Source organism: Streptomyces sp. NRRL S-37 (assembly GCF_000721605.1).
GTDB lineage: Bacteria > Actinomycetota > Actinomycetes > Streptomycetales > Streptomycetaceae > Streptomyces.
This window is the reverse complement of the sequence record NZ_JOIZ01000032.1, coordinates 1-57,178: the sequence shown is the minus strand read 5'-3', so window position 1 is coordinate 57,178 and position 57,178 is coordinate 1. Positions and strand designations below refer to the sequence as shown.

The 57,178-nt window shown below is 73.3% G+C and carries 47 protein-coding genes, 1 pseudogene and 2 riboswitches (1 of these 50 cut by a window edge); of the genes and pseudogenes, 17 read left to right on the top strand and 31 right to left on the bottom strand.

Going from position 1 to position 57,178, the window contains the following annotated elements; translation table 11 throughout:
• Positions 1-617 carry the 5' portion of an MMPL family transporter gene (locus IH50_RS0134025; protein ID WP_030871349.1) on the bottom strand. Its footprint begins 1,801 nt before the window's first position, so 617 of the gene's 2,418 nt are visible here — the first part of the coding sequence; it begins with the start codon at positions 615-617; its stop codon lies beyond the left edge, outside the window.
• A 163-nt stretch (positions 618-780) separates the two neighbouring features.
• Between IH50_RS0134025 and IH50_RS0134020 the strand changes: the two genes are divergently transcribed.
• Positions 781-1,470: a response regulator transcription factor gene (locus IH50_RS0134020; RefSeq protein ID WP_030871346.1), complete on the top strand. Its 690-nt coding sequence runs from the start codon at positions 781-783 to the stop codon at positions 1,468-1,470.
• Positions 1,471-1,472: 2 nt separating this feature from the next.
• Positions 1,473-2,966: a sensor histidine kinase gene (locus tag IH50_RS0134015; RefSeq protein ID WP_051767563.1), complete on the top strand. Its 1,494-nt coding sequence runs from the start codon at positions 1,473-1,475 to the stop codon at positions 2,964-2,966.
• 204 nt (positions 2,967-3,170) lie between these two features.
• Here the strand turns inward: IH50_RS0134015 and IH50_RS0134010 are convergent, their stop codons facing one another.
• Complete coding sequence (locus tag IH50_RS0134010) at positions 3,171-4,493, bottom strand: metallophosphoesterase (RefSeq protein ID WP_030871341.1); 1,323 nt, start codon at positions 4,491-4,493, stop codon at positions 3,171-3,173.
• Positions 4,494-4,517: 24 nt separating this feature from the next.
• The gene (locus tag IH50_RS0134005; protein WP_030829790.1) at positions 4,518-4,766 is read right to left on the bottom strand and encodes an SCO4848 family membrane protein; all 249 of its coding nucleotides are present in this window, start codon (positions 4,764-4,766) and stop codon (positions 4,518-4,520) included.
• Between the two features lie 91 nt (positions 4,767-4,857).
• Here IH50_RS0134005 and IH50_RS0134000 point away from each other — a divergent pair, with 91 nt between their 5' ends.
• Positions 4,858-6,147, top strand: coding sequence for a D-alanyl-D-alanine carboxypeptidase family protein (locus tag IH50_RS0134000; protein ID WP_030871338.1), 1,290 nt, complete (start codon positions 4,858-4,860; stop codon positions 6,145-6,147).
• Here IH50_RS0134000 and IH50_RS0133995 read toward each other — a convergent pair.
• From IH50_RS0133995 to IH50_RS0133985, 3 genes are all read right to left on the bottom strand, one after another.
• Positions 6,095-7,012, bottom strand: coding sequence for a YihY/virulence factor BrkB family protein (locus tag IH50_RS0133995; protein ID WP_030871336.1), 918 nt, complete (start codon positions 7,010-7,012; stop codon positions 6,095-6,097). The genes IH50_RS0134000 and IH50_RS0133995 overlap by 53 nt on opposite strands.
• A gap of 86 nt (positions 7,013-7,098) precedes the next feature.
• Positions 7,099-8,034 carry a decaprenyl-phosphate phosphoribosyltransferase gene (locus tag IH50_RS0133990; protein ID WP_030871333.1) on the bottom strand — a complete coding sequence of 312 codons (936 nt, stop codon included), beginning with the start codon at positions 8,032-8,034 and terminating at the stop codon, positions 7,099-7,101.
• A complete protein-coding gene (locus IH50_RS0133985; RefSeq protein WP_030871330.1) occupies positions 8,031-8,507 on the bottom strand; it encodes a phosphatase PAP2 family protein in 477 nt (158 codons plus the stop codon). The genes IH50_RS0133990 and IH50_RS0133985 overlap by 4 nt, the downstream gene beginning before the upstream one ends.
• A 215-nt stretch (positions 8,508-8,722) precedes the next feature.
• On the opposite strand from IH50_RS0133985, the gene IH50_RS0133980 reads away from it, so the two are divergent.
• Positions 8,723-10,105, top strand: a complete 1,383-nt coding sequence (locus tag IH50_RS0133980; protein WP_030871328.1) for an FAD-binding oxidoreductase — start codon at positions 8,723-8,725, stop codon at positions 10,103-10,105.
• On the top strand, positions 10,102-10,857 hold the full coding sequence (locus IH50_RS0133975; RefSeq protein WP_030871327.1) for a decaprenylphospho-beta-D-erythro-pentofuranosid-2-ulose 2-reductase: 756 nt from the start codon (positions 10,102-10,104) through the stop codon (positions 10,855-10,857). The genes IH50_RS0133980 and IH50_RS0133975 overlap by 4 nt, the downstream gene beginning before the upstream one ends.
• A gap of 15 nt (positions 10,858-10,872) precedes the next feature.
• On the opposite strand, the gene IH50_RS0133970 is transcribed toward IH50_RS0133975, so the two are convergent.
• The 6 genes from IH50_RS0133970 to IH50_RS0133945 form a co-directional block, all read right to left on the bottom strand.
• Positions 10,873-11,451 (bottom strand): 2'-5' RNA ligase family protein, encoded by a 579-nt coding sequence (locus IH50_RS0133970; RefSeq protein WP_030871324.1) that lies wholly within the window; start codon positions 11,449-11,451, stop codon positions 10,873-10,875.
• Positions 11,452-11,664: 213 nt separating this feature from the next.
• Entirely contained in the window at positions 11,665-12,678 is a 1,014-nt protein-coding gene (trpS, locus tag IH50_RS0133965) for a tryptophan--tRNA ligase (protein ID WP_030871322.1), read from the bottom strand.
• A 186-nt stretch (positions 12,679-12,864) separates the two neighbouring features.
• Entirely contained in the window at positions 12,865-14,310 is a 1,446-nt protein-coding gene (locus IH50_RS0133960) for a glycine hydroxymethyltransferase (RefSeq protein WP_030871318.1), read from the bottom strand.
• A 29-nt stretch (positions 14,311-14,339) separates the two neighbouring features.
• Positions 14,340-14,440: riboswitch (ZMP/ZTP riboswitch) on the bottom strand.
• An 84-nt stretch (positions 14,441-14,524) separates the two neighbouring features.
• Complete coding sequence (locus tag IH50_RS0133955) at positions 14,525-15,709, bottom strand: glutathionylspermidine synthase family protein (protein ID WP_030871313.1); 1,185 nt, start codon at positions 15,707-15,709, stop codon at positions 14,525-14,527.
• A 7-nt stretch (positions 15,710-15,716) separates the two neighbouring features.
• A complete protein-coding gene (locus IH50_RS0133950; protein ID WP_030871310.1) occupies positions 15,717-16,025 on the bottom strand; it encodes a hypothetical protein in 309 nt (102 codons plus the stop codon).
• 156 nt (positions 16,026-16,181) lie between these two features.
• Positions 16,182-17,567 (bottom strand): PLP-dependent aminotransferase family protein, encoded by a 1,386-nt coding sequence (locus tag IH50_RS0133945; RefSeq protein WP_030871306.1) that lies wholly within the window; start codon positions 17,565-17,567, stop codon positions 16,182-16,184.
• A 46-nt stretch (positions 17,568-17,613) separates the two neighbouring features.
• On the opposite strand from IH50_RS0133945, the gene IH50_RS0133940 reads away from it, so the two are divergent.
• Positions 17,614-18,114 (top strand): carboxymuconolactone decarboxylase family protein, encoded by a 501-nt coding sequence (locus IH50_RS0133940; protein ID WP_030871302.1) that lies wholly within the window; start codon positions 17,614-17,616, stop codon positions 18,112-18,114.
• On the top strand, positions 18,111-18,563 hold the full coding sequence (locus tag IH50_RS0133935; protein ID WP_030871299.1) for a carboxymuconolactone decarboxylase family protein: 453 nt from the start codon (positions 18,111-18,113) through the stop codon (positions 18,561-18,563). The genes IH50_RS0133940 and IH50_RS0133935 overlap by 4 nt, the downstream gene beginning before the upstream one ends.
• 160 nt (positions 18,564-18,723) lie before the next feature.
• Here the strand turns inward: IH50_RS0133935 and IH50_RS38205 are convergent, their stop codons facing one another.
• The 7 genes from IH50_RS38205 to IH50_RS0133900 all read right to left on the bottom strand — a co-directional run bounded on the left by IH50_RS38205 (position 18,724) and on the right by IH50_RS0133900 (position 26,830).
• Positions 18,724-19,560, bottom strand: a complete 837-nt coding sequence (locus IH50_RS38205) for a hypothetical protein (RefSeq protein WP_234328298.1) — start codon at positions 19,558-19,560, stop codon at positions 18,724-18,726.
• Between the two features lie 391 nt (positions 19,561-19,951).
• A complete protein-coding gene (locus IH50_RS0133925) occupies positions 19,952-20,308 on the bottom strand; it encodes a hypothetical protein (protein ID WP_030871294.1) in 357 nt (118 codons plus the stop codon).
• Complete coding sequence (locus IH50_RS0133920; RefSeq protein ID WP_030871291.1) at positions 20,298-22,097, bottom strand: hypothetical protein; 1,800 nt, start codon at positions 22,095-22,097, stop codon at positions 20,298-20,300. The genes IH50_RS0133925 and IH50_RS0133920 overlap by 11 nt, the downstream gene beginning before the upstream one ends.
• 220 nt (positions 22,098-22,317) lie before the next feature.
• Positions 22,318-23,307, bottom strand: a complete 990-nt coding sequence (locus IH50_RS0133915) for a malate dehydrogenase (RefSeq protein WP_030871290.1) — start codon at positions 23,305-23,307, stop codon at positions 22,318-22,320.
• A 453-nt stretch (positions 23,308-23,760) separates the two neighbouring features.
• The gene (locus IH50_RS0133910) at positions 23,761-24,909 is read right to left on the bottom strand and encodes a helix-turn-helix domain-containing protein (protein ID WP_078914193.1); all 1,149 of its coding nucleotides are present in this window, start codon (positions 24,907-24,909) and stop codon (positions 23,761-23,763) included.
• Between the two features lie 561 nt (positions 24,910-25,470).
• Positions 25,471-25,986 (bottom strand): DUF3017 domain-containing protein, encoded by a 516-nt coding sequence (locus IH50_RS0133905; RefSeq protein WP_030871283.1) that lies wholly within the window; start codon positions 25,984-25,986, stop codon positions 25,471-25,473.
• A complete protein-coding gene (locus IH50_RS0133900; protein ID WP_030871281.1) occupies positions 25,976-26,830 on the bottom strand; it encodes a bifunctional methylenetetrahydrofolate dehydrogenase/methenyltetrahydrofolate cyclohydrolase in 855 nt (284 codons plus the stop codon). Before IH50_RS0133900 ends, IH50_RS0133905 begins: the two co-directional genes overlap by 11 nt.
• Before the next feature lie 282 nt (positions 26,831-27,112).
• On the opposite strand from IH50_RS0133900, the gene IH50_RS0133895 reads away from it, so the two are divergent.
• Positions 27,113-27,697: a hypothetical protein gene (locus tag IH50_RS0133895; RefSeq protein ID WP_030871279.1), complete on the top strand. Its 585-nt coding sequence runs from the start codon at positions 27,113-27,115 to the stop codon at positions 27,695-27,697.
• Positions 27,698-27,967: 270 nt separating this feature from the next.
• Positions 27,968-28,619, top strand: a pseudogene (locus IH50_RS40400) (ALF repeat-containing protein).
• A 50-nt stretch (positions 28,620-28,669) separates the two neighbouring features.
• Here the strand turns inward: IH50_RS40400 and purH are convergent.
• Positions 28,670-30,232 (bottom strand): bifunctional phosphoribosylaminoimidazolecarboxamide formyltransferase/IMP cyclohydrolase, encoded by a 1,563-nt coding sequence (gene purH, locus IH50_RS0133885; protein WP_030871273.1) that lies wholly within the window; start codon positions 30,230-30,232, stop codon positions 28,670-28,672.
• Complete coding sequence (gene purN / locus IH50_RS0133880) at positions 30,229-30,867, bottom strand: phosphoribosylglycinamide formyltransferase (RefSeq protein WP_030871270.1); 639 nt, start codon at positions 30,865-30,867, stop codon at positions 30,229-30,231. The genes purH and purN overlap by 4 nt, the downstream gene beginning before the upstream one ends.
• A 374-nt stretch (positions 30,868-31,241) precedes the next feature.
• On the opposite strand from purN, the gene IH50_RS0133875 reads away from it, so the two are divergent.
• Positions 31,242-32,006, top strand: coding sequence for a membrane protein (locus IH50_RS0133875; protein ID WP_030871267.1), 765 nt, complete (start codon positions 31,242-31,244; stop codon positions 32,004-32,006).
• 9 nt (positions 32,007-32,015) lie between these two features.
• Here the strand turns inward: IH50_RS0133875 and IH50_RS0133870 are convergent, their stop codons facing one another.
• The gene (locus tag IH50_RS0133870) at positions 32,016-33,767 is read right to left on the bottom strand and encodes a DUF6350 family protein (RefSeq protein WP_234328297.1); all 1,752 of its coding nucleotides are present in this window, start codon (positions 33,765-33,767) and stop codon (positions 32,016-32,018) included.
• Positions 33,768-33,863: 96 nt separating this feature from the next.
• Between IH50_RS0133870 and IH50_RS0133865 the strand changes: the two genes are divergently transcribed.
• Positions 33,864-35,036, top strand: coding sequence for a helix-turn-helix domain-containing protein (locus IH50_RS0133865; protein WP_030871262.1), 1,173 nt, complete (start codon positions 33,864-33,866; stop codon positions 35,034-35,036).
• Positions 35,037-35,149: 113 nt separating this feature from the next.
• Here the strand turns inward: IH50_RS0133865 and sucD are convergent, their stop codons facing one another.
• The 6 genes from sucD to IH50_RS0133835 form a co-directional block, all read right to left on the bottom strand.
• Positions 35,150-36,034, bottom strand: a complete 885-nt coding sequence (gene sucD, locus IH50_RS0133860) for a succinate--CoA ligase subunit alpha (RefSeq protein WP_030871259.1) — start codon at positions 36,032-36,034, stop codon at positions 35,150-35,152.
• A gap of 21 nt (positions 36,035-36,055) precedes the next feature.
• Entirely contained in the window at positions 36,056-37,234 is a 1,179-nt protein-coding gene (gene sucC / locus IH50_RS0133855) for an ADP-forming succinate--CoA ligase subunit beta (RefSeq protein ID WP_030871256.1), read from the bottom strand.
• Positions 37,235-37,784: 550 nt separating this feature from the next.
• On the bottom strand, positions 37,785-38,933 hold the full coding sequence (locus IH50_RS38195; RefSeq protein ID WP_158801380.1) for a hypothetical protein: 1,149 nt from the start codon (positions 38,931-38,933) through the stop codon (positions 37,785-37,787).
• Between the two features lie 157 nt (positions 38,934-39,090).
• Complete coding sequence (locus IH50_RS0133845; RefSeq protein ID WP_030871247.1) at positions 39,091-40,272, bottom strand: VWA domain-containing protein; 1,182 nt, start codon at positions 40,270-40,272, stop codon at positions 39,091-39,093.
• A complete protein-coding gene (locus tag IH50_RS0133840) occupies positions 40,269-42,608 on the bottom strand; it encodes a DUF5682 family protein (protein WP_037873403.1) in 2,340 nt (779 codons plus the stop codon). Before IH50_RS0133840 ends, IH50_RS0133845 begins: the two co-directional genes overlap by 4 nt.
• Entirely contained in the window at positions 42,605-43,771 is a 1,167-nt protein-coding gene (locus tag IH50_RS0133835; protein ID WP_030871244.1) for an ATP-binding protein, read from the bottom strand. Before IH50_RS0133835 ends, IH50_RS0133840 begins: the two co-directional genes overlap by 4 nt.
• 132 nt (positions 43,772-43,903) lie before the next feature.
• Between IH50_RS0133835 and IH50_RS0133830 the strand changes: the two genes are divergently transcribed.
• Entirely contained in the window at positions 43,904-45,265 is a 1,362-nt protein-coding gene (locus IH50_RS0133830; RefSeq protein WP_030871242.1) for an SWIM zinc finger family protein, read from the top strand.
• Between the two features lie 112 nt (positions 45,266-45,377).
• Entirely contained in the window at positions 45,378-47,006 is a 1,629-nt protein-coding gene (locus IH50_RS0133825; RefSeq protein WP_030871239.1) for a DUF5691 domain-containing protein, read from the top strand.
• 194 nt (positions 47,007-47,200) lie between these two features.
• On the opposite strand, the gene IH50_RS0133820 is transcribed toward IH50_RS0133825, so the two are convergent.
• Positions 47,201-47,617 (bottom strand): cobalamin B12-binding domain-containing protein, encoded by a 417-nt coding sequence (locus IH50_RS0133820; protein WP_030871236.1) that lies wholly within the window; start codon positions 47,615-47,617, stop codon positions 47,201-47,203.
• Between the two features lie 412 nt (positions 47,618-48,029).
• Between IH50_RS0133820 and IH50_RS0133815 the strand changes: the two genes are divergently transcribed.
• Together IH50_RS0133815 and IH50_RS0133810 are read left to right on the top strand one after the other, a co-directional pair.
• The gene (locus IH50_RS0133815; protein WP_030871231.1) at positions 48,030-48,896 is read left to right on the top strand and encodes an esterase/lipase family protein; all 867 of its coding nucleotides are present in this window, start codon (positions 48,030-48,032) and stop codon (positions 48,894-48,896) included.
• A gap of 377 nt (positions 48,897-49,273) precedes the next feature.
• On the top strand, positions 49,274-50,728 hold the full coding sequence (locus tag IH50_RS0133810) for a M23 family metallopeptidase (protein ID WP_030871228.1): 1,455 nt from the start codon (positions 49,274-49,276) through the stop codon (positions 50,726-50,728).
• 33 nt (positions 50,729-50,761) lie between these two features.
• Here IH50_RS0133810 and pcrA read toward each other — a convergent pair whose 3' ends face one another.
• Positions 50,762-53,242, bottom strand: coding sequence for a DNA helicase PcrA (gene pcrA / locus IH50_RS0133805; RefSeq protein WP_030871225.1), 2,481 nt, complete (start codon positions 53,240-53,242; stop codon positions 50,762-50,764).
• Positions 53,243-53,482: 240 nt separating this feature from the next.
• Positions 53,483-53,654: riboswitch (cyclic di-AMP (ydaO/yuaA leader) on the top strand.
• 7 nt (positions 53,655-53,661) lie between these two features.
• Here pcrA and IH50_RS0133800 point away from each other — a divergent pair.
• Complete coding sequence (locus IH50_RS0133800) at positions 53,662-54,831, top strand: C40 family peptidase (RefSeq protein WP_030871222.1); 1,170 nt, start codon at positions 53,662-53,664, stop codon at positions 54,829-54,831.
• A gap of 108 nt (positions 54,832-54,939) precedes the next feature.
• Here the strand turns inward: IH50_RS0133800 and IH50_RS0133795 are convergent, their stop codons facing one another.
• A complete protein-coding gene (locus IH50_RS0133795; protein ID WP_030871220.1) occupies positions 54,940-55,293 on the bottom strand; it encodes a hypothetical protein in 354 nt (117 codons plus the stop codon).
• A gap of 301 nt (positions 55,294-55,594) precedes the next feature.
• Here IH50_RS0133795 and IH50_RS0133790 point away from each other — a divergent pair, with 301 nt between their 5' ends.
• Positions 55,595-56,635: a C40 family peptidase gene (locus IH50_RS0133790; RefSeq protein WP_030871216.1), complete on the top strand. Its 1,041-nt coding sequence runs from the start codon at positions 55,595-55,597 to the stop codon at positions 56,633-56,635.
• The last annotated feature ends 543 nt before the right edge of the window (positions 56,636-57,178 follow it).

The window sequence follows — 57,178 nt, the reverse complement described above, 5'->3', positions numbered from 1 at the left end:
CCGACGCCGAAGACGGCGACCACGATCGGCAGCAGCATCGCGAAGAGCGACCCGAAGGCCACGAACAGCACGACGGCGGCGGCCAGGATGCCGACCAGTTCGGCGGTGCCCGTCGGCGGTTCCTGGACGCGCGTGATGGCCTGGCCGCCCAGCTCCACCTGGAGCCCGTCGCGCGCGGCGCCCTGCGCCGTGTCGACGACGTCCTGGACCAGCTCCTTCGGCACGGCGTCCGCCTGCTCGGCGAACGTGACCTGCGCGTAGGCGATCCGCCCGTCCTCGCTGATCTGCGCCGCGCCCTGCTCGCCGTAGGGATTCGTGACGGCGCCGACGCCCTCCATGCGCCCGATCTCCGTCAGCGCCGGCTCGATCCGGGACCGTACGGAGTCGTCCCGCACGGAGCCCTCGTCGACCTTCCACACCACGGTGTCGGTGTCGCCGGCGCGTTCCGGGAACGCCCGCTCCATCAGGTCGTACGCCCGCTTGGAGTCGGTGTCCGGCAGCGAGAAGACCTCCGCGTAGTTCGTGCCCGCACTGCTCGCCGAGACCCCCAGTCCGAGCAGCGCCCCCACCCACACCAGCAGGACCACCAGCCGATGCCGATAGCACCAGCGTGCCAATACCGCCACGTTTCCGCTCCTTCGTCGCTCGGTCGGTCCCCCAGGCCCTGGGCAGCAGCATCGACGGCGGCACCCGCGCGGGGACACGACCGGCGCGGGACTCTCAAGGAACTCCAAAGCGAACACCGGTACGGGCGAAGGGGGTTCCGCCGATACTGGGGGCATGACGACAGCTCCCGGCACCGTGCTGGTCGTGGAGGACGAGGAGAGCATCGCGGACGTCCTCGCCATCGCCCTGCGCTACCACCGTTTCGAGGTCATGACCGCGGGCACGGTCCGCGAGGCGCTCGCGCTGACCGAGCACACCCGCCCCGACGCCGCTCTGCTCGACGTGATGCTCCCGGACGGCGACGGCCGCGCCCTCGGCCGTGAACTGCGGTCCCGGCGGCCGGAGCTGGCGCTGGTGTTCCTCACCGCGCGGGACGCGCCCGCCGAGGTCGTCGGCGCGCTCGGCTTCGGCGACGACTACATCACCAAGCCGTTCAACATCGACGAGGTCGTCGCCCGGGTCACCGCCGTCCTGCGCCGCACCCGCCCCGCCGACGTCCTCCCGCAGCGGGCGCCGCTGCGCCACGGCGACCTGGAACTGGACGAGACGACGTACTCGGTGCGCCGCGCGGGCCGCTCGGTGGAGCTCACCCCCACCGAGTACGCGCTGCTGCGCTTCCTGGTGCGCAACGGCGGCCGGATCGTGCCGAAGGACCAACTGCTGCGCCATGTCTGGCAGTACGAGCACGCCCCGGCCGAGTCGACCGTCGTCGAGACCTACATCAGCTATCTGCGGCGCAAACTCGACGCCCTGGGCCCGCCGGTGATCACCACCCGGCGCGGGGTCGGGTACGGCCTGACGTGAGGATCCCGATCCGGAACACGGGCCCGGGGTGGGGTATCCACTCGCTGCGCGGGGCGCTGACCCTGGCCAACGTGGTGCTGCTGGCCCTCGGCATCGTGGCGGCCACCGCGGTGAGTGTGATGGGCATGCGCTACTACCTGCTGGACCAGATCGACACGGAGCTGACCCGGACCCGTGACTCGTTGGGCGGCTCGGAGCTGACGCTGCGGCAGATCGACTCGCTGGGTGTGCTGAGCTTCTTCCGCGACCGGGTGGACCCGGACTGGAACCGGGAGGAGGACCCGGACTCGATCTTCGCCGCCGTGAACACCCGGGGCGAGCCCGTCGGCGTCCTCGGCTTCGAACCGACGAAGGCCCAGCGCGACCTGGCCGACGCGGTGGGCGACGCGCGCACCCTGCTCCAGGACCCGGAACCGCACGACGTCACCGTGCGCGGTGCCGCCTACCGCGTCACCGCCACCCGGCTCGCGGACGGCACGTACATCCTGATCGCCGGCTCCACCGAGGCGGTGCACGACGGCGTCGCCAAGGCGGTCAAGCTCGACCTGGCCATCGGGACGCTGCTGTTGCTGCTGCTGGCCTGTCTGACCATGTTCAGTGTGCGGCGGCGGATGCGGCCGCTGGAGGACATGGTGGAGACCTCGTCGGCGATCGCGGAGGGTGATCTGACCCGGCGGGTGCCCTCCAGCCGGGAGACGATCCTCGAGGTGGAGCAGCTACGGCTCGCCCTCAACTCGATGCTCCAGCAGGTCGAGTCGGCGTACCGCACGCGCGAGCGCAGCGCGGCCCAGCTCCGGCGGTTCGTCGCCGATGCCTCGCACGAGCTGCGGACGCCGCTGGCCGCGATACGCGGCTACCTCCAGCTGTACGACCGGGGGATGCTGCGCGAGCCGACGGAGCGCAGGCGGGCCTGGGACAGGATGCTGGCGGAGTCCGACCGCATGGGGCGGCTCGTCGACGAACTGCTGGTGCTGGCCCGGCTGGACCAGCGTCCCGAACTGCGGCTGCGGAACGTGGACGTGTGCCGGCTGGTGCGGGACGCGGCGGAGGACCTGCGGGTGCAGCAGCCGGAACGGGCGGTGACCGTGGACGCGGACGGCGTGGTGCTGGTGCGCGCGGACGAGTCGGGGCTGCGGCAGGTCCTGGGGAACCTGCTGGGCAATGTGCGGACGCACACTCCGGCGGACGTCGCGGTACGGCTCGGGGTGGTCCGCGCGGACGGGGTGGTGCGGCTGTCCGTGGCGGACGACGGGCCGGGCCTCGCGGCGGAGGACGCGGCGCGCGTCTTCGACCGCTTCTTCCGCGCGGGCGGGGGCGCGGGGAGCGGTCTCGGCATGGCGATCGTGCAGGGCGTGGTGCGGGCCCACGGGGGTGAGGTGGCGGTACGGACGGCGCCGGGCGAGGGGCTGGAGGTGACCGTGACCCTGCCGGCCCGGCCGGGAGCGTGCCCGGCGGACGACGAACCGGCCCCCACCGCGTCGAGCCGCACGGCCTGAGACCGCGGGCAGTCGTGCCTCCCCCAGTGCCTTAAAGGCCTGGGAGGTACCCCCAGGGCGGCACGGGTGGGCGATGGGGGTCCCCCCGCTCATGGGGGTCCCCCGCTCGAGCGAAGCCGAGAGTGGGGGAGGAGCCGAGAGTGGGGGAGGCACCCCGTGAGCGCGGGTGAGCGGAACCCACCCCCGGCCCACCCCGACGCCCCGTCAGGCCTGCTTCGACGCCAGCTCGATCACCGTGATGTCCGACGGCGCCCCCACCCGCGTGGGCGGCCCCCACGCACCGGCTCCCCGGCTGACGTACAACTGGGTGTCGCCGTACCGCTCGAGCCCCGCAAGCGTGGGATTGGCCAGACCGGCCACGAGGTTGCCGGGGAACAGCTGCCCGCCGTGGGTGTGACCGGACAGCTGGAGGTCGACACCGTGGTCGACGGCGTCATGGATCTGCACCGGCTGGTGGGCGAGCAGCACACACGCCCGCCCCCGGTCCCGGTCCCCGAGCGCCTTCGCGTAGTCCGGGCCCTGCCCCTCGTCCTCGCCGGCCACGTCGTTGACCCCCGCCAGGTCGAAGTGCGGCAGCTCCCTGCGGGCGTTCTCCAGCGGGTTCAGCCCGAGCCGCCGCACCTCCTCGACCCACTGCTCGGCACCGGAGAAGTACTCGTGGTTGCCGGTGACGAAGAACGACCCGTGACGTGCCCTCAGTTGCGCCAGGGGGGCCGCGGCCGGTCCGAGGTCCTTCACGCTTCCGTCCACCAGGTCGCCGACGACCGCGATCAGGTCCGCCTGGGTCGAGTTGACCGTGTCGACGACCTTCTGCGCGAAGCCGCGTCCGAGCACCGGCCCGAGGTGGATGTCGCTGACCACCGCGATGCGGTAACCGTGCGCCGCGCGGGGAAGCTTGGCGAGCGGCACGGTGACCCGCTTCACGCGCGGCCCGCGCAGCACGCCGTACGTCCCGTAGCCGACGGTCCCCACGGCCGCCGCGGCGGCGGCCCCGCCGACGACACGGGAGACGAACAGACGCCGGGAAGGACCGGCGGGCTCCTCCCGCGGGCCGGGGACAGCGCCGTCGGCCGCCGGGTCACCCCCGTCCGTCCCGCCGTCCGTCCCGCCGTCCGTCCCGCTGTCAGGACCGCGCCCCGCGCCCTGCCCGGCCGCTATCGGCTCCGGCCGCGCGGGGACGGGTACCGCCTCCTCCGACGCCCCCGCCCGCCGCTCCAGGAACCGCCGCAGCACCGGGCGCACCAGTTCGCCCGCGAGCACCGCCAGCAGCAGGTACAGGGCCAGGGCCAGCCACAGGTATCCGGGCCAGGCCAGGACCTGCTTGAGCCAGAAGGGGGCCCCGCTGCGCCCGGCGACGAAGGCCCCGACGGTCAGCGCCCAGCCGCCGACGAACAGCACGGCGCCCGCGCGGCGCACCGCGCCCGGCCCCTCCGTGGTGTCCCGGAACAGGCGCCGCCACACGTACCAGTTGCCCGTCACCAGGACGGCCACGACCAGGAGCGCGATGAGTACGAAAACGATGGCCACGAGGCGGAGTTCCCCTGTTCCCGGTCAGGACGTCCGTGACGTCCGGCTCAGTGCGCGCAGTCCGCGCAACCCGATGCCCCCGATGACCGTCCCCAGTACGAAGGAGACGACGGCGAGCGTCAGGTGAACGAAGAAGTACGCCGTCGGGTGCCCGTCCTCGAACGCGAGTCCGCTGCTGTCCTTGACCAGGTTCTTGACGAAAGTGACCCAGATGACCCAGCTCCACACCCCGAAGGCGAGCAGGAACCAGGAAACGGGGCGGCTGAGCTTCATACGCCCAGTATCACCGGGCGGTGTCCGGATCCTTGCCCGGGGTGGGGACCTGCCCGGGACTTCGTCAGGTATGGCATGTACGTTTCCGGTCGTGCCCGCACCCAAGAACACCGTCCGGCGATCGCTGCTGGTCGCCTCCGCCGTCCTGCTCTCCACCGCGCTGACCGCGCCCGTCGCGCTCGCGGCCCCCAAGCCGTCGACGAGTCCGTCGGCCACTCCCCCGGCGAAGACGTCCATCGTGGGCGGTACCCGGCTCAGCCGGCCGGGGACGCAGGTCAACCTCGCGAGCGGGGTGCCGGTGCTGCCGAAGGACCTGTCGGCCCGCTCCTGGATCGTCGCCGACGCCGAGTCCGGCGAGGTGCTCGCCGCCCACAACGCGCACTGGCGGCTGGCCCCGGCGAGCACGCTGAAGATGCTGTTCGCGGACACGCTGCTGCCGAAGTGGCCCAGGACGACGAAGCACAAGGTCGAGCCGTCCGACCTGGCCGGGGTCGGCTCCGGTTCCAGCATGGTCGGCATCAAGGAGAACGAGACGTACACCGTCCACGACCTGTGGCTGGGCGTCTTCCTCCGCTCCGGCAACGACGCGGTGCACGTGCTGTCGGCGATGAACGGCGGCGTCGAGGACACCGTCGACGAGATGAACGCGCACGCCGAGGAGCTCCAGGCGCTCGACACCTTCGTGGTCAGCCCCGACGGCTACGACGCCCCGAAGCAGGTGTCGTCCGCGTACGACCTGACGCTGATCGCCCGTTCCGGGCTGCAGAAGAAGGACTTCCGGGAGTACGCCTCGACGGTCAGGGCGCAGTTCCCCGGTGAGACGAAGAAGAACAAGAAGGGCAAGAAGGTCCGCGAGTCCTTCGAGATCCAGAACACCAACCGGCTGCTGGCCGGCGACACCGACGTGCCGGTCTACCAGGGCATAGCCGGGGTGAAGAACGGCTACACCACCAACGCGGGCAACACCTTCACCGGTGTCGCCGAGCGGGACGGCAAGGTGCTGCTGGTCACCGTGATGAACCCGTCGAAGAACGAGCACAACGAGGCCTACAAGGAGACCGCGAAGCTCTTCGACTGGGGTTTCAAGGCGGCCGGCAAGGTCGAGCCGGTGGGTGAGCTGGTGCGGCCGAGGAGCGCGACGCAGGCCGGTGCCCAGCCGGGCCCGTCCGCCTCCCCGGGTGAGGCCGGGGGCACCGGGGACGGTGCCGTCGCGGCCGGTTCGAAGCCGGTGGCGGGTGCCGCGTCGGGCGGCGGCACCGACGGCGTCGGGGTCGCGCTGGGCATCGCCGGCGGAGTGGTGGTGCTGCTGGCGGGCGGCGCCTTCCTGGTCAACCGGCGCTGGCCGCTGCCGGACCTGGTGCGCCGCCGCTCGCGTCCGTGACCCCGGGGACCTCGTCCCGCTTGCTCCCCGTCGCCGTCCAGGCGGCGCAGAACAGGACCAGTTTCGAGGTGAGGTTGATCCACAGCAGCAGGGCCACCGGGACGCCGAACGCGCCGTACATGCTCTTCGTGGCCACGCCCTGCAGATAGCCGCTGAGCAGCAGCTTCAGCAGTTCGAAGCCGACCGCGCCGGTGAGGGCGGCGACGATCAGGCGGTGCCGGGCGGGTTCGACGCCGGGCAGCAGGGTGAGGACGTACAGCAGGAGCAGGACGTCGGCGCCGACGGCGACGGCGAACGCGGCGACGTGCAGGACGATCCCGCCCCAGCCGCCCTTCTCCAGTCCGATGGCGTCGCTGATCCGGCCGACCATCGCGGAGGCGACGGCGGAGGCGGCCAGGGTGATCAGGACCGCGCCGCCCAGGCCGACGAGGACGCCCAGGTCCTTGCCCTTGCCCAGGAGGGGGTTCTCCTCCTCGTCGGGCAGCTCCCATACCGCGCGGAGGCATTCGCGCAGGGAACCGGCCCAGCTGACGCCGGTGAACAGCAGCACGGCACCGGCGATGAGCCCGACGGTGCCGGCGTTCTCCACCAGCTCCCCGATGTCCAACTGGTCGGAGATGCCGGGCACCTGGTCGGTGATCCTGTCCTGGAGGGCGTCCTGCCGGTCCTGGCCGATCGTGGCGGCGCCGATCGCGGCGGCCACGGTGAGCAGCGGGAAGAGCGCGACGAAGCTCCTGAAGGTCATCGCGGCGGCCAGTCGCGTCCAGTGCACCCGGTCCAGACGCTCGTACGACCGCCACGCGTGCGTGAGCATCAGCCGGGCCGTCCACGGCCCGACGACCGGGAGCCTTTTCAGCCAGTCCATGATCCGACCCTGCCCCGTCCCGGAAGCCCCATGCCCTGGTACCCCGGGACCGGGTTCTCATGGCCGGCGGCGGAGCGGACGGTTCCTCACCAGTCGGCCACCGCCAGGGCGTACATCGCCGCCCAGACCAGGCCGATGACGGCGAGCGCGCGGTCGCCCAGCACCACGTCCTCGGGCTCGCCTGCGGTCCCGCGGTCGGCGAAGACGGCGTAGCGGAGGACGGCGAGGACGAAGGCGACCACGGAAAGCTGCCGCCAGGGCAGCACGCCGGTGTGCGGCACACCGCCCTCCTCCAGGGCCCACAGGCAGTAGCCGAGGACGGCGACGCCGGCGGCGAGCTGCCAGACGAAGCGGAGGTAGCCGGCGGTGTACTCGGTGAGCAGCGCGCGGGTGGCACCCGCCTTCCCGGTCATCCGCACGGCCTCGGAGTAGCGCTTGGCGGCGACCATGAACAGCGCGCCGAACCCGGTGGTGATGAGGAACCAGCGGGACAGGGGGATGCCGAGGGCGAGCCCGCCGATCACCGCGCGCATCACGAAGCCGGTGGTGACGACGACCAGGTCGACGACGAGGACGTGCTTGAGGCTGACGCAGTACGCCAGTTGCACGGCGAGGTAGGCGGTCAGCAGCGCGGCGGCCTCCGGGGGGCAGAGCCGGGCCGCGGCGGCGGGCGCGAGGACGCCGAGGGCGATCCCGGCGGCGTAGGCGGCCGGCACGGGCACCTGGCCGGCGGCGACCGGGCGGCGGCACTTGACGGGGTGGGCGCGGTCGGCGTCGGCGTCGCGCGCGTCGTTGACGAGGTAGACGGCGGCGGCGCAGGCCGTGAACAGGACGAAGACCAGGGCGAGCCGGGTCAGGGCGTGAACGGAGAACAGTTCGCCGGCGGCGGCCGGGGCGGCGATCACCAGGACGTTCTTGACCCACTGCTTGGGCCGCGCGGTCAGCAGCAGGCCCTTGAGGAGGCCGCCCCTGACGGGCGGTGCGGTCTGCCGCCGGCCGGAGCGCTCGCGCAGGAGGGTCACGCGGGGCCTCCCGTCGTCCGGCGGGCGCCCAGGCGGGCCGTGAGCACGCCGAGGGCGGCGCCGGCCGCCACGTCCGACGGGTAGTGGACGCCGGCCACCAGGCGGGACACGCAGACGGCGGCGGCGAGCGGGGGCACCGCGCGGGCGCCCAGCGCGCCGAAGACGACGGCGGCGGCCGCCGCGGACGTGGCGTGCGAGCTGGGGAAGGAGTGCCGGCCGACCGTGCCGACCAGGGGTTCGACATGCGTGGGGCGCGGACGGCGCACGACCCGCTTCACGGCCGAGCCGGCGGCGTGGGCGCCCACGGTGAGCGTGGTGCCGCGCAGCCAGGCGCCGCGCCGGGGACGGTCCACGACGGCTCCGGCGAGCCCCACCGCCCCGTGCTCCCCCGCCAGGGACAGCGCCCGCGCGGCACCGGCCACGCACGGATCCGCGCCGCACGCTCTGAGGGCGGAGACGATCCGGTGGTCCACGCCGTGGAGACCGAGGGGGCGGGGGAAGTCATAGGGGCCGTAAGGGCCAGGAGAGTCGCGGGAGTCGTGGAGCTCGTCCACGGGGACCCACTGTTCACGCCGGGCGGGCCGGGAATCCCGTCCCCGGGGAGCGACATCCCATTAATCACCCGTTTCAGGGATGGGTGTGACGTTTTAAAACCAAACAGTCACATAAGGGCGATACGGTCACCGTCATGTCTGCCGACACCGTTCCCGTCACGGGGTGGGGCCGCACCGCTCCCACCGCCGCCCGGCTGATCCGTCCACGGACGTACGAGGAGGCCGCCCGGGCCGTCCGGGAGTGCGGGGCCCGCGGAGGCATCGCGCGGGGACTGGGACGGGCGTACGGGGACGCGGCGCAGAACGCGGGCGGCACCGTGCTCGACATGACGGGTCTGGACCGCGTGCACGCGATCGACGCCGACGGCGGCACCGTGCTGTGCGACGCGGGCGTCTCCCTGCACCGGCTGATGGAGGTGCTGCTGCCGCTCGGCTGGTTCGTGCCGGTCACCCCCGGCACGCGCTACGTGACCGTCGGCGGGGCGGTCGCCGCCGACATCCACGGCAAGAACCACCACGTCTCCGGCTCCTTCTCCCGCCATGTGCTCTCCCTGGAGCTGCTCACCGCCGACGGCCGGGTCCGTACGGTCGTGCCGGGCACACCGCTGTTCGAGGCGACCGCGGGCGGCATGGGCCTGACCGGGGTGATCCTCACCGCGACGATCCGGCTCCAGCCGGTCGAGACCTCGCTGATGTCCGTCGACACCGAGCGCGCGAGCGACCTCGACGACCTGATGGCCCGCCTCGCCGACACCGACCACCGCTACCGCTACTCGGTCGCCTGGATCGATCTGCTGGCCCGCGGCGCCGCCACCGGCCGCGCGGTGCTCACGCGCGGCGACCACGCCCCCCTGGACGCGCTGCCCCGGAACGCACGCGCGCGCGGGGAGCCCCTCTCCTTCCGCACCTCCCGCCTCCCGGCCGCCCCCTCCTTCGTCCCCGAGGGCCTGCTCGGCCGCACCACCGTGGGGCTGTTCAACGAGCTCTGGTACCGCAAGGCGCCCCGCGCGCGCACGGGGCGGCTCCAGCGGATCCCCGCGTTCTTCCACCCCCTGGACGGCGTACCGCACTGGAACCGCGTCTACGGCCGGGGCGGCTTCGTGCAGTACCAGTTCGTCGTCGGGCACGGCCGGGAGGACGTCCTGCGCCGGATCGTGCGCCGGATCTCCGAGCGCCGCTGCCCGTCCTTCCTCGCCGTCCTCAAGCGGTTCGGGGAGGCCGACCCGGGCTGGCTGTCCTTCCCGCTGCCGGGCTGGACCCTGGCCCTGGACATCCCGGCCTCGCTGCCCGGCCTCGGCGGCTTCCTCGACGAACTCGACGAGGAGGTCGCCGGCACCGGCGGGCGCGTCTGCCTCGCCAAGGACTCCCGGCTGCGCCCGGAACTGCTCGCGGCCATGTATCCCCGCCTGGACGACTTCCGCGCGCTGCGCGCCGCGCTGGACCCGCGCGGGGTGTTCGTCTCCGACCTGGCCCGCCGCCTCCGCCTCCAGGTCACCTCCAGCCAGGAGCTGTCATGAAGGACGCCTTCGGTCTCCCCCAGTCCCTGCTCGTCCTCGGCGGCACGTCCGAGATCGCGCTGGCCATCGCGCGGCGGCTGATCGCCCGCCGCGCCCGTACGGTGTGGCTGGCCGGCCGCCCCTCCCCCGGCCTGGACGAGGCCGCCCAGAAGCTGCGCGGCCTCGGCGCCGAGGTGCGCACCGTCGCCTTCGACGCGCTCGACCCCGCCGCCCACGAGGACACGCTCGGCAAGGTCTTCGCCGAGGGCGACATCGACATGGTGCTGCTCGCCTTCGGCACCCTGGGCGACCAGGCCCACGACGAACGGGACCCGTCGGCCGCGGTGCGGGTCGCGCAGACCAACTACACCGGCGCGGTCTCGTCGGGCCTGGTGTGCGCGAGCGCCCTCCAGGCGCAGGGCCACGGCTCCCTGGTGGTGCTGTCCTCCGTGGCGGGCGAGCGGGCCCGCCGCGCGAACTTCATCTACGGCTCCAGCAAGGCCGGCCTGGACGCCTTCGCCCAGGGCCTCGGCGACGCGCTGTACGGCACGGGGGTGCACGTCATGGTCGTACGCCCCGGTTTCGTCCGTACCCGGATGACCGCGGGACTTCCCGAGGCGCCGCCGGCCACCACGCCGGAGGCGGTCGCGGCGGCCGTCGAGCTGGGGCTGCGGCGCCGCGCGGAGACCGTGTGGGTGCCGGGCACGCTGCGGGTGGTGATGTCGGCGCTGCGGCACCTGCCGCGCGGGGTGTTCCGCCGGCTGCCGGTCTGAGACCCGGCCGGGGGCTCAGCGGGCGGAGACGGATCCCCGGTCCACGCTCCCGGACTGCGGGGGCACCACCACGGTGCCGAAGGGGAACTCGCGCAGTTTGCGCCACACCCCGTCGGCGCCCTGCTCGTAGAGCGCGAAGCCGGTGCAGGGCCACTCGGCCTCGTAGTCGGCGAGCTCCTCGAAGGCGCGGTCCATGGCCGCCTCCTCGATGCCGTGCGCCACGGTGACGTGCGGGTGGTACGGGAACTGCAGCTCGCGGGCGACCGGGCCGGAGGCGTCACGGACCTGCTTCTGCAGCCAGGTGCAGGCCTCGCCGCCGTCGACGACCCGCACGTACACCACCGGCGACAGCGGCCGGAAGGTGCCGGTGCCGGACAGCCGCATCGGGAAGGGGCGGCCGGCCGCGGCGACCTCGCCGAGGTGCGCCTCGACGGCCGGCAGGTCGGCGTCGTCTATCTCGGTCGGCGGCAGCAGGGTGACGTGCGTGGGGATACCGTGAGCCGCGGCGTCGCCGAAGCCCGCGCGCAGCTGCTGAAGCCGGCTGCCGTGAGGCTCCGGGACCGCGATCGACACGCCGATCGTTACGGTCCCCACGTCGTCTCCTGTCGTTGTGGTGGTGAAGCGTGGCGGTGAAGCTGCGGTGTGCGCCGGGTGACCGCGGAAACGGTCACCCGGTTATCGACTGTACGACCACGACCCGGATGCGGGCAGGCGCAACCGGAGTGATGTGCAGCGCTGTGTGGTGGTACGGACCGCCGCCGTGGGCCGGTTCAGCGCCGGTGCGGTGTGTCCGTCCGGTGCGCCGGCTCAGTGCTTGGCGGGCAGGAAGCCGACCCGGTCGTACGCCTGGGAGAGGGTCTCCGCGGCGACGGCGCGCGCCTTCTCCGCGCCCTTGGCCAGGATCGAGTCCAGTGTCTCGGGGTCGTCCAGGTACTGCTGGGTGCGCTCCTTGAAGGGGGTCACGAACTCGACCATGACCTCGGCGAGGTCCGTCTTGAGCGCACCGTAGCCCTTGCCGGCGTACTTCTCCTCGAGTTCGGGGATGTCCATTCCGGTGAGGGTCGAGTAGATCGTGAGGAGATTGCTCACCCCGGGCTTCTCCACGACGTCGTAGCGGATCACCGTGTCGGTGTCGGTGACCGCGCTCTTCACCTTCTTCGCGGTGGCCTTCGGCTCGTCCAGGAGGTTGATGAGGCCCTTCGGCGTGGATGCCGACTTGCTCATCTTGACCGCCGGGTCCTGGAGGTCGTAGATCTTCGCCGTCTCCTTGAGGATGTACGGCTTCGGCATCGTGAACGTCTGGCCGAACCGGCCGTTGAAACGGTCGGCGAGGTCGCGGGTGAGCTCGATGTGCTGGCGCTGGTCCTCGCCCACCGGCACCTCGTTGGCCTGGTAGAGCAGGATGTCCGCGACCTGCAGGACCGGGTAGGTGAACAGGCCGACGGAGGCGCGGTCGGCGCCCTGCTTGGCCGCCTTGTCCTTGAACTGGGTCATGCGGGAGGCCTCGCCGAAGCCGGTGAGGCAGTTCATGACCCAGCCGAGCTGGGCGTGCTCGGGGACGTGGCTCTGGACGAAGAGCGTGCAGCGGTCCGGGTCGAGACCGGCGGCCAGCAGCTGGGCGGCGGCCAGCCGGGTGTTGGCGCGCAGCTCCTTCGGGTCCTGCGGAATCGTGATCGCGTGCAGGTCGACGACCATGTAGAACGCGTCGTGGGTCTCCTGCAGGGCCACCCACTGACGGACGGCGCCGAGGTAGTTGCCGAGGTGGAACGAGCCTGCGGTGGGCTGGATTCCGGAGAGCACGCGGGGTCGGTCAGTCGCCATGCTCACCATTCTCTCAGGCTTCCGGGGTCACTCGGGCACGGGTCCGGAACAGGGGGCCCCGGTCCGTCCCCGGTGGTGCGGCAAGGGCTCGCGGCCGGGATCGCCGGAGCCCCGGCCGGTACGCCGCGCGGCGGCCCGGTGCGTGACCGGACCGCCGCGGGGCGCGTCGAGCGGGGCCGGGTCGCCTCAGCCGAGGTCGATCTCCGGGTAGAGCGGGAAGCCGGCGACGAGGTCGGTGGCCCGGCGGGAGATCTCGTCGGCGACCTTCGCGTCGAGGACGTGGGCGGCCTTGGAGGGGGCGCCGGACTTGGTGGTGCCGGGCTCGGTCGTCGTCAGGACCCGGTCGATCAGGCCCGCGACCTCGTCCATCTCCGCCGTGCCCAGGCCGCGCGTGGTCAGCGCGGGGGTGCCGACGCGGATGCCGGAGGTGTACCAGGCGCCGTTGGGGTCGGCCGGGATGGCGTTGCGGTTGGTGACGATGCCCGAGTCGAGCAGGGCGGCCTCGGCCTGGCGGCCGGTGAGGCCGTAGGAGGTGGCGACGTCGATCAGGTTGAGGTGGTTGTCGGTGCCGCCGGTGACCAGGGTGGCGCCGCGCCGCATCAGGCCCTCCGCGAGGGCGCGGGAGTTGTCGACGATGCGCTGGGCGTAGTCCCGGAAGGCGGGCTGCCGGGCCTCGGCGAGGGCGACGGCCTTGGCGGCCATGACGTGCGGGAGCGGGCCGCCGAGGACCATCGGGCAGCCGCGGTCGACCTGGTCCTTGAGGGAGTCGTCGCACAGCACCATGCCGCCGCGCGGGCCGCGCAGCGACTTGTGGGTGGTGGTGGTGACGATCTGGGCGTGCGGGACCGGGTCGAAGTCGCCGGTGAGGACCTTGCCGGCGACGAGACCGGCGAAGTGCGCCATGTCGACCATGAGCGTGGCGCCGACCTCGTCGGCGATCTCGCGCATGATCCGGAAGTTCACCAGGCGGGGGTAGGCGGAGTAGCCGGCGACGATGATCAGCGGCTTGAACTCGCGGGCGGAGGTGCGCAGGGCCTCGTAGTCGATGAGGCCGGTGGCCGGGTCGGTGCCGTAGGAGCGCTGGTCGAACATCTTGCCGGAGATGTTCGGGCGGAAGCCGTGGGTGAGGTGGCCGCCGGCGTCCAGGGACATGCCGAGCATGCGCTGGTTGCCGAAGGCCTGGCGCAGCTCGGCCCAGTCGGCCTCGGAGAGGTCGTTGACCTGGCGGGCGCCGGTCTTCTCCAGGAAGGGGGCCTCGACGCGGTCGGCGAGGACGGCCCAGAAGGCGACCAGGTTGGCGTCGATGCCGGAGTGCGGCTGGACGTAGGCGTGGCGGGCGCCGAAGAGCTCCTTGGCGTGCTCGGCGGCGAGCGACTCGACGGTGTCGACGTTGCGGCAGCCGGCGTAGAAGCGGCGGCCGACGGTGCCCTCGGCGTACTTGTCGCTGAACCAGTTGCCCATCGCGAGGAGGGTCGCCGGGGAGGCGTAGTTCTCGGAGGCGATCAGCTTGAGCATCTCGCGCTGGTCGGCGACCTCCTGGCCGATGGCGTCGGCGACGCGCGGCTCGACGGTGCGGATGACGTCGAGCGCGGCTCGGTAGGCATGGGAGGCGAGGGTGGGCTCGGCTGGCATGGGGACCTCCGGACGTGGTGATCGGCGTTCGGGTCGGCCCAGGCGCACGGCACATGGTGCGGACCCGAAGGGTCCGGGGCCGCTTCCCGATGGTTGTTCCCATCCTTGCGCGCCAGTCACGGCCCACGGCCACATTACCGGGTGGCCCGAAGCGCCACGGGGAGGCGTCCACCATACGGGCGCCGGCCTCCGCCTCGTCGGCGCGGGCGGCGTGCTAGAGGATCACGTGGGGCAGGAAGCGGGCGTACTCGTCCGTCACCAGGCCCGACGACTCCCGGATGCCCAGGCCCGCCGGCTCGTCCTCCACCACCCAGGCGCCCAGGACGACGTGGTTGCCGTCGAAGGTGGGGAGGGGGGCGAGCTGCTGGTAGCAGCAGGGTTCCTCGCGGGGGGCCGGATCGGAACCGGGCTCGTGGACGGTCACTCCCGCGCCCTCGCGGCCGAGCAGGGGCTTGGCGACCCAGCCGGTGGTGTCCGCCAGGTCCCGTGGGCCGTCGAGGTAGGAGGGGAGGAGGTTGGGGTGGCCGGGGTAGAGCTCCCAGAGGATCGCCAGGAGGGCCTTGTTGCTGAGGAGCATCTTCCAGGCCGGCTCGATCCACAGGGTGGTGCCGGTGCCGCCGCCGTTGTCGAGGGTGTCGAGGACATGGCCGGCGAAGCGGTCGGTGGTGAGCCACTCCCAGGGGTACAGCTTGAAGATGCTGCGGATGAACCGGAGCCCGTTGTCGACGAAGCGGCCGGAGAGACGGTCCCAGCCGATCTCCTCCATGGAGAGCCAGTCGGTGGCGAGGCCGGCCTGTTCGGCGGTCTCCTTGAGGTAGGCGACGGTCATGAGGTCCTCGCCGAGTTCGTCGGCGGAGGAGTGGGCGAAGTACAGGGGGCTGCCCGGCGGGAGGAGGGCGGCCTGCTTCCGCCAGGCGTCGACGAGGCGCTCGTGGAGGGAGTTCCACTGGTCGGCGCCGGGGAAGCGTTCCTCCATCCAGAACCACTGGGGGGAGGCGGCCTCCACCAGGGAGGTGGGGGTGTCGGCGTTGTACTCCAGGAGTTTCGCCGGGCCGGTGCCGTCGTAGCGGAGGTCGAAGCGGCCGTAGACGGAGGGGAGTTCGGCGCGCCGGTGCCAGGCCTCGGCGACCGTGCGGGCGATGCGCGGGTCGGTGATGCCGAGGTCGGCGAAGCGGTCGGCGGTGACGATGTGCTCGGCGGCGGCGAGGCACATGCCGTGCAGTTCCTCGACGACCTCCTCCAGCGCCTCGATCTCCTCCAGGCCGAAGACGTAGTAGGCGCTCTCGTCCCAGTAGGGGCGCAGGGAGCCGTCCGGGTAGCGGGTGAGCGGATAGATGAGCCCCTGCTCCTCGACGGTCTCCTGCCAGCCGGGGCGGGGCTCGGTCGTACGCCGTTCCATGATCCGGTCAGCCGCCGCTGCTGCCGGATCCCGAGCAGCCGAAGCCGCCCCGGTCGACGGCCTCGCTGCGGCTGAAGGTGCCGTCGTCGGCGTAGCCGCCGCTGACGTCGGCGTCGTAGTACCAGTCGGCGTCGCTGGTGCTCTTCTTGCAGTTCTTGTCGGCGACGACCTTGTAGCCGTAGATGTGGTCGTAGCTGTCCCGGTCCACGCACCGCCGGTCCGGATCCGACCCGCACGCCGACAGCGCCGCCGCGAGCACGCCCATCCCTCCGAGCACCACCGTGCTGGACCGCAGCCGCCGCCGTGTCTCCGCCATGCCCGTCACTCCCCCTCGCATACCTCCGGGTCACCTCTCCCGGCTCGCGGCGGACAGCCTAGAGACCGCCCGGACGGCACGCGCGGGAGCCCCCCGCCGGCAGCGTTCCCCCGCCGCCCCTTTGCGGCTCTTGGCGCGTTATGCCGGCCTTGTGCGTCAGGGCAGCGCCCGGCACAGGGCGTCCAGGGTGCCGGCCCAGGCGTGGTCCGGCGGGGTGGCGTAGCCGACGACCAGGGCGTCGCCCGCCGTGGTGACGGTGGCGGGGTGACGGAAGCGGGAGAGGCCGTGGACGGCGAGGTTCTGCCAGGTGGCGGCCTGGACCACGGACCGTTCGGTGCCGGGCGGGAGCCGGAGGACGGCGTGCAGGCCGGCCGCGATGCCGGTGATCCGGACGTCGGGGGCCCGGGTGGCGAGGGACTCGACCAGCGAGTCGCGGCGGCGGCGGTAGCGCAGGCGGGCGGCGCGGACGTGGCGGTCGTAGGCGCCGGAGGTGAGGAACTCGGCGAGGGTGAGCTGTTCGAGGGCGCTCACGGAGTGGCCGCCGCCGTGGGCGACGACGTCCGGGAGCAGGGACGGGGGCAGGACCATCCAGCCCAGGCGGAGGCCGGGGGCGAGGGACTTGCTGGCCGTGCCGAGGTAGGCCACGTGGTCGGGGTCGAGGTTCTGGAGCGCGCCGACGGCCTGGCGGTCGTAGCGGAACTCGCCGTCGTAGTCGTCCTCCAGGATCAGTCCGCCGGTGCGGCGCGCCCAGTCGACGACGGCGGCGCGGCGCTCGGGGCGCAGGGCGCCGCCGAGGGGGAACTGGTGGGCCGGGCTGAGCAGCACCGCGTCGGCGGCGCCCGGGTCCTGGGCGCGGGTGCCGAGGGAGTCGTAGGGGAGCGGGGTGGTGGTCAGGCCGGCGCGGGCGGCCAGGTCCCAGTGGACGTCCAGTCCGTAGGACTCCACGGCGAGGGTGCGGGCGCCGCGGGCGCGCAGGACCTCGCAGAGGAGGCGGAGACCGCCGGCGAAACCGGAGCAGACGACGATCCGTTCGGGATCGGCGCGTACGCCCCGCGCCCGGGCGAGGTAGCCGGCGAGGGCCGTGCGCAGTTCGGGGCGGCCACGCGGGTCGCCGTAGCCGAGGGCGTCGTGCGGGGCGGTGGCGAGGGCGCGGCGGGCGGCCTTGAGCCACTCGGCGCGGGGGAAGGAGGCGAGGTCGGGAGTGCCCGGGACGAGGTCGTACGGAAGCCGGCCGGGGGCCCGGCGCGGAGACGGCCGGCGGGTCGGCGGGGCGGGGACCGCGCGGTCGGCGACCCGGGTACCGGAGCCCTGCCGGGCGGTGAGCCAGCCCTCGGCGGTCAGGTCGGCGTAGGCGTCGGCGACGGTGTTGCGGGCGATGCCCAGGTCGGCGGCGAGGGAGCGGGAGGAGGGCAGCCGGGTGCCGGGGGCGAGCCGGCCGGTGCGGACGGCCTCACGGAGGGCGTCGGTCAGGCCCCGGCGCAGGCCGGGGCCCGCCGGTTCGAGGTGGAGGTCGATGCCGAAAGTGGCCCAGCGTTCTGGCATGGAAGTGGACCATACTCCTGGGCTGCCTCGCTCCTAGGGTCGAGGCATGACCATGACTGAGACGACCACCGAGTACGCCCCCGAGTCGCCCGTCCGGCTGGAGTGGGCCCGGCACGCCCCCGAGGTCTACAAGGCGATGATCCGGCTGGACTCCGCCGCCAGGAAGGGACTCGACGCCAAGCTGTACGAGCTGGTGAAGATCCGCGCCTCACAGATCAACCACTGCGCCCTCTGCCTGGACATGCACACCAAGGACGCGCTCGCGGCGGGCGAGAGCGTCGAGCGGATCATCCAGCTCAGCGCGTGGGAGGAGTCGCGCCACTTCTACACGGAGAAGGAACTCGCGGCGATCGAACTGACCGAGGCGGTCACCGTGCTGACGGACGGCTTCGTGCCGGACGAGGTGTACGAGCGGGCCGCCAAGTGGTTCGAGGAGCCGGAGCTGGCGCAGCTCATCGCCGCGATCACGGTGATCAACGCGTGGAACCGGTTCGGTGTGACCTGCCGGATGACCCCGGGCCACTACACGCCGGGACAGCACGGGTGACGATTCGCACGACCCGCCTCGACGCCGGTGTCCGCGGCGCGCTGCGGGCGGTGAGCGCCGCCGCCGAGAAGGGCCTCGGCGATCCCGGACTGGCCGAGCTGGTGCAGATCCGCGCCTCGCAGCTCAACCGCTGCGCGTTCTGCCTCGACCTGCACCTCGCGCGCGCCCGCGAGGGCGGGGCGGTGCGCGAGGGCCGGCTCGATCTGCTGAACGCCTGGGAGGAGGCCGGGGACGACGTCTTCGACGCGCGGGAGCGGGCCGCGCTGGAGCTGACGGAGGCGGTCACCGTGCTGACGGACGGCTTCGTGCCGGACGAGGTGTACGAGCGGGCGGCGGCGCACTTCGACGCCGCCCGGCTCGCCCACCTCGTCGCGCTGATCACCGCCGTCAACGGCTGGAACCGGCTGATGGTCGCCCGCCGGATCCCGCCGGGCGCCACCGCGTGGTGAACGAGGAGGTCAGGACGGCCACGTCCGCCAGGTGGACTCGTGGCCGCCCACCCGCCTCTCCGCCGCCTCCCGGGGCGACGGCTTCCGCCCGGCGCCCTCCGCGGCCGCACGGAAAGCGAGGGCGGAACGGAAGAGAACGCCCCCCTTCACAGGCGGACGGTCACGGTGTGCCGGTGTCGCAGGTGGTGTCCGGCGGGCAGAAGTGGCCGAGGGCCGTCCGCAGCAGCTCGCGCTCGTCGTCACGGCCGTCCGCGTCGGCCCCGTACGCGGCGATCGTGTAGATCCGGCCGTCGGCGGCGACGAAGCGCTCGTCCACGACGTGCCAGGTTCCGACGTCGGGCTCCCCTTCGAGGGAGTCGACGAGGTACTCCAGCCGGGACCCGGTGAAGTCGCCGTCGTCCAGGTTCTCCAGGGAGAGTTCGGTGAACCCGGGGGCTTTCTCCACGTCGTCGGAGAGGAACAGCGCGTGCGACGCGCCGGGGGACGACTCGGACACCTCGAAGATCTGCAGCCGGCGCCCGCCGTCCGGGGCACGGTAGTTCACCACGTCGATGCCGTACCGGGAGGAGACGGTGGTGCGGTACCACCCCTCGGGGAGGGCGAGGGTGAAGCCCTGGGGGTCGGTGTACGGCTGGTAGGGGGTGGGGAGGCCGGACGGCGTGGCCGTCTCCTCCGGCTCCTCGGAGGGGGTCGAGGGGGCGGGCGGCTGTGACGTGCTCGCCGGGGTGGCCGCCTTGTCGTCCGTGCCCTTCTCGCCGTCCCGCAGCACCGGCGTGAACACGAGCCCCGCCACCACCCCGGCCACGGCGGCCCCGCCCACCACGGCCCAGATCCGCCGACGGCCGTCCCGGCGCGGTCCGTCCGGCACGGGCACCGGGGCGCCGGGCGGACGGGCGGGCCCGTACGACTCCGGGGTGGACCAGGACGCGGGCGGGGGCGGGGGCGGCTGGGCCCCGCCCCACCGGATGCCGGTGAGGGTCGGCGCGGAGGGCGACACGCCGGGACGCGGAACGCCGGCGGGTGTGCCCGCGTCACCGGTCCCCGCGGGGGCACCGGGAGCGGTCCCGCCCCCGGCCGCCACACCTTTCCCCGCGACTCCACCGGCCGGCGGACGGCCCCCCGGGCCGGCTCCGGCCGGCCGGGCAGGGAAGGCGGCGCCCGGACCGGCTCCGGCCGCCGGCCCCGCGCCGGCCGGCCAGGTGGAGGAAGCGGTGTCCGGAGCGGGTGTGGCCGGCGGGACGGTTCCGGCCGGGCCGGGCTCCGTGCCGTCCGGCGCCGGGGCGGCACCGGGTGGGCCGGGCTCCGTCTCCTCCCAGCGCTGGGAATCCTCGTTCCAGTACCGCGGTCCCCCGGTCATCATGTCCCCCTTGTTCCGTTCGCCGCCGGCGTCAGATGCCGAGCAGGCCCGCCACGGTGCCGGCCGAGGCGAGGACCTCCGTGAGGGCCTGGGCGTCCGTGAGCAGCCGCCGCAGCCGCCCGAGCCGGCCCTCGTCCACCGCTCCGGTCCGGCCGATCTCGTCCTCGGTGTCCGCCAGGGCCTCGTCCAGCCGGGCCGTCTCCTCACTCTGCCGCACCCTGGACAGATCGGCACGCAACGCGCGTACCGCCTCCAGCAGTTCCCCGGTCGCCTCGTCCCGCGGCGCCGGCGCGTCGTAGTGGCCGCCCACCGCACGCGCGTGGGGGCCGACCGCGAAGGTGCTCCGCGAGACGTTCCCGATCCGGACGTTCGGTTCCTCACTTGCCATCGTCGGGACTCCCCTTCCCTGTCACCGTGGTGCCGGCGGCGCTCGCGTTCTCGCCGATGGCGAAGGTCGAGCCCTCGACCCGGTCGATGTGTACGGCGCCGTTGCTGATGTTCACGATCTTCTGGACGAACTCACCGGTCTCGTAACCGGCGTCGGCCAGCGCCTGCCGGACCCCGCGCCCGATCCGGTCCTGGACGGTCCGCAGATAGCGGGCCACGTCCATCTCCTGGAACGTGGAGGCGCTGTCCGCCGCGGCCAGCTCCCGCACCGAGAGGGCGGGCCCGTCGGGCAGCGCGCCCGAGTGGCCGCCGGTCAGCAGCCGCCATCCGTAGAACGCGCCCCGGCCGAGGGCGACCAGGGAGCGGCCCGCCGAGCCGGGCACCAGGGCGAGGGCCCCGGCGGCCTTGCCGAGGACGCTGTCGTGGAGCAGCCGGTGGGAGGTGCGGTCGACCTCCTTGAACTCGGCGCGCACCGGGTTCAGGACGTGCGGGGCGACCTCCAGCATGAGCATGCGGCCCTGGGTGTGGACGCGTACGAAGACCGTGACGACGAGCTCCTCCTCCCAGCCGCCGACCCGGATGCGCAGGAAGTGCCGCCGCTTCTCGCCGCCCTCCTCGACGGCCCGCTGCCGGTGCTGCTCGAACGCCTGCGGCGTGTAGGGGGCCTGGTCACGGTCGGTCAGCCCCTCGACGGGCAGGAACACGCACTCGTCGATCTCCAGGCGGCGCAGCCGGTCACGTGCGAAGGCCGCCGCGTGCGGGGCAGGCACCCGGAGCTGTTCGAGCAGGGGCCGGACGCTTTCGAGGATCGTCCGGTTGCTGAGCGGCCGCTGCTCGACGCCGTCGTCCGGCCGGAGTTCGACGGCGAGCACCCAGGTGTCGTACGGGGTGCCGGCGCCGCAGAACGGGCGGGCCTCGTCGTACATGATCAGCGGGGCGTGCTGTTCGCGCCGGATGCGGTGCGTCAGGCGGGCGAGGCGCTGTCCCTCGGCCTGTTCGGCGGGGTCGCCCGTGATGTCCGGGAAGCGCTGCGGGGAGAGTTCGGCGGCGAACGCGCGGGCGAACCGGTCGCGCCGGGCGGCGGCGCACAGCGCGATGAGGACCAGCACGCCGATCCCGAACCAGGCCTGCCAGATCTCGGCCGGCCCACCGTCACCACCGGCCGGGAACAGCACGCCGAGCGACTCCGGACCGTCGGAGCCCGAGGAGCCGCTCGTCCCCGACGAGCCGCCGGAGTACAGGGGGTCGTCGAACGAGCCGGAGCCGGAGCCGGAGCCGGAACCGGAGTCGTCCTCGGGGAAGGCGCCGAACGCGGTGACGGCCATGATGACCAGGACGCCGGCGAAGCTGACACGCCCGTACCAGCGCGCCACGAAGGCCGCGAGGAGGCGGTACCAGGGTGGCTGTTCCGCACCGCCTCTGAGCCAGGGAGCGAGGGCGATGAACAGGCTGGCGCCCATCAGCCCGAGCAGCAGCCCGCCGCTCAGCGGCACGCCCACCGCCCAGAGCCCGATGACGGCGGCGGACCACCACCATTCCTGACGCCGGGCCCGCAGGGCGTGGGCGAGGACGCGGGCCGCGTCGAAGCCGGACGACGGGGCGACGATCCGCTGTTCGTTGAGGTGCAGCTCCTCGATGACGCGGTCCCGGTACTCGGCGTTCTGGTACGTCCCGCCGCACAGCAGCCGGGTGGCCTCGCTGGCGTGCGGCGGCACGGACGGCGGTTCCGGAGGCGGAGGTGCCGGGGCGTTGGTGTGATGCGACTGTGGCGGCACGTAGGCGGTACTCATGCCGATCCCCCGAGTGCGTATGGGTCTGTGGTGACCACCGAGCTGAAAGGGCATCAGCATAGAGGGCGCACTACAGGGAGGGAAAGCGGAATGTCAATATCCCGATCATGTGACATGCGTCAATCTTTGGCCATGGATCGCCGGGTCCCGGCCGGATGAACGCGGCGGGCCCCGCACCGGCACAGCCGGTGCGGGGCCCGAAACCCTGGAGCGGGTCGGATCAGATGAGGCCGAGGCCGCGGACCGCCTCGCGCTCCTCCTCGAGCTCCTTGACGGAGGCGTCGATGCGGGCGCGGGAGAACTCGTTGATCTCCAGACCCTGGACGATCTCGTACTTCCCGTCCTTCACGGTGACCGGGAAGGAGGAGATCAGGCCCTCCGGGACGCCGTAGGAGCCGTCCGACGGGATGCCCATGGAGGCCCAGTCGCCGTCGGCGGTGCCGTTGACCCAGGTGTACACGTGGTCGATGGCGGCGTTGGCGGCGGAGGCGGCCGACGAGGCGCCACGGGCCTCGATGATCGCGGCGCCGCGCTTGGCGACGGTCGGGATGAAGTCCTCGGCCAGCCACTTCTCGTCGTTGACGGCCTCGGCGGCGTTCTTGCCGGCGACCGTGGCGTGGAAGATGTCGGGGTACTGGGTGGCGGAGTGGTTGCCCCAGATCGTCAGCTTCCTGATCTCGGAGACCGGGACGCCGGTCTTCTTCGAGAGCTGGGTCAGCGCGCGGTTGTGGTCCAGGCGGGTCATGGCGGTGAACCGCTCGGCGGGTACGTCCGGGGCGGCGGCCTGGGCGATCAGGGCGTTGGTGTTGGCCGGGTTGCCGACGACCAGGACCTTGATGTCGTCCGCGGCGTGGGCGTTGATGGCCTGGCCCTGCGGCTTGAAGATGCCGCCGTTGGCCTCCAGGAGGTCACCGCGCTCCATGCCCTTGGTGCGCGGACGGGCGCCCACGAGAAGGCCGACGTTGGCACCGTCGAAGGCCACGTTCGGGTCGTCCGTGATGTCGATGCCCTGGAGGAGCGGGAACGCGCAGTCGTCCAGCTCCATGGCCGTGCCCTCGGCGGCCTTGAGCGCCGGGGTGATCTCCAGCAGGCGCAGTTTGACCGGCACGTCCGCGCCGAGCAGCTGGCCGGAGGCGATGCGGAAGAGCAGGGCGTAACCGATCTGGCCGGCCGCGCCGGTGACGGTGACGTTCACGGGAGTGCGGGTCATGGCGTTCTCCGTATGACAGCTGGCGGTGGGGCGGTCCCTGCCCCGGGGTGCGGGATCCCGCTCCGGCTCGTGACCGGCGTCCACCACGATGATCGATCATCGGTTCGGATGATCGATCTCTTGGCGTCAAGAGAGATCCAGCGGTCAGGCTATCGCGCATCCGCGGACGCGGACGGCCGGGCTCCCTGTGGCCCGCCCCACAGAGTGACGGCCCGGGTACGCGGGTGGCCGGGCGGGCAGGAAAGGGGCGGCCGCTCCGTCCGGGAGAGGTGGGGGCGGGGCGGCCGCCGTCGGGGACCGACCGTGCCGGACTCCCGTGGGGGTACCTTCCGCCTGCCCCTCTTTCGCCATACCATGCGCGCCCCCACATTTCCCCCACATATATGGACCCATATGGACCAGTACGGGCCGGTACAGGCCCATATGTGCGGCGGGACAGGTCATGTGCGGGTACTACTCCGTGCAGCCCTTCTCACCGGTGGCGGCCAGTACGGCACAGGCCTTCGCGTCCTTCGCGTCCTTCACCGGCACCATCGGGGTGTACGTGACCGTGTCACCGGCCGCGGTGATGCTGTCGCTCTGCTTCGACGTGCCCGCGCTGATCTCGACCTTGTCCCCCTGCGTGCCCTGCGTGATGCGCCCCCAGGCCGCGGCGCAGGTCTCGCTGTAGCGGACCTCCACCGTGGTGGCGCCGACGGTCCCGGTCCCCGTGGTGGTCACCAGGTCGCCGCTGCACCCCATGGCCTCGGCGTCCTTGCCCGCGCAGCTGTCGCCGCTGCACTTCACGCCGGGAGGCAGGTCGACAGGGGCGGTGGCGGTGGGCGAGGGGGACTTCCGGGCCTCGTCCTTCTTCGTGTCGCCCTCGACGCTGGTGACGTAGAACGCGGCGGCGACCACCACCAGCGCTCCCACCGCTCCGGCGATGAACGTCGACGTCCGCCGCTTGCCGCCGGAACGGCCCGGTCCACCCGGACGGCCCTGACCGGACGCGCCCGGGGGCGGTGCGCCGTACGTCCCGGAGGCGCCCGCCGCGGGCCCGGAGGCGCGGTGGCCCGTCCGCGGCGAGCCGGCCGGTGCGGCGACCCCCCACGAGTTCGTCCCGGCCGAACCGTCCCGCGCGCCGCCGGTGGCGTCGCGCACCTCCGAGGCGGTCGGCTGCGGCGGCACGCTCGGCGCGACTCCGGCCGGCCCCGCGACGCCCGGACGGACCGCGGACGCGCCCTTGCGGGCGGATCCGCCGCCCGGGCCGGAGGACGGACCGGCGAACTCGCTGAGCGCGGCACGCGCCTGCGAGATCCTGATCGCCTCCATCGTCATGTCGTGACGCATCTCCGAGCGGCTCCAGGCACGCTCGGCGAGCTCCCACATGGTGGTGAGGTGCATCGGGTTGGTCCCGGTGACCTCGGCCAGGGCCACGATCGCACCCTTGGGCGCGAGCAGCCGGCCGTTCAGATAACGCTCCCAGGACGTCTTGCTGTAGCCCGTGCGGTCGGAGACCGACGCGACGCTCAGGCCGCTGCGGTCCACGAGCCGCCTGAGCTGGCTCGTGAACTCCCTGATCTGCGGATCGAGTTCATCCGGCAAGGCCTTCCAACGAGGCATTGCTTCCCCCCTCTTCCCCCCGGTTGGTACTGGTCGTTCCCTCGTGCATGGTGCCCCTTGCCGAGTCCCCGTTGTGGATACCCACGAGGATGCCGCCGGGCGGGGTCTCAGTTCCCGGGGCGGGGGCGCACGGGAGCATCGGGCCGCGGGCAGGCACCGTCGCACGCCTGCTCACTCGCGGCCCAGTGTCCCATCGGTCACCCCCTCGACCGAACGGAACCCGGGCACCTGCGCGCGGGACGCCGGGACGGTCCCGTTTCCTCACGCTAGCCCGCCGTCCCTCTACTGCGACGCACAACGACAAACTTGTCAATACATCGACATAAATCCGCCACCCACCGCAAACGGTCGTCCCCGCCCCGTTCCGACGCCGGCCGCCGGCTCGGCCGCATCGCAAGGTTGTACGGGGATTGCGGAGACCGTACCGGAACGGTCACTTCCGTGCCACAGCCCCCGGACAGCCGTTGAACAGGCCCTTCACGGTGCAGGAACGTGGTCCCCGGCGGCGGCCCGTCCTCTCACGGGGGTGAGGACGGGCCGCCGCCGCTCGCGGAACGCGGACTAACTGTCGACCGTGAAGTGCAGCGTGTCCTTCAGGAACGGGATCTCCAGCAGCGGATGCGGCTGCACCATCAGCGCCAGCATCGCGATCACCAGCCCCAGTCCCCCGTACGTCACGATGTCCGTGAAACGGGAACGCACCGCGAGCATCCCCACGTCCCGCACCAGCCACCGCAGCAGGGCCCCGGCCACCAGCGCCACGCCGACCAGCAGCGTGCCCAGCCGGAACTGGTCCAGCGCGGTCAGCAGCAGTCCCGCTCCGACCGTGAGCAGCACGGAGAGGATCGGCCACTGACGGGCGGGCGCGGGGGCGTCGCGGGGGGCGGCCCTGCCCCCGCCCTCGGGGCGCGCGGTGTCCCTGGTGAACAGGGGGAACCGCCGGGTGGTGCGGCGCGGCCTGCCCTCGGCGTCGGGCGCGCTGACGGGATCACGGACCGTGATGCCCTCGGCCCGTTCCTCCGTCCGCCCCTCGGCCCGCTTCTCGGAGACGTCCGGGGTCTTCCGCTCAGCCGACACTGCGCTCCGCCGCCTCGACCACGTTGACCAGCAGCTGGGCCCGGGTCATCGGGCCGACGCCGCCGGGGTTCGGGGCGACCCAGCCGGCCACCTCGGCCACGCCCGGGTGGACGTCGCCCAGGATCTTGCCCTCGGCGCTGCGGGAGACACCGACGTCGAGGACGGCCGCGCCCGGCTTGACGTCCTCGGGGCGGATCAGATGGGCGCTGCCCGCGGCGGCCACGATGATGTCCGCGCGCCGGAGGTGGGCCGACAGGTCGCGGGTGCCGGTGTGGCACTGGGTCACCGTGGCGTTCTCGCTGCGCCGGGTCAGCAGCAGGGGCATCGGACGGCCGATGGTCACACCGCGCCCGACGACCACGACCTCCGCGCCCTTGATCTCCACGCCGTGGCGGCGCAGCAGGGTGATGATGCCGTTGGGGGTGCAGGGCAGGGGGGCCGGCTCGTTGAGGACGAGACGGCCGAGGTTCATCGGGTGGAGGCCGTCGGCGTCCTTGGCCGGGTCCATCAGTTCGAGGATGCGGTTCTCGTCGATGCCCTTGGGCAGCGGGAGCTGGACGATGTAACCGGTGCAGGCGGGGTCCTCGTTCAGCTCGCGGACGACCGCCTCGATCTCCTCCTGTGTGGCCGTGTCCGGCAGTTCGCGCTGGATGGAGGCGATGCCCACCTGGGCGCAGTCGCGGTGCTTCCCGGCGACGTACTTCTGGCTGCCGGGGTCCTCCCCGACGAGGATCGTGCCGAGGCCGGGCGTGACGCCCTTCTCCTTCAGCGCCGCCACACGGGCGGTCAGATCGGACTTGATCTCGGCTGCGGTGGCCTTGCCATCGAGAATCTGGGCGGTCATGCCCCCATCCTCGCGGATGACCGGGCCCCGGTTCCAATCCGCCCGTATGACGGGCGGCCGCCGGGCCCCCGCGCACGTATCGCCCGTTTACGACCAAGATCAGCGATGTTGCACTTGCACAACACATACGGCCCACGCCTGGACAAGGAAAGGAACGGTCAAGAACGATGAGGACACAGTGCCGCGGGCAGAACCGGGGGGACGGACCGCATCTGTAGAACTTCCTCCGCGCCGAGTCTCGCGTCGTCCCCGCACCTGAAGCGCAACGGAGGAAGAACCGCCATGAGTTTCGGCGACCCGAACAACCCCTACGGGCCCCCGCAGGGTGGCCAGCAGCCGCCGGCCCCCGGCTACGGCTATCCCCAGCAGTCCCAGCAGCCCCAGCAGGGGTACGGCTATCCGGCGGCGCCGCCGGTGGGCGCCTACGCCGGCGCCCCGGTGCCGACCTCCATGCCGGGAACGGTGAGCACGGCACGCGTGCTGCTGTGGGTCATCGTGGGCCTGCAGCTCATCGGCACGGCGCTGTTCGCGATCAGCGCCGCGGGCGTGGAGGCCGCGAAGGACGACCCGACGCTGAGCGAGGAGCCCGCGTTCGAGCAGCTCGCCGACTACTCGTCCGGCCTGCTCTGGGGTCTGACCCTGTTCGCGCTGGTGTGGGGCGTGTTCGCGCTCGTGCTGGCCGTCAAGTTCGGCAAGGGCGGCAACGGCGTCCGTGTCACCGCGCTGATCTTCGGCATCATCACCGCCATCCTCGGCATCTACCCCTTCATCCTGGTGGGTCTGATCCACACGGTGCTGGCGATCCTGATCGCCGTGTTCGTCGGCAACGCCGCGGGCAGCGCCTGGTTCAAGCGCCCGCGCTACTGAGGGCGGCCGCCCCGAGCACACCGCCGCCAAGGGCCGTGTCCCACCCGCACGAGGGGGACACGGCCCTTGGCGCGTCCGGGGCGCGCCGTCGTCCGCGGCCGCCCCGGCCGCTCCGGGGCCCGGCGGCCTCGGCGTCACGACCGGCAATGACGGCACGTCAGGACTGCCGGATCGCGGCAGTGGTCTCCGGCCGAAACAGTGAAAGGATGTTCGAGACGGTAACCGTCCGTCTTCCGTGAAATCCCCTACGCAGAAGGCAGGTTCACACATATGAGACTGACCCGCGGTGTTCTCCTGGCGGCCGCCGGCGCACTCACGCCGGCCCTCCTCCTCACCGGTCCGGCCTTCGCCGCGGACGCGGCTTCGTCGTCCGTCGCCGTCACGGCGTCGGCCGCCACGGACGACCCCGGTACGCCGGTGGACGAGATGTCGGAGGAGGAGCTGCGCGCCGCCATCGCCGGCATCCTGGCCGACCCGGACTCCGGCAGGGGCGTCGAGCGGGAGGCGAACGAGGCCCTCGGCGGCACCGTGGAGGACATGCGCGCGTTCCTCAGGACCGGCTACCGGCTCGCCCAGTACGAGGACGACAAGGTCGCCATCACCACCATCCTCGCCAAGCCCTACGCCGGAAAACGCGTCACGCAGGAGATCAACGCACTCCTCGGACCCCGACTCCGGCAGGGGCGTCATCCGCGAAGCCAACGAAGCCCTCGACGCGGGCACCCCGGAAGCCGCCCGCGCCTTCCTCGAAACCGGCTACCGTCTCGCCCGGGCCGAGGACGACCGGGTCGCCGTCGCCCGCATCCTCGCCGACCCGGACATCAGCGACGCGCTCCGCGCGGCGGCCGAGGAGGTCATCGACGGCACTCCCGAGGAACTGCGGTACTTCCTGGAGACCGGCCAGTATGAGGTGGACAAGTAGGACTTCCGTCCGCCCGGCCGACCGTATCGGTGGCCGGGCGGACGGGCCCGTCAGTGGAAGAAGTGGCGCGTGCCCGTGAAGTACATGGTCACGCCCGCCTTCTTCGCGGCCTCGACGACCTGCTCGTCGCGGACCGAGCCGCCGGGCTGGACCACGGCCTTCACGCCGGCCGCGGTGAGGATCTCCAGGCCGTCGGGGAAGGGGAAGAACGCGTCCGAGGCGGCGTAGGAACCGGCCGCGCGCTCGGCGCCCGCCCGCTCCACCGCCAGCTTCGCCGAGTCCACGCGGTTGACCTGGCCCATGCCGACGCCGACGGAGGCGCCGTCCTTGGCGAGCAGGATCGCGTTGGACTTCACCGCCCGGCAGGCCTTCCAGGCGAAGGCGAGGTCGGCGAGTTCGGACTCGCTCAGCGCCTCGCCGGTGGCCAGCGTCCAGGTGGCGGGGTCGTCGCCCTCGGCCTGGAGCCGGTCGGTGACCTGGAGGAGCGCGCCGCCGTCGATCGGCTTGACCTCGACCGGGTGGTCGGGGCGGCCCGGGGCACGCAGCACGCGGATGTTCTTCTTCTTGGCGAGGGCCTCCAGCGCGCCGTCCTCGTAGTCGGGCGCGACGATGACCTCGGTGAAGATCTCGGCGACCTGCTCGGCCATCTCCTTCGACACCGGGCGGTTGACGGCGATCACGCCGCCGAACGCGGACAGCGGGTCGCAGGCGTGCGCCTTGCGGTGCGCCTCGGCGACGTCCGCGCCGGTCGCGATGCCGCAGGGGTTGGCGTGCTTGATGATCGCCACGCACGGCTCGTCGTGGTCGTACGCGGCACGGCGCGCGGCGTCCGTGTCCGTGTAGTTGTTGTACGACATCTCCTTGCCGTGCAGCTGCTCCGCCTCGGCCAGACCGCCCGTGCCCGCGGTGTAGAGGGCGGCGGGCTGGTGCGGGTTCTCGCCGTAGCGCAGGGTGCGGGAGCGCTCCAGGCTGGTGGCGAGGAACCCGGGGAACGGCGAGTCGTCGGCGGGCGCGTAGGCGGAGGCGAACCAGGTGGAGACGGCGATGTCGTACTCGGCCGTGTGCCGGAAGGCCTCCGCGGCGAGCCGCTTGCGGGTGGCGAGGTCGAAGCCGCCAGCCTGGACCGCGGCGAGGACGTCGCCGTAGCGGGCGGGGCTGGTGACGACGGCGACCGACGGGTGGTTCTTGGCGGCGGCGCGGACCATCGAGGGTCCGCCGATGTCGATCTGCTCCACGCACTCGTCGGGCGTGGCGCCCGAGGCGACGGTCTCGCGGAACGGGTAGAGGTTCACGACGACGAGGTCGAACGGCTCCACGCCCAGCTCGGCGAGCTGGTTGCGGTGGTCCTCCAGGCGCAGGTCGGCGAGGATGCCGGCGTGGACCTTCGGGTGCAGGGTCTTGACGCGGCCGTCCAGGCACTCGGGGAAGCCGGTGAGCTCCTCGACCTTGGTGACGGGGACGCCCGCGGCGGCGATCCTCGCGGCGGTGGACCCGGTGGAGACGAGCTCCACGCCGGCCTCGTGCAGGCCGCGCGCGAGGTCCTCGAGGCCGGTCTTGTCGTAGACGGAGACGAGCGCCCGTCGGATGGCCCGCTTGTTGCTCTCGGCGGTCACTGGATAACTACCTTTCGTCCCTCAATGCGGTAGCCGTTGCGGGCGAGGAGCCCCACGACCTCGACGAGCAGCCTTCGCTCGACGTCCTTGATGCGCTCGTGCAGAGCGCTCTCGTCGTCCTCGTCCCGGACCTCCACCACGCCCTGCGCGATGATCGGTCCGGTGTCGACGCCGTCGTCGACGAAGTGGACGGTGCAGCCGGTGACCTTGGCGCCGTACGCGAGCGCGTCCCGTACGCCGTGGGCCCCGGGGAAACTGGGCAGCAGGGCGGGGTGGGTGTTGACGATCCGTCCGCCGAAGCGCGCGAGGAACTCCTTCCCCACGATCTTCATGAACCCGGCGGACACCACCAGGTCGGGCTCGTGGGCGGCGACGGCCTCGGTGAGCGCCGCGTCCCACTCCTCGCGGGTCGGGTGGTCCTTGACCTTGCAGACGAAGGTCGGCAGTCCGGCGCGCTCGGCGCGGGCCAGTCCCTCGATGCCCTCGCGGTCGGCGCCGACGGCCACGACCTCGGCCCCGTACGCCTCGGCGCCGACGGCGTCGATCTCGTCGAGGAGCGCCTGGAGGTTGGTGCCGGATCCGGAGACCAGCACGACGAGACGCCTGGCGCGCTCGGCCACGGGCTTGGCGGCCACGGTGGGGCCCTTTCTCGGGGAGCGTCTGCACGGTCGGCGGCACAGCGCTTTGTATATTCATACGAATGCTTCGCGTCCCCGGATACGGGGAAGCCTACGAAGCGGCCGACCGTCAGCAACGATACCGGCACACCGGGCGGCCCCCACGGGACGGGGGCGCGGCCGGAAGGTAGCGTCTGGGAAGAGCCGGTCCTGGAACGCCGGGGCGCGTGGGAACGTCAGCCGTGCACCGGGCGTTCACAGGATGACGGACCCGGGCCGCGGAGAGCCGACGGGAACGCACCGGTTCACCAGCCCAGTCGTAGTCGAATACGTCGTGCGGGACGGCCACGCCGGACCACGCCGTGCTTCATTAAGGGGAAGACGCTCACTTGATGCCGGACCGCAGCCTGCGACTTCTCACGTTCCCCCAGCAGTCCGCCCAGGGAGGGGAGCGGGGCGCCGTGCTGCTGCGGGAGCGCCCCTCCTCGCCGCCCGACGCGCCCCAGGACGGAGGCGGCGACGACGGGCGCCGTGGGGCCCGGGGTTCTCAGGACGACAACCCGTTCGCGCCGCCGCCGGAGGGGACTCCCGACCGGCCCTGGCAGCCGAGGCACCCGTCCGGCGGGGAGGGCGGCGACCGCTCCCCCTGGGGCCGGAACTGGAGCGACCGGCAGCCCGGCCGCTCCCCCGGCGGTTTCGGCGAGCGCCCGCGCGGTCCCGAGGGGCAGGGCGGCGGCCCCCAGGGGCCCGGCACGCGCTGGGACCCCACGGACCCGGCCCAGCGCCGTGCGCGCCTCGCCCTGCTGTCCGGCATGTGGGCCTTCTTCTTCGGCCTGTTCGGCTGGCCTTACGTCGCGCTGCTGCTGGGCGCGTTCGCCCTGTACTGGGGCATCAGCGCCCTGCGCGCCAAGCCCCGCGCGCAGGACCCGGACGCCCCGGCGTCCGAGCCGAAGGGCCGCCCGCAGACCACGGCCGCGGTGAGCGGACTGGTCACGGGGTCGCTGGCGCTCGCCCTGGTCGCCGCGTCCTTCACGGCCCAGCTGGTCTACAGCGACTACTACACCTGCACCGAGGACGCCCTCACCCATGAGGCCCGCCAGTCCTGCGGCGACCTCCTGCCGGAGCAGCTCCGGGACCTCCTGGGGGACGGCGGCTGACACCTGCTCTCACTCCCGTGCGGCGGACGTGGGGCCCTCCTCGCCGGGGGCGGTGACCGCGTCCCGCACGCCGAACGGCATGTCCCAGTCCCACCGGCCGGGCGCGGGTGCCCGGGTGCGGTGGAGCGGGTGCGGCTCGTCGGGGTCGTCGCGCGGGAGGGGCGGGACCGGCCCGCCCCGTACGGGCGGCGCCGGCTTCGCCTCCTCCGGGAGGCGGTGGTTCCGCGGTGTGCCGGGCCCCGGGAGCCGGCGGTCCCGCGGTGATCCGATCCCCGGAAGCCGCCTCTCCGGACCCCGGCGGCCCCGTGCCGGCCCGGCCCCCGGAAACCGGTCCACCAAGTTCCGGCCGTCCCGGCGGTCCCTCGACGATCCGGGCCTCAGAAGCCGGTTCACCACGCCCCGACGAGGGTGTGGCGCACCCGCCTCCGGGAGCCGGTCCCCCGCCTCGCCTGCGGGCGGGCGGCGGCGCCAGGCCCGTACCGTCAGGGCCGTGGGGACCGCCACCAGCGCGAGCCACGCCAGTGCCGCGGCCCCCACCTGCCACCACACCGGGCCGAACCGGGAGAGCGCGGCCACTCCCAGCGGCCCGCCCGCGAGCGCGGCGAGCGCGGACAGCGGGGCCGCGCACAGCACGGCCGCCAGTACCGCCGCCCCGGCGGTCCGGCCGCGGGTCCAGGCGGGGGCGGGCGCCGGTCCGCTCCGTGCGGCACCCCGTCCCACGAACCGCCCCACCACCAGTCCGGCCGTCACCGGCAGCGCCGCCGCCGCCCAGTTCGGCGCGGTTCCCGCTCCCGTGTCCGGCACCGCCGCGAGCAGCGGGAACGGCGGCAGCGGCGGGGCGGACGGGGAGAACAGGGGGGTCACCCGGGTGCCGGCCCCGAGGAGGAAGCCGGGGCCGAGGGCGTACGCCGCCGCCCACACCGCGGCGTTCGGCGCCAGCGTGACGCAGAGCAGCAGCACCGCGACCCATCCCGACCAGCCCTCCGTCAGCCGCGGGAACGCCTGCCGGGTCTCCCCGGCGTGCCATCCCAGCGACACCACGAGGAGCAGCGCCCCGCCGCCGGCCAGCACCGCCGCCCCGGCCGCCGCCGCCCGCGCCGCGACTCCGGGACGGCCGTCCGGTCCGAGGACCAGATGGCGTGCGCCCCTCGGCAGCACCGCGCCCAGCACCCGCTCCAGCGGCCCGCTCGGACGGCCGTACGCCGTCCACACCCCCGCCCCCGCGGCCAGTGCGGCGACCAGCGGCACGCACACGACGGCCGTCTCCCACGCCGGCCGCAGCCCGCCGCCGGCGCAGTAGAGCGCGGCGGGCGCGCCGACGGCGAGGTAGCCGAGGAGGACGCCCGCCCACGCCGTACGGCCGGGGACCAGCGGGGCCTGTCCGCCGCGGCCCGCGCCGCCCTCCGCCGCGTCGCGGGCCGCCCGGTGCAGCAGCCACACCGGCAGCGCGAGCAGCAGCAGCGGCGGGACGCCCACGGGTGCGGGGACGCCGGAGAGGGTGTCGGCGCGCACCAGTTCGGCGCCGTGGGCGAGCAGCCACAGCGCCGCCGCGATGTGCAGGGCGCCGCCGGGCCCGCTGTCGGGGTAGGGCGAGCTGATCCACAGCAGGATCACGAGGACGGCGAACGCCGCGAGCCCCAGTCCGGCCGCGAGGGCGCCGCCGAGGAGGCCGGAGGCGAGCCCCGGCGAGCGGTCGCGCACACGGGTGAGCAGGGCGGCCGGCGTCGTACGGCGAGCGGTCATCTGGGTCACGTCCGCCATGCTCCCAACGACACGCGCTTTCCCGTCGTAACGGGCGAAGCGCGGTTGTGTCGCCCAATATACGTTTATGTACTTTTCCGGACGGAGGGGCGCCCAGTGACACGGAGCCCCGTCACCCCGCTCCCCTCCCCCGACGAACGCCGGCGCCTGCGCACGGCGGCATCGCTGACCCGGCGCCAGGTCGCGGAATGTGTGGGCGTGCGGCCCGAGACGGTGCGCGCGTGGGAGTCCGGCCGCGGCACACCGCGCGGCCGGAACCGGAAGGCGTACGCGAAGCTGCTGGCCGGCCTGGCGGAAAGGGCCGCCGACGGCGGGATCCGGGAGTCCGTCCCCGTTCACCGGGAGGAGGCCGCGGCGGTGGTGGCGGTGCGCCTGGGGAGACCGGGCGGCGACGGCCGTCCCGGCACGATCGCGCCGGAACCCTCCGCGTTCACGCAGGCGCCCCCGCCGTCATCCGCCTTCCGTGAGGAGCGTCTGACGCCCGCTCAGGCCTTCGACGCCCTGTACTCCTTCTGCGCCCCCGCCCTCGTCCGGCAGGCCTATCTGCTCACCGGCCGCCGCGCACTCGCCCGCGAGTCCGTGGAGCGGGCCTTCCAGCTCGCCTGGGACCGCTGGCCCGAGGTGGCCCGGGACCCGGACCCGGCCGGCTGGGTGCGCGCGGCGGCGTACGAGTGGGCGCTCTCCCCGTGGCACCGGTACCGCCGCCGTCACCGGCGGCCCGAACCGCCGCCCTCCGACGACGAGGACCGGATGCTCCTGGAGACGCTGCTGCGCCTGCCGCCGCCGTACCGCCGCACGCTCCTGCTGTACGACGGCCTCGGCCTCGGCCTGCCCGAGACGGCGGCGGAGACGGAGGCCAGCACCCGGGCGGCGGCCGGCCGGCTGACGTACGCGCGCGAGACCGTCGCCGCCCGGCTCCCGGAGCTGTCGGACCCGGACGAGCTGCAGCGGCGGCTGGCCGAGCTGGCCTGCGCCGGGCGGCCGCGGGTGGCCGAGCCGCCGGCGGTGCGCGGCGGCAGCGAGCGCCGGGCCCGGTTCTGGACGCGGGCCGCCGTCGCGTTCACCGTCGCGCTGACCGGTGCCACGGCGCTCACCCTGTACACGGCCCCGACCGGCTACGAGCCGCCGGTGCCGCCGGGCGAGACGGTGCGGGGCGTTCCACCGCGGATGGCGCCCGGCCCTCTCTCGGAGGACGAGCGGGAACTGCGCGACCGGCTGCGGAGGAAGCTGCCGCGGGGACCGGAACGGCTGGCGCCGCAGGCGCGGTGACCGGGGCGGAGACGACGGTGGGCCCGTCCCCCACTGCGGGGAACGGGCCCACCCGTACGGTGTCGCTCCGCACCGGTGACCCGGCTGCGGCTCGGCCGTGGTGCGGCCGTGGTTCAGCCGGCGAGGATCGCGCGCGCCAGCTTCGCCGTCTCGGTCGGGGTCTTGCCGACCTTGACGCCGGCGGCCTCGAGGGCCTCCTTCTTCGCGGCGGCCGTGCCGGAGGAGCCGGAGACGATGGCGCCGGCGTGGCCCATGGTCTTGCCCTCGGGCGCGGTGAAGCCCGCGACGTAGCCGACGACCGGCTTCTTCACGTTCTCCTTGATGAACGCCGCGGCCCGCTCCTCGGCGTCGCCGCCGATCTCACCGATCATCACGATCAGGTCGGTGTCGGGGTCGGCCTCGAACGCGGCGAGCGCGTCGATGTGCGTGGTGCCGATGACCGGGTCGCCACCGATGCCGACGGCGGAGGAGAAGCCGATGTCACGCAGCTCGTACATCATCTGGTACGTCAGCGTGCCGGACTTCGAGACCAGGCCGATGCGGCCCGGCTTGGTGATGTCGCCCGGGATGATGCCGGCGTTCGACTGACCGGGGGTGATCAGACCGGGGCAGTTCGGGCCGATGATCCGGGTCTTGTTGCCCTTCTCCACGGCGTACGCGTAGAACGCGGCGGAGTCGTGCACCGCGATGCCCTCGGTGATGACGACCGCGAGCGGGATCTCGGCGTCGATGGCCTCGACCACGGCGGCCTTGGCGAAGGCCGGCGGCACGAAGAGGACGGACACGTTGGCGCCCGTCTTCTCCATCGCCTCGGCGACGGTGCCGAAGACCGGGATCTCGTTGCCGTCGATGTCGACGGACGTGCCGGCCTTGCGCGGGTTCACGCCGCCGACGATGTTCGTGCCGTCGGCCAGCATGAGCTTGGTGTGCTTCATGCCCGTGGCACCGGTCATGCCCTGGACGATGACCTTGGAGTCCTTGTTGAGGAAGATAGCCATGGCTGTCTGAGTCCCTCTTCCTTACTTCGCAGCCGCGAGCTCGGCGGCCTTGTCGGCCGCGCCGTCCATGGTGTCCACGCGCTGCACCAGCGGGTGGTTGGCGTCGGAGAGGATCTTGCGACCCAGCTCGGCGTTGTTGCCGTCGAGGCGGACGACGAGGGGCTTGGTGACCTCCTCGCCCTTGTCCTTCAGCAGCTGCAGCGCCTGCACGATGCCGTTGGCGACCTCGTCGCAGGCGGTGATGCCGCCGAAGACGTTGACGAAGACGGACTTGACGTCCGGGTCGCCGAGGATGATCTCCAGGCCGTTCGCCATGACGGCGGCGGAGGCGCCGCCACCGATGTCGAGGAAGTTGGCGGGCTTGACGCCGCCGTGCGCCTCACCGGCGTAGGCGACGACGTCCAGGGTGCTCATGACGAGACCCGCGCCGTTGCCGATGATGCCGACCTCACCGTCGAGCTTGACGTAGTTGAGGTTCTTCTCCTTGGCGGCCGCCTCGAGCGGGTTGGCCGAGGCCTTGTCCTGGAGGGCCTCGTGCTCCGGCTGGCGGAACTCGGCGTTCTCGTCCAGGGAGACCTTGCCGTCCAGGGCGATGACGTCACCGGAGGCGACCTTGGCCAGCGGGTTGACCTCGACGAGGAGCGCGTCCTCGGCGACGAAGGTCTTCCACAGGGTGACCAGGACGTCGGCGACCTTGTCGGCGACCTCGGCCGGGAAGTTCGCGGCCTCGACGATCTCACGGGCCTTGGCGGGGGTCACCCCCTCGTTGGCGTCGATCGGCGTCTTGGCGACGGCCTCGGGGCGGGTGGCCGCCACCTCCTCGATCTCCATGCCGCCCTCGACGGAGGCGATGGAGAGGAAGGTGCGGTTGGCACGGTCGAGGAGGAAGGAGACGTAGTACTCCTCGACGATCTCCGGGGCGGTCTCGGCGATCATCACCTTGTGGACCGTGTGGCCCTTGATGTCCATGCCGAGGATGTTGGTCGCGTGCTCGACCGCCTCGTCGGGGGTGGCGGCGAGCTTGACGCCGCCCGCCTTGCCACGGCCGCCGACCTTCACCTGGGCCTTGACGACGGACTTGCCACCGAGACGCTCGGTGGCTGCGCGGGCCGCCTCAGGCGTGTCGATGACTTCACCGGCCAGCACCGGTACATCGTGCTTGGCGAAGAGGTCCCTCGCCTGGTACTCGAACAGGTCCACGCGCTTCCGTCCCTATCAGTGATCTCGCGGTTCGTTGGATGCGTGGGCGTGCCGCGAAGGGCAACGTGACGTCCGCTGTGTCACAAGGGAGGCGCACACGGTGTCCGAGCGCGCGGCATGTCCGTCTCGCAGGTTATCGCCGCTTGGGGGGCCTCTCTAAATCGCGGGTCACACGTGAGCGGTGATACCTGTCACATGATGCCGCCATCTCTGGCACCGCGTGCCGGGCGTGAGGGGCCTCACCGGGCTGGGGCCGGCCCGGTGAGGCCCTGTCGAACAGCCCGGAGGGGCGGTGAACACCCTCTTTCTCCGGGATGCGGGGTGACCGGCCCCCACCCCAATGGGGGCCGGCCGCCCCTCCACGAGGTTCCGACCGGACGGACCGACGGCTTTCGGCTGTCCGGGTCTGATGGCCCCGCGGAGTCCTTTGTCACCCGCGCGTCACGCACGGGCGGGGCGCGGAGGACGCAGAGGGCGCGGAGGGCGCGGGACGGGCAGGCCGCCGCGCCGCCCTCGCGCACACGTGTCCGCGGCGAGGGAGGGGCCGGCCCTAAGCGGGCGAGACCGGAACGTCCCGGTACGGGTCCCGGGTACCGGTCGCCCCGGCGCGCTCGGCGGTGCCGGGTACGAGCCGGAGCGGCGACCGGTGGGGTGCGGTGACGGCGCAGGCGTCACCGTGGCGCGGCGTGCCGTGGTCCACGGCCGAGCGGCTGCCCGTCGTACCGTCCGGCCGGCCGGCGGGAGCGCCGGGAGCGTGCGGTGCGGGGGCCGGGGCGGTGTCCCCGGCCTGTGCGGCGTCCCGTACGGCGTCCCGCGCGGGCCGGTGTGCGTGGTCGTCGTGCGCCGCGCCGGCGGCATGGGCCGGCTGCGGGCCGTGGGCGACGGGGCCGGCGACCGGCCCCGGGACCCCGGACGGTCCGTCCGGGACCTTCGGCTCGTCCGGGGCGTCCCGCCCCGGCGCGTCGGGCGGCGGTGTCGGGGTGTCCGGCTGCGGGGCGGGCGTGCCCGGCCCGGGGAGCGGCTGCTCCGGCACGTCGGGCAGGTGCGGGAGCTCCGGCAGCGGCACGGGCCGCTCCGGGCCGGGGAGCGCGGGCAAGGAGGGCAGCACGCCGGGGAGCGCGGGCAAGGAGGGCAGCGCGCCGGGGAGCGCGGGCAGGGTGGGGAGCGCGGGCAGGGTGGGGAGCGCGGGCAGGGTGGGGAGCGCGGGCGAGACCGGCAGAGCGGGCAGGTGCGGGAGCTCCGGCAGCGTAACGGGCTGCTCCCGGCCGGAGAGCGCCGGCAGCGCGGGGAGCTGCCCCTGCGTCGCCTCGCCCAGTCGGCCGGTCACCGTGCCGACCGGTTCCCCGGCCGGCCGTACGATCCGCTCGTCCACGGACCGGACCACGGTCTCGGCCGGCGGACGGATCGGGCCGGCCCCGTCCGGGCGCGGTACGGGGAGGGCCCCGATGACCGGCACGGGACCGTTCGAGCCGGGCGCGGCGCCCGAGCCGGCCGGCACCACGGACCCGACGGTGACGGACCCGACGGTGGGGGAGGTCCCCTCGGCCGGCGTGCCGTCCGCCGCCCGCGCCCGCTCCCCGCACAGCACGCCGAGCACGAACACCGCGCCCACCAGCAGTGCCAGCCGGACCGCACGCCGCCCGGCCGCCGCGCGCATCGCGCGCAGAGCGGCACCGGGTACGGCTGCTGACCAGGTCAAGGGGGGCGGGTCCTCCCGGGCGGCGGGACGGCCGAAGACACTTCACCGGTCCCTGGAATCGAACAGCGCCGATCCTCGCACGCGACTCCCGAGGTCGCGCAAGCCCTCCGTTACCGATGGGTAGTCATGTCCGTTTTCACCGGCCCGAGTCCGCGCCTCATCCCACGTCCGGTATCGGCAGCGGCCGCTTCTCGATCGCCGCCGCCATCACCTCCGGGAACAGATCGGGTGTGCAGGCGAACGCCGGTGCGCCCAGCGCGGCGAGCGCCGCCGCATGCTCCCTGTCGTACGCGGGCGCCCCCTCGTCGGACAGCGCGAGCAGCGTCACGAACCGCACCCCCGACGCCTGCATCGCCGCCACCCGCTTGAGCATCTCGTCGCGTATGCCCCCTTCGTAGAGGTCGCTGATCAGCACGACCACCGTCTCGGCGGGCCGGGTGATCCGCGACTGGCAGTACGCCAGCGCCCGGTTGATGTCCGTGCCGCCGCCGAGTCGCGTGCCGAAGAGCACGTCGACGGGGTCGTCGAGCTGGTCGGTGAGGTCGGCGACCGCCGTGTCGAACACGACGAGCCGGGTGTCGACCGACCGCATGGAGGCGAGCACCGCCCCGAACACCGCCGCGTACACGACGGACGCGGCCATCGACCCGGACTGGTCGACGCAGAGGACGACCTCCTTCTTCACCGACCGCGAGGCACGCCCGTAGCCGATGAGCCGCTCGGGCACGACCGTCCGGTGCTCCGGCAGGTAGTGCTTGAGGTTGGCGGCGATCGTGCGGTTCCAGTCGATGTCGTGGTGGCGTGGCCGGCTGACGCGGGCGCTGCGGTCGAGGGCGCCGGTGAGGGTGGCCCGGGTACGGGTGGCGAGCCGCTCCTCCAGGTCCGCGACGACCTTGCGCACCACCACGCGTGCCGTCTCCTTCGTCGTCTCCGGCATCGCCTTGTTCAGCGACAGCAGCGTGCCGACGAGGTGGACGTCGGCCTCGACGGCCTCCAGCATCTCCGGTTCCAGCAGGAGCGTGGCGAGATCGAGCCGGTCGATGGCGTCGCGCTGCATGACCTGGACGACGGAGGACGGGAAGTAGGTCCGGATGTCCCCGAGCCAGCGGGCCACCGAGGGCGCCGACGCGCCGAGCCCCGCCGAACGGTCGCGGCCCGCCTGCGGTGTGTCCCCCTTTCCGTAGAGCGCGGTGAGCGCTCCGTCCATCGCGGCGTCCTGCCCGGACAGGTCGTGTCCGGTGCCGTCGGCCGGGTCCCCGCCGAGCACGAGCCGCCAGCGCCGCAGCCGCTCCCGCGCCGGGTCCGTCGCCGTGGCCGCCTCACCTTGTGTGTCCGTCATGCCGTCACCCCCGCCGGTCGTCCGTCACGCGCTCCCTCGTCGTCCCCGTCGTCCCCGTCCGGCCCGAGCAGCAGCCGCAGGACCGGCAGCACGGCGTCCGCCCGGGCGGTGTCGGGATCGGGGGCGAAGCCGGGGGCGGCGGACACCGCGGTCGCCGCGCTCCCGCGTGCCCCCGGTCCGCGCCGGACCAGTTCACCGAGGGTGCGGCGCACCCCCGGCTCGTACGCCGAGAACGTCCGCCGCAGCAGCGGCAGTACGTCCGTGAACGCCTCCGCCGGTACGTCCGTCAGCCAGGTGTCGACCAGTCCGAGCAGCCGCTCGTCGTGGACCAGGAGCAGTCCACCGTCCGGGCCGCCGACGAAGCCCTCGATCCACGCGGCCGCGTCCGCCGCCGGTGTGCCCGGCGACAGCACGAGCCCCATGAGCCGCGCCGCCTCGTCCCTCGCCAGCTCCCCGTCGTCCAGCAGCAGCCGCACGGACCGCCCCCGCAGGACGCCGGGCACGGTGTCCCGTGCGGACAGGGTCCGCAGCACCGACTGCCAGCGGGCGCGCAGCTTCCCGTGGCCCGGTGCGGGGGCGTCGCCGAGGAGAGCCACCGCGCCGTGCACCGCGTCGACATGGCGCCGCATCTCGTCGGCGGCGTCCGCGTCCAGCGCCGCGCAGGCCGGGGGCAGTCCGACGAAGATCCGCTCGGCGAGCCCGGCGGCGACCTCGGCCAGCGCCGCGGTGCCGGTGCCGCGTACGTCGCCGTAGCGCAGCGAGCGGACCAGGGCGGGCAGCGCCTGGGCGAGGTGGCCGACGTCCGTGTCGAGGGCCGCGCGGTCGGTGAGGAGCCGCATCACCGTGGGCAGCGCCTCGGGCAGTGCGGCCAGCAGGCACTGCTCGGCGAGCCCGGTGACCTCGGCGAGGTCCCGCGCGCCGACGGCGTCCGCCTCCGCCTTGGCGGTCGCGGCGGCGCGTACGGTCGTCCCCCAGACCCCGGCCTCGGCGACCCGCACGGACAGTTCGGGCTCCCAGCTCAGCCGCCAGGTCTCCCGGAAGGTCCCCGTGCCGCCGCGTACGGCGGCGGGCTCTCCCCAGCCGATGCCGAGCAGCCGCAGCCGGTGCAGCAGCCTGCCGCGCTCCGCGTCGGTCTCCTTGCGCAGGTCGAGGTCCAGCTCCCGCTTCCCGGCCTCGGGTTTCAGCCGGAGCCGGCGCTGGAGCCGTGTGAGGTCCCGCTGCAACGGCACGGCGGGTGCCGCCGCCGGTACCTCCCCGAGCACGTCGCCGACGACCAGCCGGTCGCGCACCAGCGCCAGCGGCACGTCGGAGCCCTCGCACATCACCGCCCGTACGGCGTCGGCCGTCTCGCTCAGGCCGGGCAGCGGACGTCCGCGCAGCACGGCGAGGGTCTCCGCCAGCCGTACGGCCTCGATGACGTGCGCGGAGGAGACGAGCCGGTCCTCGGCCCGCAGCAGCCCGGCCACCCTGGCCAGCCACCGCTCGACCGGCCGGTCCGGGGCGTCGAACAGGTGCCCGTACCAGCCCGGGGAGTCGATGCCCGCGCCGTAGCCGCTCGCGCGGGAGAGCCTGCGGTGGGTCCAGGGCACCCAGGTCATGTCCGTCTTCACCCTGGGCAGCCCTTTCAGCAGGGCGCGGTCGGCGGCGACGGCGGCCTTCCGCCGCAGCGCCGGCACGTGCCAGGCCCCGCAGACCACGGCCACGCCGTCCTCGGACTCCCGCCGCGCTTCCCGGATCCGCAGCCGCATGTGCGCCTCGCGCACGAGGTCCCGCCGGTGCCCCCCGCTTCCGTACTCCTCCCGCAGCGCGGTCATGGCCTCCTCGAGCGCGGTGAACGACGCCATCGCGTCCCCCTCGCCCGTGCCCCGGTGCTCGACGGCGTCCTCCCACCACCGCTCCGCGTCGTCGTACCCGGCGGCTTCGGCGAGCGCTCCCAGGGGGTCGGCCCGCACGTCCTCGTCGCCCGCGCCGGGTCCGGGGCCCTCGTCGTCCTCCCAGGCCAGGGTGTGCGCGGCCGGCAGGTCGATGAAACGGGCCGGGACCTTGTGCTCCAGCGCCCAGCGGAGCGCGACCCACTCCGGGGAGAACCCGGCCAGCGGCCAGAAGGCCGAGCGGCCGGGCTCGTCCACCGCGTGGGCGAGCAGCGCGACGGGCGGCCGCATGTCCTCCTCGGCGGCGAGCGGGAGCAGCGCGTCAGCCTCCGGCGGGCCCTCGATCAGCACGACGTCCGGCCGGGCCTCCTCCAGCACCGCCCGCACCGCCCGCGCGGACCCCGGCCCGTGATGCCGCACGCCGAGCAGCAGCGGCCCCGCGGTGTCCGCCTTCCCTGCGGTCATCCGCTGACCTCCCGGCAGGCCCGGTAGAAGTCCTTCCAGCCGTCGCGCTCGCGGACCACGGTCTCCAGGTACTCCTGCCAGACGACGCGGTCCGCCGCCGGGTCGCGGACGACCGCGCCGAGGATGCCCGCGGCGACGTCCCCGGCCCGCAGCACGCCGTCGCCGAAGTGGGCGGCGAGCGCCAGCCCGCCCGTGACGACGGAGATCGCCTCGGCGGTCGACAGCGTGCTGCTGGGCGACTTGAGCTTCGTACGGCCGTCGGTGGTGACCCCGTCGCGCAGCTCGCGGAAGACGGTGACGACCCGGCGGATCTCGTCGATGCCGTCGGGCACGGCCGGCAGGTCGAGGGAGCGGCCGATCTGGTCGACCCGGCGCGCGACGATGTCGACCTCCGCCTCCGGTGTCTCCGGCAGCGGCAGCACCACGGTGTTGAAGCGGCGGCGCAGGGCGCTGGACAGGTCGTTGACCCCGCGGTCGCGGTCGTTGGCCGTGGCGATCAGGTTGAAGCCGCGGACCGCCTGCACCTCCTGGCCCAGCTCCGGTATCGGCAGCGTCTTCTCCGACAGGAGGGTGATCAGCGTGTCCTGGACGTCGGCCGGGATACGGGTCAGCTCCTCGACGCGGGCCGTCATGCCCTCCGCCATGGCCCGCATCACCGGGCTGGGCACGAGGGCGTCGCGGCTGGGGCCGTGGGCGAGCAGCCGGGCGTAGTTCCAGCCGTAGCGGATGGCCTCCTCCGGGGTGCCGGCCGTGCCCTGCACGAGCAGGGTGGAGTCGCCGCTGACCGCGGCGGCCAGGTGCTCGGAGACCCAGGTCTTCGCGGTGCCGGGCACACCGAGCAGGAGCAGGGCGCGGTCGGTGGCGAGGGTGGACACCGCGACCTCGACGATGCGGCGCGGACCGATGTACTTGGGCGTGACGACCGTGCCGTCCGGCAGCGTGCCGCCGAGCAGGTAGGTGGCGACGGCCCACGGTGACAGCCGCCAGCGGGCGGGGCGGGGGCGGTCGTCCTGCGCGGCCAGCGCGGCGAGTTCGGCGGCGAAGGCGTCCTCGGCGTGCGGTCGCAGTGTCTGTGCGGGCACGGCGTCCGCGGGCGTGGCGTTCGTGGGCGCGGAGCCGTTCCGCGTCGGGTCGACGGGCGTCGGTCCAACGGACACAGTCATGGCGGAGTCCCCCTCCAGCTCGGCCGGTTCGGATCTGCCACCAACCGTGCACCACGCCACTGACAATCGCTCCGACCTGCGTGAACGCGCTCGACGGGGCGATTGTCAGTGCCGGGATCTAGTTTCGGTGGCATGACTCAGCAGGGGGTGCGCCGGACCGCGGACCAGGTGCCGGCACTGGCGCCCGACCCCGCGTCACGCGCGGCGGGGAGCAGACTCGGCACGGCCGGTGCGTGGTCCGGGGCCGGCAGTTCGGGCGAGGGGACGGTGTGGGGACTGTGCGAGGACGGCGGGAGCGCTCCGTACCGGACGGTCGTCGACGTCACGGACGCCTCCGCGCCCGCGTACCACTGCAGTTGCCCGAGCCGCAAGCTGCCGTGCGAGCACGCGCTCGGTCTGCTGCTGCTCTGGTCGGGCGGGGACGGGGCGGTGGAGCGGGGAGAGGCGCCGGAGTGGGCCGTGCGGTGGATCGCGGACCGGCGCACGCGCACGGAAGGAAGGCGGAACCCGGACTCCCCGGGTTCCTCGGGCTCCTCCGGTCCGGCCGGTCCGGAGGCGGCGCGGCGCAGGGCGGAGCGCCGGGCCGAGCGGGTGACGGCGGGCGCGCTGGAGCTGGAGCAGCGCCTGGCGGACCTGCTCCGCGGCGGCCTGGCGGCGGCCGGGCAGTCGGGGGACGGGCTGTGGGAGGAGACCGCGGCCCGCATGGTCGACGCCCAGGCGCCGGGGCTGGCCGCCCGGGTGCGGGAGCTGGGGGCGCTCGCGGGCACCGGGCCGGACCGGCCGGTGCGGCTGCTGGAGGAGTGCGCGCTGCTCCACCTCCTCGGCCGGGGCTGGCTGCGCCGGGAGCGGCTGCCGGAGGGCCTGGCCGCGACGGTCCGGTCCCGTATCGGCCTGCCCGCGCCGGCGGACGGCCCGGCGGTACGGGACCGCTGGCTGGTCCTCGCCCAGTACGACACGGCGGACAGCCGTCTGACGACCCGCCGCGTCTGGCTGTACGGCACGGACTCGGGGCGCACGGCGCTGCTCCTCTCCTACGGTGCGGCGGGCCGCGCCCCGGAGCTCTCGCTGCCGGTCGGGCTGGCCCTCGACGCGGAGCTGTCCGCGTACCCGGGCGCGGGACGGCAGCGGATGGCCCTGGGCGAGCGGTTCGCGCCGCCCGCGCCGACGGACGTACGGCCACCGGGGACGACGACGGCCCGGGCGGCCGCCCGCTACGGCGAGGCGCTGCGCGACGACCCCTGGCTGGACTCGGTCCCGGTGACGCTGGACCGGGTGATACCGGTTCCGGACGGTGACGGCTGGCAGCTGGCCGACGCCGACGAGGACGCGGCCCTGCCGCTCACGCCGGCCGCGCGGTCCCGCCCCGGTCTGTGGCGTCTGGTCGCCCTGTCGGGCGGCGCCCCGGTCAGGGTCTTCGGCGAGTGCGGCCACCAGGGATTCACTCCGTTGGCGGTATGGCCGGAGGGGCCCGGTGAGGCGGTGCCGCTGTGCTGAGCGGTGCGTCCGCCCCTCCTCCCACCCACCCCAGGAATCTTTCGGACATCACTGGACACTCGGCGTGTATGAGTCTTCGACCGTGCCGGGACACCCGTCGGAAAGGAAGCTCATGAGCAGGACGACCACCGCCGTGGACGCGCCTCTCCCGGATTCCTGGGAGGAGCTGGTGACCACGGCCCTGCTGGGCACGGACCGGCGCACGCCGGCGGGTTCCGCGCCCGGGGCGGACGCGCCGTCGGCCCTGCTGGACGCGGCGGCCGTGGCGACCGTACGGCGACGTGCCGGGCTGCGGCCCGCGCGGGCCGCGGAGCGTCCGCGGCCGGCCCCCGAGGACCCGCGCCCCCCGCTGCCGTCCGCCGCCGCGCGCCGGCTCATGATGCTGCTCGCCGACCGTCCCGGCACCGCGGGCGGTGGCCGCCGGGGCGCGGCTCCGGACCTCATGGAGCTGCTGCCCCAGTGGCTGGCGGCGGCGAACGCCCGCGGTTTCGCGGCGCCCCCGGCCGCGCTGCCCGCCCTGCTCGACGCCGCGCGGGGACGGACCGATCTGCGTCCGGCGGCGCTGCGGTTCGCGGGGCCGCGCGCCCTGTGGCTGGCCCGGTTCAACCCGGACTGGCGGTTCGCCCTGCGTTCCGCACCGGGCGGTGGCACGTCCGTGCCCCGTCTCCACGACACGGAGGGCATACGGCGGCTCTGGCAGGAGGGCCTCTTCGCCGAACGGGTCACCCTCCTCACCGCCCTCCGCTCCCGCAAGCCGGCCACCGCGCGGGAGCTCCTCGCGGCGAGCTGGGCGACGGAGCGGGCGGAGGACCGCCTGATGTTCCTGGACTCACTGCGCACCGGACTCGGCCCGGACGACGAGCCCTTCCTGGAGCAGGCCCTGGCCGACCGCAGCCGCAACGTACGGGCGACGGCCGCGGAGCTGCTGTCGGCGCTGCCCGGCTCCCCGCTGGCGGAACGCATGGCGGTCCGGGCCGGGGCGTGTGTGGCCGTCGACCGTACGCGGGACACGCCGACGATCGTCGTCGAGGCGCCGCACGAATGCGACGCGGGCATGGAGCGCGACGGCGTGGTGGCCAGAGCCCCGGCGGGCCGGGGCGAACGGTCCTGGTGGCTCGGCCAGTTGGTGGAGGCCGCGCCCCTGGGAAGCTGGTCGCGGCGGCTCGGCGGGCGCACACCGCGGGAGATCGTGACGCTGCCGGTGGCGGACGACTGGCAGGGCGAACTGCACGCGGCCTGGTGCCGGGCGGCGGTACGGCAGCGTGACGCGGCGTGGTCGCGGGCGCTGCTCGGTGAGCCCTCCGCGCCGGAGGCGGGCGGCCCGGGGGCGGTGTCTCTGGCCGAACGCGCCAAGCTGCTCGGCACGCTGGACGCCGCCGAACGGGCCGAGTGGGTGGCCGGGTTCATCGAGACGCACGGCCTGTCCGAGGCGTTCCAGTTGCTCGGGGTGTGTGCCGTGCCCTGGGCGGCGCCGGTCGGACGGGCGGTGGTCGACGCGCTCGACATCGCGCGTGACGCGGGGAGTTATCCATGGAGTTTCAGCGGAGTCATGGGCCTGGCCGAACGCTGCCTCGACCCGTCCGAGGCCGGTCGCCTCGACGCGCTCCTGGCGGTACCGGACGAGCCGGAGGACGCGTCACCCGGAGCCGGCGGCTACTGGTCGGAAGCCTTCCAGCGCCTGGTCACCACCCTGCACCTGCGCGCGGCCATCCTCAAAGAACTGACCCCGCCCACCCCCTGACCCACCCCGCCGTAGCCGCGGGCAGTCGCCCCGCTGTAGCCGCGGGCAGTCGTGCCGCTGGGGCGGCACGGGTGGGCGCGACGGCACCCCGCAAGCGCCGGGCAGCGCGACCCACCCCCGCCCGGCACCGGCTCCGGAGCGCCGGGGCCGACGCCCCGGCCCGGACGCGGCGCGCGAGGCGTCACGAACGCGCCCTACGCCTCCGCGGGCTGCCGCACGTTCGCCCGCACCCAGTCCACGATGGACGCCGTGGTCGCCCCCGGCGTGAAGATCTCCGCGACACCCTTCTCCTTCAGCGGAGCGATGTCCGCCTCGGGAATGATCCCGCCGCCGAAGACCAGGATGTCCGCCGCGTCCCGCTGCGCCAGCAGCTCGATCACCGCCGCGAAAAGCGTGTTGTGCGCCCCGGAGAGGATGGACAGACCGATCGCGTCGGCGTCCTCCTGGATCGCGGTGTCGACGATCTGCTCGGGGGTCTGGTGGAGCCCGGTGTAGATCACCTCCATACCGGCATCACGCAGCGCCCGCGCGATCACCTTGGCCCCGCGATCGTGGCCGTCGAGCCCCGGCTTGGCCACCACCACGCGGATCGGACCGGCTGCCACACCCATCACTGCCTCCATGAAGCGACTGCATCCATCCCCGCCGACAAGTACCGCACACATCCGTCGTGCCGTACACATCGCTCGGGCACCCCGGTCCGAACCGGCCGGGGAAGTGAACGAACGTTATCTCCAGCATCCCGCAACCGGCAGTTTCACGGTGCGCAGCGAGGGGCAAATCACACGGAGGGACACGTTCACCGCGCAGCGTTCCCGGGCTCCGGGCCCCGCGCACCGCACGCCCGTGCACCGATCGGGCAGCCGTGGGACCATGCGTACAAGGGATTCGCACCGAGGCCGCCGTACCACCGCGCCCCTCCACACCTCGCACACGCGCACCGTCGACCGCTCTCACAGCGATTTCCCATAAGGGCACACGGGGGACAGGGCTGTCCTCCCGCGTGCCGACAGGAGGTCGGCCATGAAGGTCACCGAGGCAGCTCTTCCCTTCCTGCCGCTCTGCCGGCGTCTTCTGCCGGTCCGGCTGGCGGATCTCTCCCTGACCCTGCTGAAGGCGACCGCCCTGGAGCTGGCGATCCTGGCGGGTCACCTCCTGCTCTATCCCGCCGGCATCGTCCAGGAGCGCCGGGGCGCGCACCCCGCGCTGCCCTCCCCGGAGGGCACCGCGCAACTGCCGGCGGAGGCCAAACCCCCGGTGGTGCTGCTGCACGGCTTCATCGACAACCGGTCGGTCTTCGTCCTGCTGCGCCGCAGCCTCGCCCAGCACGGCAGGCAGCAGATCGAGTCGCTCAACTACTCTCCGCTGACCTGCGACATCCGCATCGCGGCCGAACTGCTAGGCCGCCACATAGAGCAGGTGTGCGAACGCACGGGCAGCCGCCGGGTCGATGTGGTCGGGCACAGTCTCGGCGGGCTCATCGCGCGGTACTACGTGCAGCGGCTGGGCGGTGACGCCCGCGTGCGGACGCTCGTCACGCTCGGCACCCCGCACTCCGGCACACGCGTCGCCCCCCTGGCCAACGCACACCCCATCGTGCGCCAGATGCGCCCCGGCTCACCGCTGCTCGAGGAGCTCACCCAGCCCGCGCCGGGCTGCCGTACGCGCTTCGTCGCCTTCTGGAGCGACCTGGACCACATCATGGACCCGCTGGAGTCGGCGTGTGTCGAGCACCCCGACCTGACGTCGGTGAACGTACGGGTGAGCGGCGTGGGCCATCTCGCCCTGCCGGTGCATCCGGCCGTGGCGACCCGCATACGGCAGGCCCTGGACACGGCGCACCCCGGAGAGCCGTCCACCGGCCGCCCGGAAGGCCTGACCGTGGCGTGACCACCGGCCGCCCGGAAGGCCTGACCGTGGCGTGACGACCGACCGCCCGGAAGGTCCGAGCGCGACACGCCCGGCACCGGCGCCACGGGACAACCGGAACCGCGCGCCCCCTCGACAGCAATCCGAACAACAACGGTCCGAGACGGCTCACTTATCGCCGTCGATCACCCATCACCTCGAACAAACCTCGAACAAAAAGCCAAGACCGCGCCCGCCGTCCGCCAAAAGACAACCGATTGCCCGTTTCCTGCGCGCGCGAAACCTGCGGAAGATTGTCGTGCCCGCATACCGCCGGGTACAGTCGCCGCACTGCTCTGGCAGCCCCTGTTGTCGAGGCGAAAGAGAAGTTGGTGAACGACCGTCACCCGTCGGGGACCATGGACCCGGCTCCGGCTTCCGACGCCGCTTCGGCGCCCTATGCGTCGTACGGCACCCAGGAAGCCCCGTACGGCGACTTCACCACGTACGGCGGCTACGACGCCACCGGTTATGCCGCCACCCACTTCGGCACGGGCGGCCACACCACCGGGGGCTTCGCCACGGATCCCCTCTTCGGCGACCTCCCGGGCGGCGGTCAGGAGACCGGCGCGTACGACACCACCGGACACTGGCCCACGGACGGCCAGGACACCGGCCACTACGACCTGTACACGGCCCAGCACACGTCCCCGTACGACACCGGCGGCTACGACACGACCGCCTGGACCACCGGCCATCACCCGCTGACGGTGATCCCGCCGCAGGCCGCCTCGCCGGAGACCAGCGGCCAGTGGGACGCCGGTGAGTGGCTCCAGCCCGATCAGGCCGGGAACCCCGCCGACCGGACCCAGCAGTGGGACTGGGGCACGCAGACCTTCGACAGCGGTGTCTACGACGCCACGCAGTGGAACTCCGACGGCGGCGAGACCGCCGCCAAGGAGCCCGCGTCCGACGCCTACGAGCCGCAGGCCGAGTCCTTCGGCCAGGAGTCCTATGAGGAGCCCGCCGCCCAGGAGCCGGCCGACACCGGTGAGATGCCCGCGGTGCACCTCCTCGAAGAGCAGGAAGAGGTTCTCTCCGCCCCGGCGCCGCGCGCGGCCTCGCGCGCCGGGTCGCGTTCCCGCCGCCGTACGCCCGCCAAGCGCTCCGCGCTGCTGACGGTGGCCGTGCCCTCGGCCTGCGTGATGGGCGTCGCCGGCATCGCCGCGGCCTCGGTCGGCGACCTGGCCGGCGACGGCGGCCAGGAGACGAAGACGACCGCGGCGGACGCCCAGCCGGTGAAACCGTCCGCCGCCAACATCAAGCTGGACACCCAGCTGGAGAGCCTCGCCGCCGGCGCCGACGACTTCGCCGACCGGGCCAGCCGCACCCAGGAGCGCATCGACCTCAAGGCGCAGCAGGAGACCGAGCGCAGGAGGGCGGCGGAGGAGGCGGCCCGCAAGGAACGGCTGCGCCCGAAGTTCGCGCTCCCGGTCGCGCAGCACGGACTCAGCGCCTACTACGGCCAGTCCGGCATCAACTGGATGTCCGTCCACACCGGCATCGACTTCCCCGTCCTGTACGGCGCGACGGTGATGGCCGCCACCGACGGCACGGTGCGCACGCAGCTCAACTCCGCCTACGGCAACATGATGATCGTGACGGCGAAGGACGGCACGGAGACGTGGTACTGCCACCTCTCCAGCTACCAGGTCCCCTCCGGTACGACCGTGAAGGCCGGCGACCCGATCGCCTTCTCCGGGGACTCCGGCAACTCGACCGGCCCGCACCTGCACTTCGAGGTGCGCCCCGGCGGCGGTTCGGCGATCGACCCGCTCGCCTGGTTCCGCAGCCACGGCCTCGACCCGTCGTAGGGGCAGCCCCCCGACGGGTCCCGGCCCGCTCCGCTACAGCTTCTCCACCGGCGCGTACCGCAGCAGCAGCCGCTTGGGCTTGGTGTCCCCGAAGTCGATCGTCGCCTCCGTGTTCGCGCCCGTGCCCTTCACCGCGACCACGGTGCCGAGGCCGAACTGGTCGTGGGTGACCCGGTCCCCGATCGCCAGCGACACCACGGGCTTGTCCGCGGCCCGCCCGGTCGCGAAACCGGAACCGCCCGACGCCGACGAGCGCGAGCGGGACGACGACAGCGAGGCCGCCACCCCTGACACCGGACCGGAGGACACGGGCGCGCTCGCCCCCGTCCGCTTCCACTCCAGGTGGGCGGCCGGAATCTCCTCCAGGAACCGCGAGGGCGGGTTGTAGGACGGCTGGCCCCACGCGCTGCGCAGCGTCGAACGGGTCAGATACAGCCGCTCCCGCGCGCGCGTAATGCCGACGTACGCCAGGCGCCGCTCCTCCTCCAGCTCCTTGGTCTCGCCGAGGGCGCGCATGTGCGGGAAGACGCCGTCCTCCATGCCGGTGAGGAAGACGACCGGGAACTCCAGTCCCTTGGCGGTGTGCAGGGTCATCAGCGTGATGACGCCGGATCCGTCCTCGTCCTCGTCGGGGATCTGGTCGGAGTCGGCGACCAGGGCGACCTGCTCCAGGAAGTCGGACAGCGCGACCGACTCGCCCTCGCCGCGCTCCTGCTCGAACTCCAGGGCGACGGCCGCGAGTTCCTGGAGGTTCTCGATCCGGGTCTCGTCCTGCGGGTCGGTGGAGGCCTGCAACTCTGCGAGGTAGCCGGTGCGTTCGAGGATCGCCTCCAGGACCGTCGCCGGGCCCGCACCGGACTCGACGACCGTACGGAGGTCCTCCATCAGCGTGTTGAACCGCTTCACGGCGTTCGACGAGCGCGCGGCCATGCCGTACGCCTCGTCGACGCGCCGCAGCGCCTGCGGGAAGCTGATCCTCTCGCGCTGCGCGAGGGCGTCGATCATGGCCTCCGCACGGTCGCCGATGCCCCGCTTGGGCACGTTGAGGATGCGGCGCAGCGGCACCGAGTCCTCGGGGTTGGCGAGCACCCGCAGGTAGGCCAGGACGTCCCGGACCTCCTTGCGCTCGTAGAAGCGGACGCCGCCGACGACCTTGTAGGGCAGGCCGACGCGGATGAAGATCTCCTCGAAGACGCGGGACTGGGCGTTGGTGCGGTAGAAGACGGCGACGTCGCCCGCCTTGGCCTCGCCCGCGTCGGTGAGGCGGTCTATCTCGTCGGCGACGAACTGCGCCTCGTCGTGCTCGGTGTCCGCGACGTACCCGGTGATCCGCGCGCCCGCGCCGGCGTTGGTCCACAGGTTCTTGGGGCGGCGCGACTCGTTGCGCTCGATGACGGCGTTGGCGGCGCTCAGGATGGTCTGGGTGGAGCGGTAGTTCTGCTCCAGCAGGATCGTCGTCGCGTCCGGGTAGTCCTCCTCGAACTGGAGGATGTTGCGGATCGTCGCGCCGCGGAAGGCGTAGATCGACTGGTCGGCGTCGCCCACCACGCACAGCTCGGCGGGCGGGACCTCGGCCTCGGACGGCGCGCCGGCGGGGTGCTCGGAGGTGCCGACGAGCTCGCGCACCAGCGCGTACTGGGCGTGGTTGGTGTCCTGGTACTCGTCGACCATGACGTGCCGGAAGCGGCGGCGGTAGTGCTCGGCGACGTCCGGGAAGGCGCGGAGCAGATTGACCGTCGTCATGATCAGGTCGTCGAAGTCGAGGGCGTTGGCCTCCCGCAGCCGCGACTGGTAGAGCGCGTAGGCCTGGGCGAGGGTCTTCTCGAAGCCGTCGGCGGCCCGGGCGGCGAAGTCCTCCTCGTCGATCAGCTCGTTCTTCAGGTTGCTGATCTTGGCGCTGAAGGACTTCGGCGGGAAGCGCTTGGGATCGAGCTCCAGGTCACGGCAGACCAGGGCCATCAGACGCTTGGAGTCGGCGGCGTCGTAGATCGAGAACGACGAGGTGAAGCCGAGCCTCTTGCTCTCGCGGCGCAGGATGCGCACGCACGCGCTGTGGAACGTCATGACCCACATGGCGCCCGCGCGCGGGCCGACGAGCTGCTCGACGCGCTCCTTCATCTCGCCCGCGGCCTTGTTGGTGAAGGTGATCGCGAGGATCTGGCCCGGGTGGACGTGCCGCTCGGCCAGCAGGTGGGCGATGCGGTGGGTGAGCACGCGGGTCTTGCCGGAGCCGGCGCCGGCCACGATGAGCAGCGGGGAGCCGGAGTGCACGACGGCGGCGCGCTGGTTGTCGTTCAGCCCCTCCAGCAGCGCGGCGGCGTCGATCACCGGGCGCGGGGCGCCGTCGCGGTAGTAGGCGTCCCTGTCCGGCGGCACGTCGAACTTCCCGCCGAACAGGTCGTCCGGGATCTGCTCCGGCACGTGCTCGTCCTCGGGCGGGGGCGGGGGCTCGCCCTCGGGGCCCCGCTGGGCCTGGAGGTCCGCCAGGAAGCTGTCGTCAAAGAGGCTGCTCATCGCTCTCCGAGTCTAGGCCGCCCCACCGACAACCCGGGGCCACCCCGGGAACATCCCCGGAATCCGGCGGCCGGCACGGGTCACACACCCTCCAGAACCACCCCCTCACCCTGCGTGACACCGCACACAAGGTCACGAAAATGTATCGGGCATATCACCCATCAACCTTCACAGGGGCCACACCAGTTGGCTACGGTGCGGGCGGGCCGTACGACCCCCACCGGCGAACCCCGCCGGGCCGCGCGGCCCCCGCCGAGTCCGTCACTGCCCCTACGGCAGCCGGAGCCGGGGACCCACCGAGACCATGGGGTGAATCGGCCCACTCCCTCGCGGAGCGGCCGTAGGGCAACCCTTCCGAGCAAGCCGCCCGAACCCGACAGCTAACCCGGTAGGCGGAGCTCTGGAAGGAGTCGCCTCCCTTGGCGTCGCACCGCAAGTCGCGCACCCCCGGCACCCGCGTGGCAGGCATACGGACCCCGGCCCTCGCCACGGCCGCCCTGACCTCCGTGGCCCTGCTCTCCCAGACGGCCACCGCCGCCCCCTCCGACGACGGCAGGCCGAGCCTGGAGGAGGTCGAGAAGAAGGTCGGCGACCTCTACCGCCAGGCGGAGTCGGCGACCGAGAAGTACAACGCGGCCAAGGAGAAGACCGCGAAGCAGCGCAAGCAGGTGGACACGCTCCTCGACGACGTGGCCAAGCGCACCCAGAAGCTCAACGAGGCGCGGGCGGAGCTGGGTTCCTTCGCCGCCGCCCAGTACCGGACCGGCGCCGGCGTCCCCGACACCGCGACCTTCCTGCTCGCGGACACACCGCAGGACATCTTCGACCAGCGCCAGGTGATGGACCGGATGACCGGCCGCCAGAAGGAAGCGGTCGACGACTACGTCACCCAGCAGTCCGAGACGATGCAGAAGCGCCAGGAGGCCACCGAGAGCCTCCAGACGCTCACCGAGACCCAGGGCGACCTGAAGACGGCCAAGGCCACCGTCCAGAAGAAGCTCACCGACGCGCGCGAGCTGATGGCGAAGCTGACCGCCGAGGAGAAGGCGCGGCTCGCGGCGATCGAGAAGAAGAAGCAGCAGGAGGCCGCCCGCAAGGCCGCCGAGCTCGCCGAGCAGCAGAAGGCCCGGGAGAAGGCGGCCGCCGCCCAGCAGGACAGCGGCACCTCGGCGGGCAGCCCCTCCGGATCCTCCGGCTCGACCACCTCACCGTCGACGGACTCCTCGTACACCACCAAGGCCGAGAAGGCCCTCTCCTTCGCCCGCGCGCAGATCGGCAAGCCGTACGTCTGGGGCGCCACCGGCCCCGGCTCCTACGACTGCTCCGGCCTCACCCAGGCCGCCTGGAAGGCCGCCGGCGTCACCGTCCCGCGCACCACCTACGACCAGGTGAACGCGGGCACGACGGTCCCCGTCTCCCAGGCCCAACCCGGTGACCTGGTGTTCTTCTACGACGACGTCACCCACGTGGGCATCTACATCGGCAACGGGATGATGATCCACGCGCCGAAGCCCGGCACGTACGTCCGCGAGGAGTCGATCTACTACGACGGCGAGTCCTCGATCCACAGCGTGGTCCGCCCCGCCTGACCCGCGCGGAAGGGGCGGGGACGGCCCTCCGGCACCGTCCCCGCCCCTTTTCCGTGCCGGCACGTCCTGTCGTGGGCCGCGGTCACGTCCGGGCCCGTGGAGTGAGGATCAGGTCCACAGCACCGCGATGAAGACGTTCGTCACGGTCAGCAGTCCGACCAGGCCGAACAGGCTCTTGTCCACCTTCTCGTCGTCCCGCTTCACGTACACCAGGCCGAGGATCACGATCAGCAGGGCCAGCTTCACGCCGATCTTGATGTTGTCGACGGAGTAGTCCTGGGCCTGGTTGAGGCCGACCAGGACCACACCGGTGACCAGCATCGTCAGCGCGCCGTGCAGCATCGCGGGGACGAACCGGGCGGTGCCCGCGCCCATCGCCTTCATCTGGGTGAGGAAGCCGCCGAGGAGCGACGCGATGCCGATGATGTGCAGACCGACGAAGAGGTGGATGAGTACGTCCATGAGGCCGGAGCCTAGCCATAGCCGCCTCGTAGCACTCCGGCACCCTCATCCGCCCCTCCTCCACCCTATCGATCATCACCCTGAGTGAAGACGATGAAGTCCGAGCAGGGTATCTGTCACTTACGGTCACCCGACGGTCCGCTCGCATCACTTCCGCACAACCCGTCACCGGGGTCGCACGGCCGGGCCTAGCGTCCTCCTCCAGGCGGCCGGACACCACCGCCGAGAAGGTCCGGCGGCGGACGGCTCCCCTGCGCACCCCGCCGCCGGACCCGGTCGTCGGACGAGGACAGGAGTGAAGGTGGCAGCGCACCGCAGAACCCGGCAGCGTGTCCCGGGCGGCACCACGGCCCGCGCGGCCACCGCCCTCGCCCTCGCCGGCGCGGCCACCGCGACCGGCTTCGACGGGACGGGACACGCCGAACCGCGGCTGACACCGGGTCAGGTCAAGGCCGAGGTCGACCGGCTCTACCGGGAGGCGGAGACCGCCACCGAGAAATACAACGGAGCCAAGGAGAAGGCCGAGTCGGCCCAGCGGCGGCTGCGCGATCTGCAGGACGAGGCGGCCCGCAGGAAGGACCGGCTCAACTCCGCGCGGGACGCCCTGGGCACGGTCGCCGCGGCGCAGTACCGCGAGGGCGGCCTCGACCCCGCCCTGCAACTCTTCCTCTCCGAGGACCCCGACGGCTATCTGGACGGCGCCGCGCTCGCCGAACGGGCCGGCAGCCGCCGGCAGGCGGCGGTGGGGCGCGTACGCACACAGCTCCGGGAGATCGAGCAATTGCGCGGCGCCGCACGGGTCGAGGTGACATCGCTGACGTCCCGCCGCGCCGAACTCCAGCGGCACCGGAAGACGATCGACACCAAGCTGACCGCCGCCCGCCGGCTGCTGTCCCGGCTGACCCCCGAACAACGCGCGGGGCTCACCGACGGAACCGGCCGCGCCCCGCACTCCCCGACGGACGCCCGGGACGCCACCCCGGCGGCCCCCGGCCCCCGCGCGGCGCAGGCCGTCTCCTACGCCTACGCCAAGCTCGGCAGCCCTTACGTCTGGGGCGCGACCGGCCCGGACGCCTTCGACTGCTCGGGCCTCATCCAGGCCGCGTACCGCTCCGCCGGTGTCTCCCTGCCCCGCACCACCTACGCCCAGATCGGCGCCGGCCGCCGCGTCCCCCGCTCCGCACTCCGCCCCGGCGACCTCGTCTTCTTCTACTCCGGCATCAGCCACGTCGGCCTCTACATCGGCGACGGCCGCATGATCCACGCCCCGAACCCGTCGGCCCCGGTCCGGGTGGCCCCGATCGACGAGATGCCGTTCGCGGGCGCGACGCGCGTGGTGTGACGCCGGAGGTCATCCCACTCCCCCTCGTGCCCTCGTACGTGAGGGCTACGGCTGGAGAACTGTGTCCCGACGGCAGTCGACCGGTTGTCGACGGTCGCGGGCGGCCAGTACGGCTTCGCGGGCGAGGGTCGCGGAGGCCGACGCCCGGTGTACGACGCCTTGCGTGCTGCGGCCCGGTGCGGCCGTACGACAGCCTTGGCACAGGCCGCCGACGAAGGCGGCCGGGTACGCCGCACTCGGTGCACTCCGGCATGAGGCGGCCGACAAGGCGGGGTTCGGGGGCGTCAGATGTCGGTTCCGGCGTGGACACGGGTGGCAGCTTGTCCCGCAGACGGCGGGCGACGAAGCCGCGCGGGGCGTGGACGGCGTCGGGCAGGCCGGCGGTGAGGGCCTTCATCAGGGATACGGAACCGGCCCCTCGTTCGAGCCAGGGCACGACCAGTTTGCATCTCCCCTCCTGCTGTGGAGACCGTGACCGGAGGGATAGTTGGGGGTCATGGCATCCAGGAAGCGCATCTACGACGCCGAGTTCCGTGAGGGGGC

What these genes read in the sequence shown, in the direction of transcription:
- IH50_RS0134005 (WP_030829790.1), bottom strand. Translation starts at nt 4,766, where the DNA reads ATGAAGCTCAGCCGCCCCGTTTCCTGGTTCCTGCTCGCCTTCGGGGTG.
- IH50_RS0133920 (WP_030871291.1), bottom strand. Translation starts at nt 22,097, where the DNA reads ATGAGTACCGCCTACGTGCCGCCACAGTCGCATCACACCAACGCCCCG.
- IH50_RS0133830 (WP_030871242.1), top strand. Translation starts at nt 43,904, where the DNA reads ATGACTCAGCAGGGGGTGCGCCGGACCGCGGACCAGGTGCCGGCACTG.
- IH50_RS0133895 (WP_030871279.1), top strand. Translation starts at nt 27,113, where the DNA reads ATGAGTTTCGGCGACCCGAACAACCCCTACGGGCCCCCGCAGGGTGGC.
- IH50_RS0133870 (WP_234328297.1), bottom strand. Translation starts at nt 33,767, where the DNA reads ATGGCGGACGTGACCCAGATGACCGCTCGCCGTACGACGCCGGCCGCC.
- IH50_RS0133875 (WP_030871267.1), top strand. Translation starts at nt 31,242, where the DNA reads ATGCCGGACCGCAGCCTGCGACTTCTCACGTTCCCCCAGCAGTCCGCC.
- IH50_RS0133995 (WP_030871336.1), bottom strand. Translation starts at nt 7,012, where the DNA reads ATGGACTGGCTGAAAAGGCTCCCGGTCGTCGGGCCGTGGACGGCCCGG.
- trpS (WP_030871322.1), bottom strand. Translation starts at nt 12,678, where the DNA reads ATGGCGACTGACCGACCCCGCGTGCTCTCCGGAATCCAGCCCACCGCA.
- sucD (WP_030871259.1), bottom strand. Translation starts at nt 36,034, where the DNA reads ATGGCTATCTTCCTCAACAAGGACTCCAAGGTCATCGTCCAGGGCATG.
- IH50_RS0133925 (WP_030871294.1), bottom strand. Translation starts at nt 20,308, where the DNA reads ATGGCAAGTGAGGAACCGAACGTCCGGATCGGGAACGTCTCGCGGAGC.
- IH50_RS0133915 (WP_030871290.1), bottom strand. Translation starts at nt 23,307, where the DNA reads ATGACCCGCACTCCCGTGAACGTCACCGTCACCGGCGCGGCCGGCCAG.
- IH50_RS0133975 (WP_030871327.1), top strand. Translation starts at nt 10,102, where the DNA reads ATGAAGGACGCCTTCGGTCTCCCCCAGTCCCTGCTCGTCCTCGGCGGC.
- IH50_RS0133960 (WP_030871318.1), bottom strand. Translation starts at nt 14,310, where the DNA reads ATGCCAGCCGAGCCCACCCTCGCCTCCCATGCCTACCGAGCCGCGCTC.
- IH50_RS0133810 (WP_030871228.1), top strand. Translation starts at nt 49,274, where the DNA reads ATGGACCCGGCTCCGGCTTCCGACGCCGCTTCGGCGCCCTATGCGTCG.
- IH50_RS0133900 (WP_030871281.1), bottom strand. Translation starts at nt 26,830, where the DNA reads ATGACCGCCCAGATTCTCGATGGCAAGGCCACCGCAGCCGAGATCAAG.
- IH50_RS0133910 (WP_078914193.1), bottom strand. Translation starts at nt 24,909, where the DNA reads ATGCCTCGTTGGAAGGCCTTGCCGGATGAACTCGATCCGCAGATCAGG.
- IH50_RS0133825 (WP_030871239.1), top strand. Translation starts at nt 45,378, where the DNA reads ATGAGCAGGACGACCACCGCCGTGGACGCGCCTCTCCCGGATTCCTGG.
- IH50_RS0133955 (WP_030871313.1), bottom strand. Translation starts at nt 15,709, where the DNA reads ATGGAACGGCGTACGACCGAGCCCCGCCCCGGCTGGCAGGAGACCGTC.
- IH50_RS0133845 (WP_030871247.1), bottom strand. Translation starts at nt 40,272, where the DNA reads ATGACGGACACACAAGGTGAGGCGGCCACGGCGACGGACCCGGCGCGG.
- pcrA (WP_030871225.1), bottom strand. Translation starts at nt 53,242, where the DNA reads ATGAGCAGCCTCTTTGACGACAGCTTCCTGGCGGACCTCCAGGCCCAG.
- IH50_RS0133840 (WP_037873403.1), bottom strand. Translation starts at nt 42,608, where the DNA reads ATGACCGCAGGGAAGGCGGACACCGCGGGGCCGCTGCTGCTCGGCGTG.
- IH50_RS0133980 (WP_030871328.1), top strand. Translation starts at nt 8,723, where the DNA reads ATGTCTGCCGACACCGTTCCCGTCACGGGGTGGGGCCGCACCGCTCCC.
- IH50_RS0133835 (WP_030871244.1), bottom strand. Translation starts at nt 43,771, where the DNA reads ATGACTGTGTCCGTTGGACCGACGCCCGTCGACCCGACGCGGAACGGC.
- IH50_RS0133950 (WP_030871310.1), bottom strand. Translation starts at nt 16,025, where the DNA reads ATGGCGGAGACACGGCGGCGGCTGCGGTCCAGCACGGTGGTGCTCGGA.
- IH50_RS0133945 (WP_030871306.1), bottom strand. Translation starts at nt 17,567, where the DNA reads ATGCCAGAACGCTGGGCCACTTTCGGCATCGACCTCCACCTCGAACCG.
- IH50_RS0133795 (WP_030871220.1), bottom strand. Translation starts at nt 55,293, where the DNA reads ATGGACGTACTCATCCACCTCTTCGTCGGTCTGCACATCATCGGCATC.
- IH50_RS0133940 (WP_030871302.1), top strand. Translation starts at nt 17,614, where the DNA reads ATGACCATGACTGAGACGACCACCGAGTACGCCCCCGAGTCGCCCGTC.
- IH50_RS0134020 (WP_030871346.1), top strand. Translation starts at nt 781, where the DNA reads ATGACGACAGCTCCCGGCACCGTGCTGGTCGTGGAGGACGAGGAGAGC.
- IH50_RS0133815 (WP_030871231.1), top strand. Translation starts at nt 48,030, where the DNA reads ATGAAGGTCACCGAGGCAGCTCTTCCCTTCCTGCCGCTCTGCCGGCGT.
- IH50_RS0133820 (WP_030871236.1), bottom strand. Translation starts at nt 47,617, where the DNA reads ATGGGTGTGGCAGCCGGTCCGATCCGCGTGGTGGTGGCCAAGCCGGGG.